We start from the raw sequence: 57671 nt of genomic DNA on the forward strand, positions 1-57671 counted from the left end.
TCCCGCAGGAGGACATGCCGTTCCTGCCCGACGGCACGCCGGTCGACATCATCCTGAACACCCACGGTGTGCCGCGTCGTATGAACATCGGCCAGGTGCTGGAGACCCATCTGGGTTACATCGCCAAGACCGGTTGGCAGGTCGACGGTTCCCCGGACTGGGCGAAGAACCTGCCCGAGGAAATGATCGGCCAGCCCGCCGACACGAACATCGCCACCCCGGTGTTCGACGGTGCGCGTGAGGAAGAGCTGACCGGCCTGCTCGGTTCGACGCTGCCGAACCGCGACGGCGAGAAGATGATCAACGACGACGGTAAGGCCATCCTGCTGGACGGCCGCTCCGGCGAGCCGTTCCCGTACCCGGTCTCGGTCGGCTACATGTACATCCTGAAGCTGCACCACCTGGTCGACGACAAGATCCACGCGCGTTCGACCGGTCCGTACTCGATGATCACGCAGCAGCCGCTGGGTGGTAAGGCGCAGTTCGGTGGTCAGCGCTTCGGTGAAATGGAATGTTGGGCCATGCAGGCGTACGGCGCGGCCTACACCCTGCAGGAACTCCTCACCATCAAGTCGGACGACGTTGTCGGCCGCGTGAAGGTGTACGAGGCGATCGTCAAGGGCGAGAACATTCCGGAGCCGGGCATCCCGGAGTCGTTCAAGGTTCTGCTCAAGGAGCTCCAGTCGCTGTGCCTGAACGTGGAGGTGCTGTCCTCGGACGGCGCCGCCATCGAGATGCGCGACGGCGACGACGAGGACCTGGAGCGCGCCGCGGCGAACCTGGGTATCAACCTGTCCCGCAACGAGGCTGCGACGGTCGACGACCTGGCGCAGTGAGCGAACGGTCCTGGAGCGCCGGGAGGCGCTCCAGGGCAACGGATTTGAACTTTTGCTCATTCTCAACCCGAACAGGGGAAAGGAAGTTACGTGCTAGACGTCAACTTCTTCGATGAACTCCGGATCGGCCTGGCGACCGCCGAAGACATTCGCAACTGGTCTTTCGGCGAGGTCAAGAAGCCGGAGACCATCAACTACCGCACGCTGAAGCCGGAGAAGGACGGCCTCTTCTGCGAGAAGATCTTCGGTCCCACCCGGGACTGGGAGTGCTACTGCGGTAAGTACAAGCGTGTCCGCTTCAAGGGCATCATCTGTGAGCGCTGTGGTGTCGAGGTGACTCGTGCCAAGGTGCGTCGTGAGCGCATGGGCCACATCGAGCTGGCCGCCCCGGTCACCCACATCTGGTACTTCAAGGGTGTGCCGTCGCGCCTGGGCTACCTGCTCGACCTCGCGCCGAAGGATCTGGAAAAGATCATCTACTTCGCCGCGTACGTGATCACCTCGGTCGACGACGAGCTGCGCCACAACGAGCTGTCCACGCTCGAGGCGGAGATGGAGGTCGAGAAGAAGTCGGTCGCCGATCAGCGCGACGCCGACCTCGAGGCCCGCGCCCAGAAGCTGGAGGCCGACCTGGCCGAGCTGGAGGCCGAGGGCGCCAAGTCCGACGTCCGCCGCAAGGTCAAGGACGGCGGCGAGCGCGAGATGCGTCAGCTGCGCGACCGCGCCCAGCGTGAGCTGGACCGGCTCGAGGAGATCTGGACCACCTTCACCAAGCTGGCCAAGAAGCAGCTGATCATCGACGAGGTGATCTACCGCGAGCTGCAGGACCGCTACGGCGAGTACTTCACCGGTGCCATGGGTGCCGAGGCGATCCAGAAGCTCATGGAGACCTTCGACATCGCCGCCGAGGCCGAGAACCTGCGCGAGACCATTCGCACGGGCAAGGGCCAGAAGAAGCTGCGCGCGCTGAAGCGTCTGAAGGTCGTGGCCGCGTTCCAGACCAACGGCAACTCGCCGATGGGCATGGTCCTCGACGCCGTGCCGGTGATCCCGCCGGAGCTGCGCCCGATGGTGCAGCTGGACGGTGGCCGCTTCGCGACCTCCGACCTGAACGATCTGTACCGCCGCGTCATCAACCGCAACAACCGGCTGAAGCGACTGATCGATCTGGGTGCGCCCGAGATCATCGTGAACAACGAGAAGCGCATGCTTCAGGAGTCGGTGGACGCGCTGTTCGACAACGGCCGTCGTGGCCGTCCGGTCACCGGTCCGGGTAACCGCCCGCTGAAGTCGCTGAGCGATCTGCTCAAGGGCAAGCAGGGTCGTTTCCGTCAGAACCTGCTCGGTAAGCGTGTCGACTACTCCGGCCGTTCGGTCATCGTCGTCGGCCCGCAGCTCAAGCTGCACCAGTGTGGTCTGCCCAAGCTGATGGCGCTCGAGCTGTTCAAGCCGTTCGTCATGAAGCGTCTGGTCGACCTGAACCACGCGCAGAACATCAAGTCCGCCAAGCGGATGGTCGAGCGTCAGCGTCCCCAGGTGTGGGATGTCCTCGAAGAGGTCATCTCCGAGCACCCGGTGCTGCTGAACCGTGCGCCCACCCTGCACCGCCTGGGTATCCAGGCCTTCGAGCCGCTGCTGGTCGAAGGTAAGGCCATCCAGCTGCACCCGCTGGTGTGTGAGGCGTTCAACGCCGACTTCGACGGTGACCAGATGGCCGTGCACCTGCCGCTGTCGGCGGAGGCGCAGGCCGAGGCCCGCATCCTGATGCTGTCCTCGAACAACATCCTGTCGCCGGCGTCGGGTCGTCCGCTCGCCATGCCGCGTCTGGACATGGTGACCGGTCTGTACTACCTGACTCGCCTGGAAGAGGGCGCGAAGGGCGAGTACCGCGCGGCCACCAAGGACGAGGCCGAGTTCGGCGTCTACTCCTCGCCCGCCGAGGCGCAGATGGCCGTCGACCGCGGTGAGCTGACCGTGCGTTCGCTGATCAAGATTCGCCTGACCGAGCAGCGTCCGCCGAAGGACGTCGAGGCCGAGCTGTTCCCGGCCGGCTGGCAGCGGGGCGACGCGTGGATCACCAAGACCACGCTGGGCCGCGTCATCTTCAACGACCTGCTCCCGGCGGACTACGCGTTCATCGACGAGCCGATGCCGAAGAAGCGTCAGGCGGCGATCATCAACGATCTCGCCGAGCGCTACCCGATGATCGTCGTGGCGCAGACCGTCGACAAGCTGAAGGACTCCGGCTTCTACTGGGCCACCCGCTCCGGTGTCACCGTCTCCATGTCGGACGTGCTCGTTCCGCCGGAGAAGGCGGAGATCATGGAGCGCTACGAGGCGCAGTCGGATCAGATCGAGAAGAAGTACCAGCGTGGTGCGCTCGATCACCAGGAGCGCAACAACGCCCTGGTCAAGATCTGGCAGGAAGCGACCGAAGAGGTCGGTAAGGCGCTGCGCGCGCACTACCCGGCCGACAACCCGATCATCACGATCGTCGACTCGGGCGCGACGGGTAACTTCACCCAGACTCGTACCCTCGCCGGTATGAAGGGTCTGGTTACCAACCCGAAGGGTGAGTTCATCCCGCGGCCGATCAAGTCCTCCTTCCGTGAGGGCCTGACGGTTCTGGAGTACTTCATCAACACCCACGGTGCGCGTAAGGGTCTGGCCGACACCGCGCTTCGTACCGCCGACTCGGGTTACCTGACCCGTCGTCTGGTGGACGTGTCGCAGGACGTCATCGTGCGCGAGACCGACTGTGGCACCGAGCGTGGCATCGTGGTGCCGATCGCGGAGAAGCAGGCCGACGGCTCGCTCATCCGGGACGCCCACGTGGAGACCAGCACCTACGCTCGTACGCTGGCCACCGACGCGGTGGACGCGAACGGAAATGTCGTCGTCGAGAAGGGCCACGACCTGGGCGATCCCGCCCTGGAGGCGCTGCTCGAGGCCGGCATCACCGAGGTGAAGGTCCGCTCCGTGCTGACCTGCACCACCGGCACCGGCGTGTGCGCCACCTGCTACGGCCGCTCGATGGCGACCGGCAAGCTGGTGGACATCGGCGAGGCCGTCGGTATCGTCGCCGCCCAGTCCATCGGTGAGCCCGGTACCCAGCTGACCATGCGTACCTTCCACCAGGGTGGTGTCGCGGGTGACGACATCACGGGTGGTCTGCCCCGAGTGCAGGAGCTCTTCGAGGCTCGTGTGCCCAAGGGCAAGGCCCCCATTGCCGAGGTGTCGGGTCGCGTGCGGCTCGAGGACGACGACCGCTTCTACAAGATCACGATCATCCCGGACGACGGGTCGGACGAGGTCCTGTACGACAAGCTGTCGAAGCGTCAGCGGCTGCGGGTGTTCAAGCACGAGGACGGCTCCGAGCGTCTCCTGGCCGACGGTGACCACGTCGAGGTCGGTCAGCAGCTGCTCGAGGGCTCGGCCGATCCGCACGAGGTGCTGCGCGTGATGGGTCCGCGTCAGGTGCAGGTCCACCTGGTCCACGAGGTCCAGGAGGTGTACCGCTCGCAGGGTGTGTCCATCCACGACAAGCACATCGAGGTGATCGTCCGCCAGATGCTGCGCCGCGTCACCATCATCGATTCGGGTGCGACCGAGTTCCTCCCGGGTTCGCTGGTGGAGCGCGCCGAGTTCGAGTCCGCCAACCGCCGCGTGGTCGCGGAGGGTGGCGAGCCCGCCTCGGGTCGCCCGGTGCTGATGGGTATCACCAAGGCGTCGCTCGCGACCGATTCGTGGCTGTCGGCGGCCTCCTTCCAGGAGACCACCCGCGTGCTCACGGACGCCGCGATCAACTGCCGCTCCGACAAGCTGATCGGCCTGAAGGAGAACGTGATCATCGGTAAGCTGATCCCGGCCGGTACCGGCATCAACCGGTACCGCAACATCCAGGTTCAGCCCACCGAGGAGGCCCGCCAGGCCGCGTACGCTGTCCCGTCCTACGACGACAGCTACTACAGCCCGGACGGCTTCGGCACCTCCACCGGTGCCGCGGTCCCGCTGGACGACTACGGCTTCAGCGACTACCGCTGAGTCCGCTAGCCGGGCACATCACGGATCCGGCCCCCGCTTCACATCGAAGCGGGGGCCGGATCTATTTGCGCTGCCTTCGGTTTCGAAGCTGCGATGCCGGCGGTTGATCGCCCGTTCCCCCTCGACATCGAATTGCCCGAGGTCACTTGGTAGTTCATGTACCCGCAATTCGGCCCGCGCTCTGACGAGGAGCGCGGGCCGAATTGTGCTGCGGGGCGGGTCAGCTCGCCGGTTGAGGGGCGGCGGGGAGGGCGGCGAAGACCGGGCGGAAGAGGTTGCCGGTGCCGGGGGCGAGGGTGTCGACGTAGCTGAGGGCCGCGTCGGTGGCCTGCTGGCCGCCGGACATCTGGAGCCCGATGGCGCCGCCGACCACGCCGCCGACCACGGCGAGCAGGGGAGCGGTGATGAAGTCGAGGACGAACAGGCCGACGGGGAAGCCCGCGATGAAGCCGATGGTGGCGCCGATGGCCGCGCCGGTGGCTACCGCGGGGAGGTTGGCCTGGACGACGTCGAAGAAGTGCTGCTGGGCGTCGACCTCGCGGACCGGGGTGTCGGATTCCGCGATGGGGGTGAGGGTCAGCCGGCGGTTGTCCTGATCGATCGTCGGGGTGAATTCGGCTGTCTTGCCGTCGATGTCGTACTTCAGGGGGACGGTGGAGACCAGGACGCCGTCGTCGTTGGTCACGATGACGGCGTCGCCGTCCCAGGTGGCGAGGAAGTGCCCGGCCTGCAGGGTGCTGACGGCGGCGCGGTGGTCGGCGGTGAGGGCCACGTCATAGCCGATGTTGTGATCGGTGCCCTTGATCTGCAGGGCGGGTTGCTCCGGAGCCTGCGCCGGTTCGGCGGCTGCGGTGCCCGCGACCGTGGTCGCGGTCAGGCAAAGCAGGGCGGGCGCAATGTATTTGGTTATAGCCATCGTGGTTTTCCTCGAGTTGCGGACTGGTTCCCCGACATTTGCGACAAACTACCGTTATCAACTCGAGATGTGAAGGGTTATGGCGCACAAGGGCAATCGGAAAATGGAACCGGCAGGTCAGCGCCGGTGTCAGGAGTGCGGCGTAGCGGTCGCGAGCGGGTCGTCCGCGGGCTCGCCCAGCCGGACCACCACCACGCCGATGAGAATCAATGCGCCACCGAGCAATTGGATCGGCGCGGGCGCCTGACCGAGCAGCGCCCAGGAGAACAGAATGGCGGCCAGCACCTCGCCGAGCGCCGCGAAGGACGCCAGCCGGGAGCCGAGCAGCCGGGTGGCGGCAATGCCGGTCACGTACGAGACGGCGGCGGTGATCACGCCGAGCGCGAGCAGCGGTGCCCACCAGTCCACTGTGAAGCCCTGGAACGCTACGGATGCCGTGGTGGCGTGCAGCGGCACGATGCCGATCAGCCCGGCCGCCAGAATGCCGAGCCCGCCGACCAGCAGTCCGCCGGTGGCCAGCACGGTGCCGGGTACCTGATCCCCGGCGTGCGCGGACAGGATGAAATACGCTGCCGCGCCGACCATCGCGCCCAGCGCCCAGGTGATGCCGACCCAACTGGTGGCCGTCCCGGAGTTCAGGTCGAGCACCAGGATCAAGCCGGTAACGCCGATGACCGCGCCGAGAACGGTTGCGCGCCCGGGTTTCTGGCTGTGCCGCAGCCACAGCCACACCACCACCGCGATGGGTGCGGTGTATTCGATGAGCAGCGCCACCGTGACATCCATGTGCGCGACGGCATTGAAGTAGGCCAGCTGCGCGGTGGCGACGGCCAGCAGGCCGTAGCCCGCGAGCAGGGCGGCATTGCGGCGCAGCAGGTTCCAGTCGCCGCGCAACTGCCGCGCGGCCACCGGCAGCAGCACCAGCGCGCCGAGCAGTACGCGCACGATGACCACGGCGGCCGGACTCCAGCCGGCGTCGATGAGCCCGCGGGCCAGCGGGCCGGAGAGCCCGAACGCGGATGCCGACAGCGCGGCGCAGAGCAGTCCGGAACGCAGCCGGTGCGACGCCGCCGCCCTGTCATGAGTCAAAGTCGCCATGACAAATGACGCTAAGTGGCCCGGGTGTAATCTGTCAAAGTGATTTTCGCTGATGACACGGTGGCGGCCATGGCGGCGGCGGTGGAACTGGTGAACTCGGCCGAGGAGCCGGACACCCTCACCGAGATCGCCCAGCTGGACGAGTTTTTCGTCAAGCACGGCTACACCGGCGTCCATGCCCGCACCCGGGCGGAGCTGACGGCCGTCCGCGCCCAGCGCGCCCCGCTGCGCCGCCTGCTCACCGCCGACCGCGACACCGCGGTCGACCTGGTGAACGCCATCCTGGCCGAGCATCGCGCGGTGCCGCGGCTGGTCCGCCACGACGGCCTCGACTACCACATCCACGCGGTGCCGCCCGAGGCTCCGCTGGATGTCCGCATGGCCGTCGAGACCGCCATGGCCATGATCGACCTGATCCGCGCCGACGAGCTGTCCCGGCTGGCCATCTGCGCCGACGAGACCTGCGCGGGCATCGTGCTGGACCTGTCCCGCAACCGTTCCCGCCGCTACTGCTCCACGGCCTGCACCAACCGCAATGCGGTCGCGGCCTACCGGGCTCGCAAGATGGTCGGCTGAGCCCGCGGGACGGTCAGCCGATCACGTCGGCGAGCCGATCCACCTGATCGGCGTCGCGGCCGTAGCAGTACAGCATCACCTCGTCCGCCCCGAGATCGCCGAATTGCCGGATGGCGTCGCGGATTTCGCCGGGCGTGGTCAGCATGCCGTCGACCATGAAGTCGGCGCGGCCGGAGAATTCGTAGTACGCGCCCATGGACGTGCGGGCGTCGTCGAGGACGGCGTCCGGGCCGAGCGCGACATTGACCTGGGCCACGATGCGGGGCGCGCCGGTGCGGCCGTGGTCGCGCCAGGAACGGCGGACCGTGTCGAAGAGCCCGCCCGCCCAGGAGGGCGCGGCGGCCGCGAGGAAGCCGCCGCCCCAGCGGCCGACACGTTCCAGCGCGGCGGGCTGGAAGCCGCCGAAGAGCAGTTCCGGGCCGGAGGGTGAGCTCGGTGCGGGGCCGATGGGCCCGCAGGTGGAACTGAAGGGCTTGCCCGCCCAGAGATCGCGCATGAGGCCGATCTGCTGATCGAGGCGGCGGCCGCGAGTGTGCAGGTCGGTGCCGGAGGCCTCGTGGTCGTCGGCGCGCCCGCCCACGCCGAGCCCGAGCACGAAGCGCCCGCCGGACAGCACATCCAGGGTGGCGGCTTGCTTGGCGAGCAGTGCGGGATCGCGCAGGGGCGCGATGAGGACCTCGGTCTGCAGCTTGACGCGGCTGGTCGCGCCGGCGAGCACGCCGAGGGTGACCAGCGGTTCGGGATTGTCGTAGACCAGCCGATCGAGCAGGCCGAGGGTGGAGAAGGGGCCGGCGTCGGCGCGGCGCGCCCAGTCGAGCAGGGCGAGGGGATCGGAAATGGGAAGTCCGAGACCGATATGCATGGGGATGACCTCCATGGAGAGATGAGTGGGCACAACAACACTGCCGCCCACTCCGCGCCTCTCCGGAGGCGGATGCTCTCATTCTGCGGCACAACTTCTGGAGAGCATCTCTTGGATTGTGGCCAATATAGGACGCTTTCGAACAATGTCGCAACCCGGCCGGTAGCTCCGGGTGCGCGGTGCGGGGTTCGGCGATAGTGTTGCTGCGCCGCCCTGGCGGGCCGGTGGATGGTGCTAGCGTGCCCGTACGCTGTACGAGTTCAATCGGGGTTTTCCAGGTAATGACGATGAGAACACAACTGCCGCTGCGGCCCTACGATGTCGTGCTGATCGGCGGCGGCATCATGAGCGCGACGCTCGCGATGCTGATCAAGCATCTGGAACCCAGCTGGACCATCGGCGTGTACGAGCGATTGCCCGAGGTGGGCTCCGAAGCGTCGGCGGCCTGGAACAATTCGGGCACCGGCCATGCCGGACTGTGCGAACTCGATTACACCACCGAGAATCCCGACGGCAGTATCGATATCGAGCCGGCGCTGGAGCTCAATGAGCAGTTCCAGCTCACCCGGCAGCTGTGGGCGTCGCTGGTGGAATCCGGGGTGCTGCGCAAGCCGGAGACCTTCATCAATCCGGTTCCGCACCTGACGCTGGCGCGCGGGCAGCGGGAAGTGGATTTCCTGCGCCGCCGCCACGAAACCATGTCCGCGCACCACCTTTTCGCGAATATGCGATTCAGCGACGACCCGGAGGTCCTTGCCGACTGGGCTCCGCTGATCACCCGGGGCCGTGACGCCTCCGAGCCGATCGCCGCGACCCGCGATATCACCGGCAGCGATGTGGATTTCGGCGAACTGACCGGCCAGCTGTTCCATTGGCTGCGCTGGCAGGATGTCGAGATTCACCGCAATTGCGAGGTGCGCGGGCTGCGCCGCAACAATGACGGCACCTGGCAGCTGCGGGTCGACTGGCGCACCGACAACGACCGCCTCACGCGAAAGGTGGACGCCCGCTTCGTATTCGCGGGCGCGGGCGGGTGGGCGCTGAAAATTCTGCAGCGGGCCGGTGTTCGGGAAGTGCACGGTTACAGCCTGCTGCCGGTCAGTGGTCGATTCCTGCGCTGCGACAATCCCGCCGTGGTGGCCGAGCACGACGGGAAGGTCTACGGCAGCGCGCCCTCGGGTGCGCCGTCGATTGCCATGCCGCACTTGGATACCCGGGTCGTGAACGGCGATCGCGCGCTGCTGTTCGGTCCGTACGCCGGGGCGAATCCGCGTTTCCTGAAACGTGGTTCGCTCTTCGACGCCGCGGGGTCGGTGCGGCCGGGCAATGCGGGCCCGATCGCGGCCACGCTGAAGTCGAATCCCGAGCTGATGCGGCTGCTGGTGACGCAGCTGGCCTCGACCCGGAAGAAGAAGCTCGCCGCGCTGCGGGAATTCGTCCCCGAGGCCCGCGCCGAGGACTGGACCCTGGTCACCGCGGGTCAGCGCGCCCAGCTGGTGAAGCCGGATCCGGAGCAGGGCGGGGTGCTGGAGTTCGGGACGGAAGTCGTTGCCGCGCAGGATGGTTCGATCGCCGCCGTGCTGGGCGCGACACCGGGTGCGTCGACCGCCCCGGTGATCCTGCTCGAGGTGCTGGAGCGCTGTTTCCCGCGCTACTCCCGGCTCTGGGAGCCGCGGTTGCGCGAGCTGATGCCGACACTCGGGCAGAGCCTGGCCAAGGATCCCCGGCTGGCGCGCCAGACCATGGCCCGGACCGCGGAGGCGCTGGGGCTGGCCGGCCGGGTGGTGGGCTGACCCGGCGGGAGGCTGCCGTGGATCCGTGGCAGGAAGCTGCCGTGGACAAAGCCGCGCCCGGCCCGGTATGAAATTGGAACAGGTTTCAATTTCTGGCCGGGCAGGAGAGGCGATGGACAGCGCTACCAAGGACGAGGCGAACGCCGCCATGGGCGAGATGGTGATGGCGGGCTTCCAGAAGCTCGGCTTCATCCAGTTCACCGGTATCGAGGGCGTGGACTACGCCCCGGGCCGCAATGTGGTCCGCATGGCCGCGCGCCCCGAGCACTTCAACCACAACGGCGACATCCACGCCGCCCTGCTGTTCGGCCTGGCCGAGACGGCCGCCATGGGTGCGTCCATCTCCGGCATCGTGGACCTGCTCGCCGACACCTTCATCGTCGCCCGCGACGGCCGCATCGAATACCTGGCCCGCGCCAAGGGCGAGGCGGGCCCGTTCAGCGCCACCGCCGAGCTGACGCCGGAGACCATCGCCGAGACTCGCGCGAACATCGAATCCCGCACCGAGATCGAGCTCGAGGTGCCGGTGACGATCGCCGACGTCACCGGCAAGCCCGTGGCCCGCGCCGCCTTCACCGCGGTGATCCGGCCGCGCCGGAAGTGATTCCGCCCGCGCCGGAAGTGATTCCGGCTCCAGCGAGGTGACTCAGCGCTCGCTGTCGAGCATGGCCATCTGCGCGGGCGCGTAGCGGCCGCCCGCCACCTGGTCGGCGGGCACGGCCGCCTCGATGGTGGCCAGCTCGGCCTCGGACAGCCGAATATCCACCGCCGCAACGGCTTCGGCCCAGCGTTCCGGCCTCCGCGCGCCGATCAGCGGCACGATGTCGGTGCCCCGCGACAGCACCCAGGCGATGGCCAGCTGGGCCACGCTCACCTGGTGTTCGGCCGCGATCTTCGCCAGTGCGTCGACCAGGCGCAGGTTGGCGTCGAGGTTCTCGCCCTGGAAACGCGGGCTGTGCGCCCGGAAATCGGAGGGTGCGAACTGCTGCCCGGGCCGCAGCGAATCGCTCAGCAGGCCGCGGGAGAGCACCCCGTACGCGGTGACGCCGATGCCGAGTTCCCGTGCGACGGGCAGGATTTCGGCCTCGATGCCGCGCGAGACCAGGGAGTATTCGATCTGCAGGTCCACGATCGGGTGCACGGCCGCCGCGCGGCGCAGCGTCTCCGCACCCACCTCGGACAGGCCGATGTGGCGGATGTAGCCGGCCTGCACCAGCTCCGCGAGGCCGCCGATGGTCTCCTCGATCGGGATGTTCGGGTCCAGCCGGGCGGGCCGGTAGATGTCGACGTAGTCGGTGCCCAGTCGCTGCAGGGAGTAGGCGAGGAAGTTCTTGGTGGCCGCGGGCCGGGTGTCGACACCGCCGAAGCTGTTGTCGGGTCCGCGCAGCGCGCCGTACTTCACGCTGAGCACGATGTCCTCGCGCTTGCGGTCGGCCAGCGCCTGCCGGATGAGCAGTTCGTTGTGGCCCATGCCGTAGAAGTCGCCGGTGTCGATGAGGTTCGCGCCCGAGTCGAGGGCGGCGTGCACGGTGGCGATCGAGACGGCGTCGTCGGCCGTGCCGTACATGCCGGACATACCCATGGCCCCGAGGGCCAGGCGGGAGACGGCGGGCCCGGTCTTGCCGAGCTGAACGGTGCTGAGGTTCGTGGTCATGCCGATAACACTGCGCCTGCGCGGCGGGGTCCGGGAGAGGAGCGTTCATCCAGGGATCGCCGATCCCTGGTTACCCCCGAGGACGGCTGGGGTGGACTTCGCGCGGCGCAGACTGGGATCGCCGGTACCTGGCTAGCGGGCCGGGGGCGGGGGACAGTGGTGAGGTGGATCGAACCGAGCTGGCCGACTTCCTGCGCCGCCGCCGTGAGCAGCTGCAACCCGCCACCGTCGGGTTGCCGCCGGGCGCGCGCCGCCGCACCCCGGGCCTGCGCCGCGACGAGGTCGCCATGCTCGCGGGCATGTCGACCGACTACTACACCCGGCTGGAGCAGGCACGCGGCCCGCGCCCGTCCGTGCAGGTGCTGGCGTCGCTGGCGCGGGCGCTGCGGCTGACCGACAGCGAGCGCGACCACGTCTACCACCTGTCCGGCCACCAGGCCCCCGCGCGCGGCGGCGACAGCCACGTGGGACCGGGCCTGCTGCACCTGCTCTCGAAGCTGGACGACACCCCGGCCGTGGTCATCTCGGACCTGGGTGAGGTGCTGGTGCAGAACCGCATGCACACCCTGCTGTCCGGGGACTACTCGCAGCGGCGCGGGCTGGAACGATGCATTCCGTGGCGCTGGTTCACCGAACCCGGCTCCCGCGCCATCTTCCCGCCGGAGGACTGGGAAGCCATGAGCCACAAGCATGTCGCCGATCTGCGCGCGGTCTCCGCCCGCCGCGCCGGCGACGCCGACGTGACCGAGCTGGTGGCCCGGTTGCGGGCCGCCAGCCCGGAGTTCGAGCGGCTGTGGAACGAGCACGAGGTGGGTACCGGAACCGGCCACACCAAGCGCATGGTGCACCCGGAAGTCGGTGTGCTGGAGTTGATCTGCGAACCGCTGCTCACCCCCAGCGCCACCCGGCACGTGCTGATCTACTACCCCGCGCCCGGCACCGACACCCAGCAGAAGCTGGATCTGTTGCGGGTCATCGGAACTCAGTCGATGACCAGCCGCTGACTGCCGGGCCGCAACGAAATCGGCCCCGAACCAGTGTGGTTCGGGGCCGACCCCGTTACTCGTGCGGCACGCCGCAGCGGCGCTTGCGCGGCTTCAGATGCAGCCCCGGCAGCGGCGGCGCCGGGATCCGCTGATCCGGCGTGTGCCCGGCGATATCGGCGAAGCGGCCGACATCGCGCTTCTCCCAGTCGTTGCGGGCCTGTTCGATCTCCTCATGGCTGCGCGCCACGAAGTTCCACCACATGACCAGATCCTCGCCGAACGGTTCACCGCCGAGCAGCAGCAGATGCGCGCCGCCCGCGGAGTCGTGCAGCCGGAGGGACTCACGGTCGCTGCCCAGGTAGAACAGGCTGCCGGGCGCGACGTCGGTGTCGTCGACGCGGAGCCCGCCCGCGATCACCAGCACCGCGTGCTCGAAGTCCGGGTTCAGCGGCAGTGTCACCGCCGCTCCCGCCTCGAGCCGCAGATCGGCGCCGACGATCGGGGTGTAGGCCCGCGCCGGCGAGGTGGCCCCGCCGAGCGTGCCCATCAGGACGACGCCGTGCAGCCCCGGCAGCGTGAATTCGGGCAGGTCCCGATGCTGCTCGAAATGCGGTGCGATATCCCGGGATTCGTCCGGCAGTGCCACCCACAGCTGGAGCCCGTGACCCGAGATGTGGCCCGGCACTCGATATTCCGAGTGCGCGATGCCGCGTCCGGAGGTCATGAGGTTCAGCTGCCCGGGCGCGATCTCCACATCCGAGCCCACACTGTCGCGGTGGCGGATCCGCCCGTCCAGCGGCCACGTGACCGTTTGCAATCCGATGTGCGGATGCGGGTCGATGTCGTGCCCCTCCGGGTTGGCGGGCGAGCCGCCGTCGAAATGGTCCAGGAAGCACCATGCGCCCACTGTCGGCAGGTCCCGCTGCGGCAGCGACCGGAAGACGGTCACCCCGCGCACGCCGCCCAGCGGCACCTCGCGGGCCGGGAAGAACTCGGCGCGTGGCCCGGGTCGCCCGGACGATTCGCACAGCGCCTCTTCCGGCCGTGGCTCCAGATCACTCATGCCCGCTCCTCCCTGCTCACCTCTTGATGCCCTTGCCCACCACGTATTCGTCGTATTCCGGGTGCTTGTCCAACCAGCCCTTGATGAACGGGCAGCGTGCCACGATGACGCGGCCGCGGGCGATCACGTCCTTGATCGCCTCCTGCGCGAGCAGATTCGCCAGGCCCTTGCCGCTGAATTCCTGATCCACCTCGGTATGAATGAAGGTGGTGTCGTTGTCGTCGCGCTCGCGGTACTCGCTGAACCCGGCGAGCGAATTCCCGTACCACACCTCGTACCGGTGTTGCGCGTCGTTACGAACGACTGCGGCCGTCACAGCCTGTTCGCTCATTGTTCAGTTCTCCTTCCGCACCCGCACCGGATGTCTGCTCATAATCGACACGCGATTGAACGCGCCGATAGTGGTCGCAGCCCAGATGAGAACGGACATCTGGTCATCCGACAAATGTTGCCGCGCAGCAGCATACTCACGCTGCATGGTCTCCTCATCCGGCAATGAGGTGACCGTCTCGGCCACCGAGAGCGCGGCCTGCTGCAGTTCCGTGAACAGGTACGGACTGCGGCGCCAGGCGGTCAGGACATCCAATTGCTGCTGGGTGACGCCGGCTTCGCGGGCGTACCGGGAATGCAGGTCCAGGCAGAACGGGCAACCGGTGAGCTGGGAGACGCGGACATTCACCAATTCCATGACCGCGCGGTCCAGATCGGCGGCCGCGGCGGCGTTCCGCACCGCGAACGCGACGCTGTTGAGTTCGCGGAAGACCTCGGGTGTCTGCTTGTCGATCCACACCCGGTCGTGAGTTACAGGCGACTGCATAGTGGCTGCATCGTAAGCCGAGAATGTGAACCGTGCCTTCTGGTCTGAAAATTGGTGTTTCAGACCGAGGTCCTCCCGGTGAACTCACCGGGGACTTCCACGTGAACTCAGCGTGCCGCGGCCGCCCGCTGCCGGGCGAAGAAATCGAGCACGGCCGCGTGCCAGGCATCGGGCTGCTCCACCATGACGACGTGCCCGCCCGGGAGTTCGGTGTACTCGGCCCCCGGAATCCCGGCGGCCTGTTCGCGGGCGTTGGCCGGATCGCAGAGCAGGTCGCCGGCGAGCCCGATGACCAGCGTCGGCACCGCCACCTGCGGCAGGTCGGCACGCACGTCCGTGTGCTCGATCAGCGCCGCCTGCGCGGCGGTGCCACCCGGGATGTTCGCGGCGGTCTGCGCCAGGATCGCCGAAAGCTGCTCTTCGGGAAGGGCATTCACGAAGTCCGCGCTGAACCCGGCGAGCAGGACGAACCGCGCGAAGGATTCGTTGTCCCCAGCGGCCAGGGCGCGCTGCCACAGTTGGATGTTCAGCCGCGACCGATTGTCGGGCCGGGCGAAGCCGCCGGTGAGCACCAGCCCGCGCACTCGTTCCGGATGCCGCACCGCCGCCCGGATCGCCACCGCGGTGCCGAGGGAGAAGGCGACGATCGAAAAGGTCTCGGCCTCGCGGGCCACCGCCTCGGCGACCAGGGCGTCGGCGAGCGAGTCCAGGGTGAGTGGAGTGTCGTCGGCCGGGTAATCGGAACCGATGACCAGGTGATCGGTGGCGAGCAGGGGAATCAGGCCGCCGAAGTTGGCGTCGATGCCGCCGCCTCCACCGTGGGCCAGCACGATGGCGGGGCCGGAACCGGAGACCTGGGTGGTGAGGACCGGGCTTTCGGGAGAAATGTTCGTCATGGCGGCGACGTTAGGGATTCACATGGATGTGAAGGTCAACGCGATGTGCGGGAGGTCACAGTGCTGATCGGCGAACTGTCCCGGGCCACCGGGGTGCCCGCCCGGCTGCTGCGCTACTACGAGGAGCAGGGACTGCTTGTCCCGCACCGGGATTCGAACGGCTACCGCAGCTACCCCGCCACCGCCCCGGATCGGGTCGCCCGCATCCGCGAACTCCTCGACGCCGGACTGCCCACCCGCGATATCCGGGAGCTGCTGCCCTGCGCCACCGAATCCGGCTTCCAGCACTGTGATCACTCCCGGCAGGTGGTGAGCGACGGCCTGGATCGCCTCGACGACCAGATCGCCGAGCTGACCCAGCGCCGCATGCTGCTGGCCCGGCACCGGGACGCGGTCCTGGCCGCGCCCTACGACCCGAATCCCGGTGTGGCCGAGGCGTCCTGAGCGGACTCGGAACGGTTACCCGGTTTCTTCCCGGAGGCGGCGGTTGACCTCGGTGAAACCCGCTGCCACAGCGGCCAATTGCTCTGGAGTGAAGGCGTCGACGAAGAATTCTCGCACCGTCTCGACGTGGCCAGGGGCGGCCTGTTCGAGGCGCTCGCGTCCGGCGTCGGTGAGGCGGGCGTAGACCGCGCGTAGATCGGTGCGGCAGTTGCGGCGGGTCACCAGGCCCGCCTTCTCCAGCTGGTCGACCTGGTAGGTGAGCTTGCTCTTGGAGTTGAGCAGGGTCGAGGCCAGTTCGGTCATGCGCAGTTCGCCGTCGGGGGCGGCGGCGAGGCGGACCAGGATCTCGTATTGCAGGTGGGAGAGTCCGGAGTCCCGCTCGAGCTGTCTGCCGAGCCGGCGTTCCAGCAGGCTGGAGGCGCTCAGGAAGGCCAACCAGGCCGCCCGCTCCTCCTCGTTCAGCCAGCGTGGACTCATCTGCCCAGGTTACAGCCGGTTGTTCGGGTTGGAATAACATCCGGCCCCCTGCGGTTCAAATTTGAACACTGTGCCTCATTCAAAGAACTGGTCCCTGGCCTCAGGAGCAATCATGAGCAGCACCTTCGTCGGTGCAAGCGTCCGCACCCGCGTGCGGATTCCGCTGACCTTCGCCGACGGCTACTCGACGACCGCACAGGCGGTCACCTTCGACGGCCTCGCCGACGGCCGCGAGCACGTCGCCCTCGTCCTCGGTGAACCCGGCCTCGGACCGGACGGGCCGGCCACGCCGCTGGTGCGGCTGCACTCCGAATGCCTCACCGGCGACGTCTTCGGCTCCGCCCGCTGCGACTGCGGACCGCAGCTGCGCGAGGCCGTCGAGCTCATCACCGGCACCGGCGGCATCCTGCTCTACCTGCGCCAGGAGGGCCGCGACATCGGCCTCTACAACAAGCTCGACGCCTACGCGCTGCAGGACTCGGGCCTGGACACCTACCAGGCCAATACCGAACTCGGCTTCGACGAGGACGCCCGCGACTACACCGCGGCCGCCCAGATGCTGACCGCCCTCGGCGTCGGCGAACTCGACCTGCTCACCAACAACCCCGACAAGGTCCGCCAGCTGACCGCGCTCGGCGTGACGGTGCGCGACACCGTCCCCACCGGCGTCCACGCCACCCCCGACAACCTGCGCTACCTGCGCGCCAAGGCCGAGCACACCGGGCACACCATCCGGCTCGTCGGCTGAGCCGACCATCCAGCTCCGAGGCTGAGCCGACCATCCAGCTTCGTGGCTGAGCCGACCATCCAGCTCCGTGGCTGAGCCGACCATCGAGTTCCGTGGTTGAGATCGAGAGGAAATCCCATGTCCCAGGCCGTGACTCACGAGCGGACGGACCGCATGCCGGTGCTCTACCTGAGCCACGGCGCACCGCCCCTGGCCGACGACCCGATCTGGCCCGGCCAACTCGCCGCCTGGTCGGCCGAACTGCCCAGGCCCACCGCCATTCTGGTGGTCTCCGCGCACTGGGAGGACGCGCCCGTCACCCTCGGCGCTACCACCACGGTGCCGCTGCTCTACGACTTCTGGGGCTTCCCCGAGCACTACTACCGGGTCCGCTACGCCGCCCCGGGCGCTCCCGACCTGGCCGCGAAAGTCCGTGCGCTGCTGGGTAGTCCGGGCCGGCCGGTGCACGACGCGCCGACCCGCGGCCTCGACCACGGCGCGTACGTGCCGCTCGTCGAGATGTATCCCGATGCCGACATCCCGGTCCTGCAGCTGTCCCTGCCGACCCTCGACCCGGTCGGCCTCTACGACCTGGGCCGCCGTCTCGCCCCGCTGCGCGACGAGGGCGTCCTCATCCTCGGCAGCGGCTTCTTCACGCACAACCTGCGTGAGGCGAACTTCTCCATGCCGGCCGACTTCGCGCCCGGCTGGTCCCGGGAATTCGACCATTGGGGCGACGAGGCACTGGCCGCCGGCGACATCGACGCCCTGCTGGACTTCGAGCGCACCGCCCCCGACGCCCGCCGCGCCCACCCGCGCACCGAGCATTTCGCGCCGCTGTTCGTGACCCTCGGCGCGGGCGCGGACGAACTGGCCACGCAGCACACCGCCATCGACGGCTTCTGGTACGGAATGGCCAAGCGCTCCATCCAGATCGGCTGATCCGGGCGCGCCGGCGCTCAGTCCCCCTGGCGGGCAGTGCCGTTCGACCCGACCCGGGCAGTGCCGTTCGACTCGACCCGGGCAGCGTCGTTCGACCCGGCCGGCGGATCACACGTCTGTCCGCCGCCGTAGAGCTCGATCTTGTAGTCGAGGACCACCAGGGTGGATTGCAGTTCCTCGATCTGGGTGAGCACTTCGGCGCGGGTCCGCCGGAACATCTCGAGCCGCTCCGGATAGGTGTGCTCCCCGGCCCGCACCAGCTCCGCGTACTTGACCATGTCGGCCACCGACATGCCCGTGCGCCGCAGCTTCCCGATGAACGCCAGCCAGCCCAGATCCCGGTCGCTGAACCGGCGCTGGCCGGAGTGGTCGCGGCCCACGTAGTCCATCAGGCCGATGCGCTCGTACCAGCGCAGCGTGTCCCGGGTCAGGCCGCACCGATCGGAGACCTCGCCGATCGAATATCGCGGCCGTTCGTGCTCCACGGTGTCCTGCGGTGCCGGATTGCGCTGTTGTACCGGTGCTGCGCTCATCGGTCTCGCCCCTTCCTGCCGACCATCCACGACGTTAGTGGGTTGGAGTGCACTCCAAGCAAGCCTACGGGCGTGCGACGTCGAGGGCGTGGGTGCGCGAAGTTTCGATGTGCGGCTCGACCGGCCCGTTTCGCGCCTACCCTGGGGTCATGGCTGGAAAAGACGTGGATCGGATCAGGGCCCGCTCGGCCCTGGAGACGGCCAAGGAACAACCGGTGATCACGGCCATTGCCGCGCTGCCGGTGGTGGCGGTGCTGGGCGTGGTGTGGTGGCTGCTCGGCTTCTGGCCGGCGCTGCTGCTCTTGCTGATCTTCGGTGGTGTCGTGGTGTGGAAGGGCAAGCTACTCGGCTGAGCCCGGCCCTGCCGGGGTAGCCGGGCCTACCGCGGCACGTGGAATCGCACCAGTTCACCCGTGCCCGGGTCGGCGGCTGCCCACGGGCGGTCGAACTCGATGACCGCCAGCGCCGAGGTGGGAAATTTCGCGCTCATCTCCTCGGCCGGGCCGGAATGCCGGTTGGCTGCCAATTCCCATGCCGTCCAGGGCATTCCGGGGGAGTGGCCGATGACCAGCAGGGTTTCCACGGCATCGTCGGTGAGTTGCAGCATCTCGATGATGATGTGCGGGGACGCCTCGTAGATCGAGCTCTCGAACGTCACCGGCGCGGTGATGCCGGTGGCCACCAAGGTCTCCCGCGTTCGCGTCGAAGTGGAACAGAGGACGGCGTCGATCTCCGGCTGGGTGGCGCGCAGCCAGTCACCCGCCAGCGCCGCCTCGCGCCGCCCGCGCGGGGCCAGGGGCCGCTCGTGGTCCTGCACGCCCTCCGGGTATCCGGATTTGCCGTGCCGCATCAGGATGAGAGTCCGCACCATAGGCATTACGGTAGGGGGCCTCGAGTGCGCCCGGGAGACCGGTCTCACAGCGGTGCACGCCGGTGCCGACGCGAGACAGTGCTCACACTCGAGGCACACTGAAGGTGGCGACACATCGCAGTGCCGACACCCGATGGAACGCCGCCTATATTAGAACGTGTTCTACCGACCCTGCTCGACCCCGAGCGGAGTATTACACGCGACAGTTTCGAGGATCTGCGAGATATGGCCTATGTGATCACGCAGCGTTGTTGCAACGACGCCAGCTGCGTACCCGAGTGTCCGGTCGATTGCATTCGTCCCACGCCCGAGCAACGCGAGTTCGCCACCACCGAGCAGCTCTACATCGACCCGGACACCTGCATCGACTGCGGCGCCTGCGTCGACGCCTGCCCGGTCGACGCGATCTTCTCCGAGGACGATCTGCTCGCCTCGCTGGCGCGCTTCCGCGATATCAATGCCGCCTACTTCCAACGGCATCCGCTGGAGTCGAACTTCGAGCCGCTGGTCGCGCCGTCCCGGGCGCCCAAGGAACTGGGCACGCTGCGGGTTGCCATCGTCGGCGCGGGCCCTGCCGCCTGCTACGCCGCCGAGGAGCTGCTGCGCCGCGCCGATGTCGAGGTGGAGCTGTTCGACCGGCTGCCCACCCCGTACGGCCTGGTGCGCGCGGGCGTCGCCCCCGACCACCCGGGCACCAAGTCGGTGGCCGGCCTGTTCGAGTCGGCCTTCCGGCGCGAGGCGCTGCAGTACCGGTTGAATGTCGAAGTCGGCAAGCACATCTCGCACGAGGAGCTGCTCGCCCACCACCACGCCGTCATCTACGCCGTCGGCGCGGCCACCGACCGCCACCTCGGCATCCCCGGCGAGGAGCTGCCCGGTAGCCACTCCGCCACCGAGTTCGTGGCCTGGTACAACGGCCACCCGGACTTCGCCGACCGTGAATTCGACCTCTCCGGCGAGCGCGCCGTCATCGTCGGCAACGGCAATGTGGCGCTCGACGTGGCCCGCGTGCTCACCGTCGACCCGGACGAGCTGGCCAAGACCGATATCGCCGACCATGCCCTGGATGCGCTGCGCCGCAGCAACATCACCGAGGTCGTGGTGCTGGGCCGCCGCGGTCCGCTGCAGGCCGCCTACACCTCGCCGGAGTTCCTGGCGCTCACGCACCTGAAGGGCGTCGACATCATTGTCGACCCCGAGGACCTGGTCCTGGACCCGGCCTCGCAGGCCGAGCTGGACGACCCGGAGGTCGAGCCCTCGCTGCAGCTCAAGTACACCCTCGCCCAGGAATACGCCGCCGGTTCCCGCAACCCGGACAACAAGCGAATCGTGTTCCGCTACCTGGTCTCTCCCACCGCCATCACCGGCGGCGGCAAGGCCGAGACGGTCGAGTACGTGCACAACGAGCTGGTCGAGGAGAACGGCCGCACCGTGGCCCGCGCCTCGGACCGCACCGGCACCGTCGAGGCGTCGCTGGTGCTGCGCTCCATCGGCTACAAGGGCGAGCCCGTCGCGGACGTGCCGTTCGACGAGTCCGCCGGCGTCATCCCCAATGACAAGGGCCGAGTCCTGGCCGCCGGCAATCCCGTTGCGGGCGTCTACGTCTCCGGCTGGATCAAGCGCGGCCCGCGCGGCGTCATCGGCTCCAACCGCATGGACTCGCAGGAGACCGTCGACCAGCTCATCGAGGACTTCACCCAGGGCAAGCTCGCTGCCCCGCAAGCCGGTCGTGCCGCGCTGGAGGCCCTCCTCGCCGAGCGTCAGCCCGACCAGATCGGCCGGGACGGCTGGAAGGCCATCGACGCCGCCGAGAAGACCGCGGGCAAGTCCGCGGGCCGCCCGCGCGTGAAGTTCACCAGCGTCGAGAACCTCCTCAAGGCCGCCAAGGGCTAGACCCAACTCTCGGGACTCTCAGGGCATGCACCGATGGCTGTGGCCCCACCTGTAATGGGTGGGGCCACAGCCGTTTTCGCGGTTGTTCGGGGGCCGTATCGAATTCAGCTGGGCAGTATGAATTCAGCTGGGCAGCGGCCCGATGCGCACCGCCGTGGTCGTGACCCCGCCCACCACGAACCACAGCCGCAGTGCCGCCGGATGCCCGGTTCGATCGCCCGGCTCGTACCGGCTGCGCACGCTGATGTGCTGGCGCGCCAGCACCGGCGCCACGTACTCGATGACCGCGCGATGCGGCCCGGCCACCAGCTTCGGGTAGTCGACCAGGTACTGCTCCACCGCCTGCCAGTAGGCCGCGTTGTTCACGTGGTTGTACTGGTCGATATCGGTGGCGCGCACCGGGAACGGCAGATCGACATCCGATTCCGGCGGCGTGGGGTCGGTGAGCCAGGGCCGCCAGCGCAGCCGGTGCTGATCGGTGGTGCGGGCGAGCTCGGCCAGGCCCTCGTCGCTGATCCGGGTCGGCATATTGGTGAACTCGTTGATATTGATCCAGAACCCTTCGGTCTCGATCAGGCCGCCGTTCTCGCTGGTGATCCGCACCCGCATATTGGTCCACCGCGTCGACATGGCCGAACACCAGCGCCGCAGTTCCACCCGGTCCGGCCAGTGGATGGGCCGCACCACGTCCACCACGGTGCGCCGCACGATCCAGGCCGGATCCGTCCGATGGAAGAATCCGGATTGCATTTCCTCCCAGGCGATGTCCTGGAGGTAGCGGGCCACGGCATCGAATCGCAGCCGTTGATAGGGATCCACGTCGCCGGCTCGGACGGGCCACGCGGAAGCGAAGCCCATGCCCTCCTGGGGAAGCGGGGCGAGTGGCTCATCGAGTGACACTGGTGCTCCTCGCGCTGCACGGTGTGCCGCATGTCTTTCCAAAAGCACCGGTGAGGTGCCTACTGACCGAAGTCCGTGACATGACTCTACGGGGCGTGCGGGACACACTCACGTCGAGTCACCTGTACTTCTGTTCGGGGAACGACAGTGTTTCTCGGCTGCGGAGATCAGTCCAGCCGAATGGGAAACGGCACTGTTCGGGGCTTGACGGGGTCGTCGCGCACTGTCGCGGTCATCGGCGGAACGACTGCGCGGAGATCGGGGGAATGACAGTGCGTCGCACGGCCCGTAGCCTTTCCTGTTGTATATCCAGCGGCAGGGAGGACGACGCAGGGTGGCCGCAGGGGCGAGGGCCGGTTCGCGGTTCGGGCAGTACGAGTTGCGGCGGCTGCTCGGGGTCGGCGGCATGGGCGAGGTCTATGAGGCCTACGACACGGTGCGCGACCGGGTGGTCGCGGTGAAACTGCTGGATGTCGATCTGGCGCGGCAGCCCACCTATGTCGAGCGCTTCCGCCGCGAATCCCGCACCGCCGCCAAACTCCAGGAACCGCACGTCATTCCGGTGCACGACTGGGGTGAGGTGGACGGCGTCCTGTTCATCGACATGCGGCTGGTGCGCGGCCGCGACCTCAAGGCCTACCTGCACGACGAGGGCCCGATGGCGCCCGAGCAGGCCGTCACCGTGGTGGAGCAGGTCGCCGCCGCACTCGACGCCGCCCACGAGAGCGGGCTCGTGCACCGCGACGTCAAACCCGCCAATATCCTGCTCACCGGCGAAACCTTCGCCTACCTGGTGGATTTCGGCATCGCGCACACCGAGTCCGACGTCCAGCTCACTCAGACCGGCAATGCCATCGGCTCCTTCGCCTACATGGCCCCGGAACGCTTCGAGCACAATGCCTCGGTCTCGCCCGGCGCCGACATCTACGCATTGGCCTGCGTGCTCTACGAATGCCTCACCGGCGGTCCGCCGTTCCGGGTGGAGGGCAATCTCGCCACCATCCGGGCCCACATGCTCACGCCCCCGCCGCGGCCCAGCGTCCGCGCCGGGGTCCCGGTCGGTCTGGACCAGGTGGTCGCCATCGGTATGGCCAAGGATCCGACCCGGCGCTACGCCACCGCCGGGCAGCTCGCCCGCGCCGCCCGGGCCGCACTGATGCGGACCGGCCACGGCGAGCGCACCCGCACCACCGTGCCGCCCGCCCCACCGACCATCGGTTCCCCGGCCGTCCCGCCCGGACACTCCGGGCACTCCGGGCCGAATTACCTCGATCAGCCGTCGGGCTCCGTCGATTACCCGCGTCCCGGTCGTCCGGCCGGGCCCGGCGAAGGTCCCGGGGGTGGTCATCCCTCGGGCCCGGTGGACTACACCCGGGGACCGCAGCCCCCGGTGGACCGTTCGGGACCGCAGCAGCTTTCCGGCCCGGTGGATTACCCGCGCGACGGCCAGGTTTCCGGCCCGGTCCCCGCCGGGCCGGGCAACAACGAACCGACCGTGCTGCGCGGGGTTCCCGCCGGGCAGGCCGGGTATCTGCCCGGCCACGGGTCGTACGTGCACCCGGCAGGGCCCTACGCGAACCAAACCGCGCCTTACGCGAACCAGGCCGCGCCCTACGAGAACCCGGCCCTGCCCCGCGAGCACCCTTCCTCGCCGCTGCCGTTGCCACCCGCCGGACGCAACAATGTGCCGCTGCTGGTGGGCGCGCTCATCGGGGTGGTCCTGGTGCTGGGCGCGGTGCTCGCGTGGGCACTGTTGTCCGGCAAGACCGGTGGCGACGGTGCCGGCGGCGTCACGACGGTCACCGGTTCGGCACAGACCAGCGCCGCGTACACCTCCATGACCACCGCCCGCACGACCGTCCCGACCACCACCCTGGTCCCGCTCTCGGGCACCGTATCCGGTACGGACACACAGGGTTTCACCGCGCAGCCGCCGCGCTGCAATGCCGACGACCCGGCCATGGCCATCGGCCGCACCGACAAATCGCGCCTGGTGGTGTGCCGCACCCTGACCGGCCGCTTCTATTACAAGGGCGTCCGCATCAGCGACAATGCGGGCATTCAGCTCGACGACCCGGTACCCGACGGCACCGGCGGTTTCACGGTCGTCAATCCCACCGACGGCACGCAGTACCGGATCACCGCCTACAGCCTGGTCATCACCACCGGCGGTCAGGTCGCGGCCAATGAGTCCATGATCGAATACGCCCATCGCTGAGCTCCACCGCCTCCCCGCACCTTCAGCGGGCGGACGAGAGCCGTTGCCGTTTCCGCACCCGTGCCTGCGGATGGTGCCGAACCGATTGTGGGCGTACCCGATGAGTTACCCCGAACGTTCCGAAATCAGTTGTCGCCTTGGGAGTCGTGAAACGACAGCGTGCGTCGGGCGCGAGGCGTGGAGCTCGTTGGCAGGGGGCGCGTGCATCAGCTAGGTTCGGCAGGTATCCGCCGTGAATTGATCGGAGTTGATCGAGAATGCGCGCAGCCGTGGTGAGCAAGCTGGAAGGCCCGGAGGCCATCGAGGTTCTCGAGATTCCCGAGCCGGCGGGGTATCCGGGCGGCGTCGTCATCGACGTGCACGCGGCCGGGATCGCCTTCCCCGATGTACTCATGACCCGCGGCCTGTACCAGATGAAGCCGCCGCTGCCCTACGTCGTCGGCTGCGAGGTCGGCGGCATCGTGCGCGAGGCGCCGGAGGGCTCGCACGTGCGGCCCGGCGACCGGGTGGTCGCGCTGACCCTGCTCGGCAACGCGGCCGCGGAAGTCGCGGTGGCGCCGGCGGAAATGGTCTTCAAACTGCCCGACAATGTGTCGCTCGAGTCCGGGGCGGGCGTGCTGTTCAACGACCTGACCGTGCACTTCTGCCTCCGCAACCGCGGCCGCCTGGCCCCCGGGGAGACCGTGCTGGTGCACGGCGCCGCCGGCGGCATCGGCACCTCCACGCTGCGCATGGCACAGGCGCTGGGCGCTGGGCGCGTCGTCGCCGTGGTCAGCACGGAGGAGAAGGCCGAGGTCGCCCGGGCCAACGGGGCCACCGACGTGGTGCTCACCGACGGCTGGCTGGCCGCGGTCAAGGAACTCACCGGCGGCCGCGGCGTCGACATCGTGCTCGACCCGGTCGGCGGCGACCGCTTCACCGACAGCATTCGCTCGCTGGCTTCGGCCGGGCGGCTGCTGGTGGTCGGCTTCACCGCGGGCGACATCCCCACCGTCAAGGTGAACCGCCTGCTGCTCAAGAACGTCGAGGTGGTCGGCGCGGCCTGGGGCGAGTGGGTCATGTCCCACCCGGGCTACCTGCAGGAGCAGTGGGCCGAGGTGGCACCGCTGCTCGCGAACGGCAAGATCACCCCGCCGGAGCCCGTGCTCTACGCCCTCGCGCACACCGCCGAGGCGGTCTCCGCCCTCGACAAGCGCACCGCCACCGGCAAGGTCGTCGTCACCCTCCGCTGACCCGGTTCGCCCGGCGCGATCGCGCGCGCACCGTGTCCGGCTCCCGTAGCGTCACCGATCGTGAAGTTGTCCAACCGGGTGCTGAACCGGACCCTGCTCGCGCGTCAGCATCTGCTCGAGCGGTCCGGGCTCGGCGTGCACGAGCTGTGCGACCATCTCATCGGCCTGCAGGCGCAGGACATGCTGCCGCCGTTCGTCGCATTGTGGAGCCGCACAGCCGATTTCGATCCCGGGACGGTGTCGAAGGCCCTCGACGACCGGTCGCTGGTGCGAATCACCCTGATGCGCGGCACCATTCACCTGGTTACCCCGCCCGACGCGCTGCGCATCGCCCCGCACATCCAGCCGGAACTCGAAAAGATCCCCTTCCGTAAGGGTTTCAACTTCGGCGCGCTGGTCGGCCTGGATCCCGAGGAGGTGCGCGCGCAGGGGGAAGAGGTACTCGGCGACGAGCCGACGCCCGCCGCGACGCTGCGCGAACACGCCGCCGCCCGGTACCCGGACCGCGATCCCGGCGCGATCGTGCAGGCCTGGCTCTACCAGCTCCCCGTCCTGCAGACCCCGCCCCGTGGCCGGTGGGGCGACAGCAGCCGTCCGGTCTGGTCCCGCGTGCAACCCTGGCTCGGCGCAGCCCCCGACCCCGGCTACCCGCTCGAGGAACTGCTGCTGCGCTATCTGCGCGCCTTCGGTCCCGCCACCACCATGGACATGCAGACCTGGTCCAAGCTCACCGGCATGAAGAAGGCTGTCGAGAAGCTCGGCGACCGGGTCCGCACCTACATCGACGACCGCGGCCGCACCCACTACGACGCCGCCGACGCCACCCTCGCCGACCCGGATCTGCCCGCCCCCGTCCGCCTGCTGGGCTGGTACGACAACGCCATCCTGTCCCACCAGGACCGCACCCGCATCGTCCCCGACGGCAATGCCCCGCCCCTGCGCGCCTTCGCCAACCAGGTCTCCCCGATCCTGATCGACGGTTTCCTCTCGGGCGTCTACAAGGTGTTCACCAAGGGGGACACCGCGTCGCTGCGGATCAGCCCGCACGCCAGGTGGTCCCGCGCCGACCGCGCCGCGGTGGAGGCGGAAGCCGCTGCCCTGCTCTCCTTCTCGGAACCGGACCGCAAGCCCGTCGTCGAAATCCTCGATCCCGGAGCGGACCTGCGGCTCTGACCGGGCTGTCGCGGATTCTCAGTGCGCGGCGCGGTACGCCGGCGCCTTGCTCGACCCGGACGGGGTGAGCGTGCGCAGCAGCGGCAGGGTGCGCTGCGGGACGACGGTGGACAACACCACCACGCTGTGCGACCGCACCACCGAGCTGGTCCGGTCGATGCTCAGCAGGACGGCCTGCAATCCGGCGTGCGAATCCGCGCCGATCCGGCACAGCACATCCCCGGTACCGGTGGTGGCGTAGGCCTCCAGCACCCCGGGGATGGCGTCGAGATCGGTGGCGACCGCTTCCAGCGCGCCCTGCGCGATCTCCAGCGTCACGAACGCCTGCACATCGAAACCGGCCGCGGTGACATCGATCTGCGGATCGTAGGAGGAGATCACCCCCGCCTCCTCCATGCGCGCGATGCGCGACTGCACGGTGGCGCGGGCGACCCGGGTGCGGCGGGAGAGTTCCAGAATGCCCGCCTTCTGGTACTCGTGCATGGCGGTGAGGATGGCCAGATCCAGCTCATCCAGCCGGGCGGGCGTGCGGGACATGGCGGAACCTCCGCTCGTGAGTTCGCTGCTATTCAAATTGTCCAGCACCCGGCGGCAGATGGTGGTGCAATTCACCAGAGTGTCCAGTGGAATTCGGCGATATTGCCTAGTCGCGCCGCTGGGCCTTTCCTGGGCACATGAGCATCGACGCAGGACACCACGGCAGCGCCCACGCCCGCCCCGGATTCGCTCGGGCCCGATCCGGCGACCTGCCCGGCGACGACGAACTCCGCCGCCTCGTCGGCCTGGTGGACCACGATGCCGCCGCGGACCCGTTCCCCGTACTGGGCTGGGACGCCCTCGTCTGGGTGGTCGGCAATGCCACCCAGACCGCGCACTACCTCCAGTCCGCCTTCGGCATGCGGCTGGAGGCCTACTCGGGTCCCGAAACCGGCAATCGTGACCACAAGGCGTTCGTGCTGCGCAGCGGCGGCGCCCGATTCGTCGTCAAGGGCGCGGTGGATCCGGCCAGTCCGCTTGTCGCACACCACGATCTGCACGGGGACGGGGTGGTGGACATCGCGCTCGAGGTCCCGGACGTGGACCGCTGCGTCCGCCGCGCCCGCGCCCAGGGCGCCACCGTGCTGGTCGAACCGCACGACGAGACCGACGACTACGGCACCGTCCGCACCGCCGCCATCGGCACCTACGGCGACACACGGCACACCCTCGTCGACCGCTCCCGCTACTACGGCCCCTACCTGCCCGGCTACACCCCGCGCCGCTCCGCCTACGCCCCGCGGGCCGGCCAACCCCGGCGCATCTTCCAGGCCATCGACCACGTGGTCGGCAACGTGGAACTCGGGCGCATGGACGACTGGGTCGAGTTCTACCGGCGCGTCATGGGTTTCGAGAACATGGCCGAATTCGTCGGCGACGACATCGCCACCGAGTACTCCGCCCTGATGAGCAAGGTGGTGGCCAACGGCAACCATCGGGTCAAGTTCCCGCTCAACGAACCCGCCCCCAGTCGCAAGCGCTCGCAGATCGACGAGTACCTCGAGTTCTACCGCGGACCCGGCGTCCAGCACATCGCGCTGGCGACCGGCGACATCCTCGCCGCCGTCGACGTGCTGCGCCGGGAGGGCATCGAATTCCTCGACACCCCCGACAGCTACTACGAGGACCCGGAACTGCGCGCCCGCATCGGCCATGTCCGCGTCCCGGTCGCCGAACTGCAGCGCCGCGGCATCCTGGTCGACCGCGACGAGGACGGCTACCTGCTGCAGATCTTCTGCAAGCCCCTCACCGACCGGCCCACCGTCTTCTTCGAGCTGATCGAACGCCACGGCTCCCTCGGCTTCGGCAAGGGCAACTTCAAGGCGCTCTTCCAGGCAATAGAACGTGAACAAGAGGCACGCGGAAACCTCTGAACTGTGCCCGATTGCCCTCCGCTTCGCTCCGGGCGGGTTCGCGGCGCTGGAGGTCTCGTTCTTCCCTCCCCGCGCTCCTCCGCTTCGTTCCCCGCTCCGCTCGGTCCAGAACGAGACGCGCCGCGAACCATGGGGTTTCGCTGTCTGCGCAACGGCTGCTCCTGGCTGCGCACAGTAGAGTCGGGTCCATGCGAATGGCGTCCGCGGTTGTCACGGGGTTGAGCCTCGCGCTGCTGGTGTCGGCGTGTGGGGGGAAGAGCGATTCCGGCGACGAGCCGGGGTTCAAACCGCCGCAGAAGGTGGCGGCGCTGGGCCCGTTCGTCGGGGAATGCGGCCACCTCACCGACGACGAGGTACGCGACCTGGGTGGGCTCGGCACCCTCACCACCGTCTTCAAGAACTCGACCGGCTGCAACTGGCAGGCCGGCGGAATCAGTTCCTCCAGCGTCACTTTCGCCTCCTACCGCGGCAGTCCCATCGATCGCGAGAAGGCGTGGGTGGCCAGCGTGGGCCGCACCCCGGACACCATCGAGGTGGGCGGGAAGAAGGGCTTCCAGGCTCTCGACCCCAGCAACGCCGTCTGCGATCTCGCGGTGCAGCTGGACGACGACTTCTTCGAATGGTCCATCTCCTACGGCGTATTCAGCAGCGGCAACCTCGGCAACCCGTGTGACCGCACTCGCAAGATGGCCGAACTGACCGTGCAGCGGCTCGGATGAGGGGGACCGGAATGTCAGGTCGATCCAGGCGGGTGCGCGGCGCGATCGCCCTCTCGGTGCTGGCCCTGACCGCCGCGCTGGGCGGCTGCGGCAAGACCGTCCCCGGCAGCGCGCTGCCTGCGGGCGGCACCACCGGCACCGGTACCGGCGGAACCTCGCGCATCAACACCAATTTCGACAAGCTGCTGCGCGAATGCCAGGTGGTCGCCCAGGACGACATCGCGAAATCGGTGGGCGACAACATGTATGTGGAGCCGTCCTTCAATGGCGCGGTCTGCATGTGGAACCTCACCGGCGGCACCGCCGGCAGCGGCATGGTCACTCTCAGCTGGTACGAGCTGGGCTCGCTCAACAACGAGAAGCAGAACAACGACCGCCTGAAGTATGTGACCAACGACATAACCGTCCAGGGCCGCCGCTCGGTGGAAACCCGCCGCCCGAACGATCCGGACTCCTGCGGCGTGAGCGCGCCGGCCGCGGATACCGGCATCGTCGGCTGGTGGGTCAACTATCGCAGCGGATCTCAGCATGCGGACCCCTGCGATGCGGCGCGCAAGCTGGTCGAGTTGACGTTGAACCTGGCTCGATAACGGCTCTACCAGCCCCGGTGGGGGGACCCTCTTTTGCCCCCGAAAGAGCCGACGAGTATCGTGGACCGCTGTGCCCGGAGCATGCGGGCAAGTTGATGTGCAGTACGTAGGCCAGCGAGAGCGGCTGACCGTTTCAGCATGCCTTGAAAAAGGCCTCTGAACTGTGCACGACACGCCCGACCTCGTGGAGACGAAATGCCATGAGAACAGGGCGGAAAGCTCGAATGACAAAGACATGAAGTTCCAGACACCTGGTTACTAAAAGGAAAGCCGGTCTATGCCAACCATCAACCAGCTGGTCCGCAAGGGTCGCCGCGACAAGGTCGCCAAGACCAAGACTGCGGCCCTCAAGGGGAGCCCGCAGCGTCGTGGCGTGTGCACCCGCGTGTACACCACGACCCCGAAGAAGCCGAACTCCGCGCTGCGTAAGGTCGCGCGTGTTCGCCTGACCAGCGCGGTCGAGGTCACGGCTTACATCCCCGGTGAGGGCCACAACCTGCAGGAGCACTCGATGGTGCTCGTCCGCGGCGGTCGTGTGAAGGACCTCCCGGGTGTGCGCTACAAGATCATCCGCGGCTCGCTCGACACCCAGGGTGTCAAGAACCGCAAGCAGGCCCGCAGCCGCTACGGCGCCAAGAAGGAGAAGAGCTAATGCCGCGCAAGGGTCCCGCTCCCAAGCGTCCCCTGATCAACGACCCGGTCTACGGCTCGCCCCTGGTGACGCAGCTGGTCAACAAGATCCTGCTGGACGGCAAGAAGTCCACCGCCGAGCGCATCGTCTACGGCGCCCTCGAGCAGGCTCGTGAGAAGACCGGCACCGACCCGGTCGTCACCCTCAAGCGCGCGCTCGACAACGTCAAGCCCGCCCTCGAGGTGAAGCCCCGCCGCGTCGGTGGCGCCACCTACCAGGTGCCGGTCGAGGTTCGTCCCGGCCGCGCCAACACCCTGGCGCTGCGCTGGCTGGTCAACTACTCCCGCGCTCGTCGCGAGAAGACCATGATCGAGCGTCTGGCCAACGAGCTGCTGGACGCCAGCAACGGCCTGGGCGCTTCGGTGAAGCGTCGCGAGGACACCCACAAGATGGCCGAGTCCAACCGGGCCTTCGCGCACTACCGCTGGTGACCTGTGGCCCGGCCCTCCGTTCGGAAGTGCCGGGAGACGAGTCACATGTCGGGCGCGACAGCTGAGCTGTTCCAAGCGAGGCACCCACGCGTCGCGCCCGACGTTGACACCGAGGGCTTCGGAGAACTCGAGGCCTATCCCGTTGAATCCCAACTAGCTACGAGCGGGGAAGATTTCCGTGGCACAGGACGTGCTCACCGACCTGCACAAGGTCCGCAACATCGGCATCATGGCCCACATCGATGCCGGTAAGACGACGACTACCGAACGCATCCTCTTCTACACCGGTATCACCTACAAGATCGGTGAGGTGCACGACGGCGCCGCCACCATGGACTGGATGGCGCAGGAGCAGGAACGCGGCATCACCATCACGTCGGCCGCGACGACCTGTTTCTGGAAAGACAACCAGATCAACATCATCGACACCCCCGGCCACGTGGACTTCACGGTCGAGGTCGAGCGCTCGCTGCGCGTCCTCGACGGCGCCGTCGCGGTGTTCGATGGCAAGGAAGGCGTCGAGCCGCAGTCCGAGCAGGTGTGGCGCCAGGCCGACAAGTACGACGTCCCGCGCATCTGCTTCGTCAACAAGATGGACAAGCTGGGCGCCGACTTCTACTTCACCGTCCAGACCATCAAGGACCGCCTGGGTGCAAAGCCGCTGGTCATCCAGCTGCCGATCGGCGCCGAGGACACCTTCGAGGGCATCGTCGACCTGGTCGAGAACAATGCCAAGGTCTGGCGGGGCGAGACCAAGCTCGGTGAGCAGTACGAGGTCGTCGAGATCCCGGCCGATCTGAAGGACCGCGCCGAGCAGTACCGCCAGGAGCTGCTCGAGACCGTCGCCGAGTCCGATGAGGCCCTGCTGGAGAAGTTCTTCGGCGGCGAGGAGCTCTCGGTCGAGGAGATCAAGGGCGCCATCCGCAAGATGACCGTGAACTCGGAGCTCTACCCGGTGCTCTGCGGTTCGGCGTTCAAGAACAAGGGCGTGCAGCCCATGCTCGACGCCGTCATCGACTACCTGCCGTCCCCGCTGGACGTCGAGTCCGTGCACGGTCACGTGCCGGGCAAGGAGGACGAGGTCCTCACCCGCAAGCCGAGCTCGGACGAGCCGTTCGCGGCGCTGGCGTTCAAGATCGCCACCCACCCGTTCTTCGGCAAGCTGACCTACGTCCGCGTGTACTCGGGCCGGGTCGACTCCGGCGCCCAGGTCATCAACGCGACCAAGGGCAAGAAGGAGCGTCTGGGCAAGCTGTTCCAGATGCACTCCAACAAGGAGAACCCGGTTTCCGAGGGTGTGGCCGGCCACATCTACGCGGTCATCGGCCTGAAGGACACCACCACGGGTGACACCCTGTGCGATCCGCAGAACCAGATCGTGCTCGAGTCCATGACCTTCCCGGACCCGGTCATCGAGGTGGCCATCGAGCCGAAGACCAAGGCCGACCAGGAGAAGCTGGGCGTCGCGATCCAGAAGTTCGCGGAGGAGGACCCCACCTTCAACGTGAAGCTGGACCAGGAGACCGGCCAGACCGTCATCGGCGGTATGGGCGAGCTGCAGCTCGACATCTACGTGGACCGCATGAAGCGCGAGTTCAAGGTCGAGGCCAACATCGGCAAGCCGCAGGTGGCGTACCGCGAGACCATCACCAAGAAGGTCGAGAAGCTCGAGTACACCCACAAGAAGCAGACCGGTGGCTCGGGTCAGTTCGCCCGCGTGATCATCGGCCTGGAGCCCTTCGTGGGCGAGGACGGCGCGACGTACGAGTTCGAGAACAAGGTCACCGGTGGCCGCGTTCCGCGTGAGTACATCCCGTCGGTCGACGCCGGTGCTCAGGACGCCATGCAGTACGGTGTCCTCGCTGGATTCCCGCTGGTCAACATGAAGGTCTCGCTGCTCGACGGCGCCTACCACGAGGTCGACTCCTCGGAAATGGCGTTCAAGATCGCCGGCGCGATGGCCCTCAAGGAAGCGGCCCGCAAGGCCGGTCCGGTGATCCTCGAGCCGCTCATGGCTGTCGAGGTCACCACGCCCGAGGATTACATGGGCGAAGTGATCGGCGACCTGAACTCCCGCCGTGGCCAGATCCAGGCCATGGAGGAACGCAGTGGTGCCCGTGTCGTCAAGGCGCTGGTTCCGCTCTCGGAGATGTTCGGCTACATCGGTGACCTGCGGTCGAAGACCCAGGGCCGAGCGAACTTCTCGATGGTGTTCGATTCGTACGCGGAGGTTCCGGCCAACGTGTCGAAGGAGATCATCGCCAAGGCGACCGGCGAGTAAATCGCTGCGGGACGGGTTTGCGAGAATCCGTCCCGAATCGGTCGTCTGAACGACCCCCTGTAAGAAAAAACCGCACTGCTGCAAAAGCAACGCACTAACTAGTCCAGGAGGACAACAGTGGCGAAGGCGAAGTTCGAGCGGACGAAGCCCCACGTCAACATCGGCACCATTGGTCACGTCGACCACGGCAAGACCACGCTGACTGCCGCGATCACCAAGGTGCTGGCTGACACCTACCCGGACGTGAACGCTGCGTTCGCGTTCGACCAGATCGACAAGGCGCCGGAGGAGAAGGCTCGTGGTATCACGATCAACATCTCCCACGTCGAGTACCAGACCGAGAAGCGCCACTACGCGCACGTCGACGCCCCCGGTCACGCGGACTACATCAAGAACATGATCACCGGTGCCGCCCAGATGGACGGCGCGATCCTGGTCGTGGCCGCCACCGACGGCCCGATGCCGCAGACCCGTGAGCACGTGCTGCTCGCCCGCCAGGTCGGCGTGCCCTACATCCTGGTCGCGCTGAACAAGTCCGACATGGTCGACGACGAGGAAATCCTCGAGCTCGTCGAGATGGAGGTCCGCGAGCTGCTGGCTTCGCAGGAGTTCGACGAGGATGCCCCCGTCGTGCGCGTCTCCGGCCTGAAGGCGCTCGAGGGCGACCCGAAGTGGACCCAGTCCGTGCTGGAGCTCATGAACGCCGTCGACGAGTCGATCCCGGACCCGGTCCGTGAGACCGACAAGCCGTTCCTGATGCCGATCGAGGACGTCTTCACGATCACCGGTCGTGGCACCGTCGTCACCGGTCGTATCGAGCGCGGTGTGATCAACGTGAACGAGGAAGTCGAGATCGTCGGCATCCGCGAGAAGTCGCAGAAGACCACCATCACCGGTGTCGAGATGTTCCGCAAGCTGCTGGACCAGGGCCAGGCGGGCGACAACGTCGGTCTGCTGGTTCGTGGTCTGAAGCGTGACGACGTCGAGCGTGGTCAGGTCGTCGTGAAGCCGGGCACCACCACCCCGCACACCGAGTTCGAGGGCCAGGCGTACATCCTGTCGAAGGACGAGGGTGGCCGCCACACCCCGTTCTTCAACAACTACCGCCCGCAGTTCTACTTCCGTACCACTGACGTGACCGGCGTCGTGACCCTCCCCGAGGGCACCGAGATGGTCATGCCGGGCGACAACACCGAGATGAGCGTCAAGCTCATCCAGCCGGTCGCCATGGACGAGGGCCTGCGTTTCGCGATCCGTGAGGGTGGCCGCACCGTCGGTGCCGGTCGCGTCACCAAGATCATCAAGTGATTTTCCGAAATCACTGGTGATTCTCTGAATCGCTGACGAACGGCGTCGCTCCGAAAGGAGCGGCGCCGTTCGCGTTTCCGCGCTCCGGTTCGCCCGGTGCACCACGCGATCCGGACGTACCCGCTGAATCGGGTGACCTGCGACCGACCCGCGGGTACCTATGGCGGCCTGGTCGAGGGCATGCGGATGTCGGCGGCCATGGCCACTTCAGGCCGAAGCCAGGCGACGCGCCGCCGTGCAATATGCACTGGTGGCGAACAGTTTCCGACTTCCGTCAGCAGACCTGCGCCTGCGAGGCTGTCGCGCCGAGCAGGCGGCCGGATTCGAAAGCGGCTGCGGCCATGGGGAGTTGGGCGGTACGGCCGGAGGCCAGGACGCGGACGGTGCCGGCGCCCGCGGTGGGGCGGTCGAGGGCGTCCATGCGGCGGAGGGTTTGGCCGGCGACGGCTTCGGCGCTGTCGAAGACGCGGACGCCGGGGGGGAGAGCGGTGAGGATGTCGTCCAGGACGAGGGGGTAGTGGGTGCAGCCGAGGACGATGCCCTCGGTGTCGGCGGGGGTGCGGGCGGCGGCGTCGGCGATGGCCTCGGCGATGACGGCGAGGTCGCCGCGGTCGATGGCGTCGGCCAGGCCGTGGCAGGCGACGCCGGTGATGTCGGCGTCGCCGCCGAAGCGGGCGATGAGGTCGGCCTGGTAGGCGCTGGCGGTGGTGGCCGCGGTCGCCCAGACCGCCACCTTCCGGCAGGCCGCCGCGGCGGGTTTGATGGCGGGCACGGTGCCGATGACCGGCACGCCGGGGCCGACCATGGTGCGGACGTGTTCGAGGGCCTGCACGCTGGCGGTATTGCAGGGCAGCACAATGACTTCCGCGCCCTCGCCCAGGGCGAGGCGCGCGGTGTCCAGTACCCGGTCGATGACCCACTGCTCGGGTTTGGGCCCCCACGGCGCGCCGTCGGGATCGTTGAGCAGCAGCAGGTCGAGATCGGGCCGCAGCTTCCGCAACCAGGCGGCCGTCGGGAGCAGCCCCAGTCCGGAGTCGATGAGCGCGACGATCACACCCTGCACGGTAGTGAAGGAACCGCCTCCGCCGCGAACCGCGGGTCGAAAAACCGCGCGGGCGTGGCGCAGCCGACCGCGGCGGAGAGGCTCAGCTGGACCGCGGTAGAGAGGCTCAGCCGGACCGCGGTAGAGAGGCTCAGCTGGACCGCGGTAGAGAGGCTCAGCCGGACCGCGGTAGAGAGGCTCAGCCGGACCGCGGTAGAGAGGCTCAGCCGACCGCGGAAGAGAGGCTCAGCCGACCGCGGAAGAGAGGCTCAGCCGACCGCGGAAGAGAGGCTCAGCCGACCGCGGTAGAGAGCCTCAGCCGACCGTCGCCGAGGGCCGCAGGGTCGCGGCGAGCTGGGCGCGGGCCTTCATGACCTTGCCGGCCATGCTCGCGCCGACGACCGCGACGAGTTCGCCGCCGCGCAGGTAGTGGGCGAGGAACTTGCGCCCCTTGTCCTCGACGATCTGCACCTCGTCGGCGAGCGCCGGGATGCCGAGCACCTGGATCTTCATGTCGTATTGGTCGCTCCACACGTAGGGCACCTGCACCTCGGCGGACCGGTCGGCGCCCAGCAGCGCGGCGGCCAGCAGCTGGGCCTGCTCACCGGCATTGGTCCAGTGTTCGACGCGCTTGTTGCGACCGCTCGCGTGCGGCCAGGCGGCCACATCGCCGACCGCCCAGACGCCCGGGACGCTGGTGCGTCCGGTGTGGTCGGTGAGGACCCCGCCGCCCTCGGCGGGCGCGGCCAGCGGGATGCCGGAGTCGTCGAGCCAGCCGGTGACGGGCACCGATCCGATGCCGATGACCACCAGATCGGCGTCGATCTCGCTGCCGTCGGTCAGCCGTACGCCGCGGACCCTGTCGCCCTCGGTGGCAAGTGCGGAGTCGTCCTCGGTGACAAGCGATTCCACGCCGATCCCGCACCGCAGTTCGACGCCCTCGGTTTCGTGGAGCCGTGCCACCAGCGCGCCGACCTGTTCGCCGAGTGCGGCGAACAGGGGAGTGGGCTGGGGTTCGACGATGGTCACCGCGAGGCCGCGGGACCGGAAGCTGGCGGCCAGTTCGCAGCCGATGAAGCCCGCGCCGACGATGACGGCCTGGCGTGCGCTGCCGAGGTGCTCGCGCAGGGCGTGGGCGTCGGAGTGCGAGCGGAGCACGTGGACGCCGGAGACCTCGGGCAGGCCCGGGATTCGACGCGGCCGCAAACCCGTGGCGATCACGAGGGCGTCGTATCCGGCTTCGCTGCCGTCGGAGAGCCGCACCCGCCGGGCGGCGGTGTCGACGCCGGTGGCGGCGACTCCCAGCCGCAGCCGGATGTGCTGCTCGGTGAAGAATTCCGCGGGCCGCAGGGCGGTGTCGTCGATTTCGCCGCGCACGTACTGTTTGGACAGCGGCGGCCGGTCGTAGGGTGCGCGGTTCTCGTCGCCCAGCAGGGTGAGTTCGCCGGTGTAACCCCCACGTCGCAGCTCTTCGGCCGTGCGCAGTCCCGCGAGGCCCGCGCCGACAATTAGAACGTGTTCTACCGAGTGCGACATGCGCCAACCATAGCGGTTCCCAAGGTCGCGCGCCGACGTGTCGACCGTCACACCCGAGATGCGGCCCAATCGTATCCGGGTATTTATTGATCGGTCGGTCAATCAGGAATACAACGGGATCAGAACATATTCCCTGGCCTTTCAAAGGAGGCATTCCATGTTCACCGTGAGTCGCGCGGAGCAGGCCATGACGGTCGTGCTCGGCGCAATCGCCGCGCTGTCCCCGATCTGGGTGGCGCACAGCAACCGCGCACTGTGGACCCTCGTGGTGCTCGGCGTGCTGGTCGCACTCGCGGGCCTGGCGCAGATCGCGGAAATGGCGACCGGCATGGTCGGCTACGCGCTCGCCGTGCTGGGCGTCCTGATGTTCATCTCCCCGTGGGTGATGAACTTCCACTCCTACAGCGGCGCATCCTGGGTCGCGTGGATCGTGGGTGCGTTGACGGTCGTGGTCGCGCTGGCGGAGATGCCCGAGGTGTCGGGCCGCTTCGGCGCAGCGGCGCATCACTGACCGATTCGCGGCGTGCCGGCCTCGGCTCTCCGTGATCACGGGTGCACAGCCCTCGTGAGCGCGGAGACGCAGCGAGGCCGGCGCGTCCGCGCGTTATGCTTGTCGTCTACGTCCGCCGACCGGTGGCGGCCGCCTCCGCGTCGAAGCGTGAGGAGGAAGTCGAGCAGTGCCCACATCACGCAGGGCGGAATCGGATTCGCCGCACACAGCAGAGTCTGAACTGCTGCGCAAGGTGGGACCCGTGCCCCGCCGGGTGGGGCGTCGTCGCAGCAAGAAGGTCGACGGTGATGCTCGCCAGCTCATCCTGGATGCCGCCGAAAGGCTTTTCGCGGCCCATGGATTCGACGCGACTCCCACGGCGTCCATCGCCGAGGACGCCGGGGTGCCCAAGGGCCTGATCTTCTACTACTTCCCGACCAAGGGCGCCATTCTGTCGGCGCTCATGGCCGAGCGGGTCCCCTCGCAGCCGCTGGACGATATCGAGTCGGTGGTGGTGCCGGGTGATCCGGCCAAGAGCCTGGTCAATATGGATGCCGCGCTGAATCTGCGCGAGAACAATTCCTCGGTGCTGCGGGTGATCTTGTGGCGTGAGGCCGATACCCACCCGGATGTGCGGAAACAATTGCGCCGCATGCGGGATCAGTTGCTGGACGCGACGGCACGGGTGCTGGCGGCGAGCGCGCCGGCCCCGGTGCAGCCGGGGACATTGCGGGCGTGTGCGGCGGCGTGGGTGTCGGCGATGCTGGCCATCGCGAGTACGGATCGGTTGCACGCCCTGGACGGGGTGCCGCTGCCGACGGCCGACGAGATTCTGAATGTGGCGCAGGTGGTGGCGGCGGGTATGACCCACCTGGGTTGAGCCGGCGGGAACCCGCTGCTCTCGGCACGCCGCCCGTGGCCGCGCCCGCGCAATGCCATGGCCAATGGCTGCACCAATCAGATCATGGCGATCGGCGCCGGGCACAGTGCGCCGCGAATTCGCGGCCGGCACCGCGCTGATCGACGATCCGGCGGTGATGTCGGTGCTGCAGGAGAACGGCCTGGAACTGTACGACGGGGTGCCGAATGCACCTATCTGCGAATGGCATTCGCCGAGTGATCCGCTGATTCCGGTGGACGCCATAGTGATACCGATCACCGCTATTGCGCGGCCGGATATGGATATGAATCCGTCCCCGGAACATTTGTCGGCGGCGGTGCTGGGACTGCCCGCCGCACTGCGGTGGATCGACGCGCGGCTGCGCGGCGAACCCGCTCCGGGCAATTGCTGAGCGGCGTCAACACCCCAATACTGTTGATCGTGAGCCGGTTTCGCGGTGCCTGCGCTCATGCCCCGGTCCGAGCCCGAGTCGCACCCCTTCCCGCGGGCCGGTAAGAATGTCGGCCATGGATGCCGATTTCACCACCGGCCCGGGGGATTCGCGCCCCGCGCGCCAGCCGGGCTACCGACTCACCCATCCCGACACCCCGTCACCGGGCACGTCGCCGAACCCGGTGCTGACCGGCATCGACACCGGCAGCTACGCCGGCCCGGGCCGAAACGGCCAGGAGCAGGCCGTGCAGTGGTCGACCGCGCCCGTAACCCTGCGTGCCACACCGGAACCCGAGGCGCTGCCGCGCCGGATCGCCCCCGATCTGCCGCAGCGCACCGCGGACCCGGAGGCGGTGGCCGCCCGGCTCGCCGCCGACGGCGAGCCGTTCTCGGCTCGGATCACCACCGACAGCGAACCGCTCGCGATGCCCGCCACCAATGGCGAGCCCTTTGCCGTACGACCCGCCACCAACGGGTCGCCCTACGCCCGATCCATGTCCGATAGCGGATCGTTCACCAGCGCAGCCCTCGACAGCGAGCTCTACGCGGCGGCGCCCGTGGCGGAGAACGAGACGATCGCCGTGCGCCCCGCGGCCAATGGCTCGCCGTACGCGGCCCATTCCGGTGTGCACGAGGATGTATTCGCGGCGAGCCGGCCCGCGGACCTCGAGGCTCCCACCGGTCGCCGGCACGCGCCGGACCCCGAGCCGCCGGCTCGGCTGGAGAGCCCCGCCCGTTTGGAGAGCCCGGCCCGTACGGAGAGCCCCGCCCGCATGGAAGACCTGGAGGCCGTCGCGGCCTCGCTGCGGGAGAGCGCGCCCGCTTCGCCGGCCGAGCCCGAGCGTCCGGCGACTGTCAAGCCCCGGCGGCGCGCCGCTCCGGAACCCGCTGTGGCGCAGCCTGATTCGGCCCTGGCCCAGACCAAGGCCGGCGCCGAGTTCCGGACCGGCGACGCCTCCATCGATCTGCACCACATCATGCGGCTGCTGGTGGCCAGCCACGATCTGGACGTGGCCGCGGCGGCGGTCGAATCCGGCGAGATCACCGTCGCCGAACTGGCCGACGTCGCGCGGCGCACCCGCACGGCGGCCGTGGAATTGGTGGCGGCCTGGTACGGCGGAGCGGATCACATGCGGAAATTCGGCGAGGTGCTGTTACAGGCCGCGGCTGAAACCGCTTGAGAGAGATCTAGGATTCGTTCGACAGACTTCTCCGGCCCATGGACGCAGGAGGCGCGATGAGCGGAACCGGCGTGCCGTCGAAAACCCTGACGGCGGCGGCGGTGCAGGCGGAATTGGCGGCCTTCGCCGATCCGGCCGACGCGGCGCATCTGCAGCGGTTCTTCAAAACCGGGCCGGGTGAGTACGGGGAAGGGGATGTATTCATCGGCGTCCGGGTTCCGCAGACCCGGAAGGCGGTGAAACAATTTGCCGGCCTGCCGCTTTCGGAGATCGATCTGTTGCTCGACAGTCCGGTGCACGAGCACCGGCTGGCCGGATTGGTGATTCTGAACGGCGAAATGGCCAGGGCGACACGCAAACGCGGGGGCGGGACACACAATCGCGGCGGCGATGCGGCGCGACAACGGGAGATCGTCGATCTGTATGTGGCGGCCGTGCGCCGCGGCCGGGTGAACAACTGGGATCTGGTGGATTCCTCGGCCGAGTTCATTCTCGGCCCGTGGCTGTTCGAACGCCCCCGGGACCTGCTCGACGAATTCGCGGCGGGGGATTCGCTCTGGGAGCGGCGGGTGGCCTTGCTGACCACATTCGCGTTCATCAAGCAGGGCGATACCGCGACCACGCTCGAGCTCTGCGAGCGCCTGCTCTCCGATCGCCGCGATCTGATCCAGAAGGCGGTGGGCTGGATGCTGCGGGAGATCGGCAAGCGGGTGGATTCCGCGATTCTCACCGGATTTCTGGACGCACACGCGGCGGATATGGGCCGTACCGCGCTGAGTTACGCGACCGAGCATCTCGCTCCCGAACAGCGGGCGAAGTACCGCGCGCAGCGGTGATCCGCGAGTGAAACGGGCCCAGCAGATGACGCTGCCGGATTGCTGTGACGAACCACTCGGCCAGTTCGCACCGAGTGTTCATCCTGTGTTCAGTTTACGTTTACTTGGCGAGATCAGTCTGTGATCAGTCGGTGAAGGCCGATACCAGCTCGAAATGAGCCGGTGACTACCACGCAGAGACCGCCGCCTTCGGCGGGAGCGTGACTGAACGGTGATAGCTGGGAAATTTCCCAGATCTCGTTCCGCCACTTGCACATCACAACCCATGCAGTGCATCGGCGAGTCCCTCCGGGTGCCCGCCGTGGTGAGCTCTGCGCCTGTAATCACCATGATCAAACGAAACCTGTTCGCCCAGCCCGTCAAGACCATCACCGGCGCAGCCGCCGCGGCCCTGGCCGTCTCGGCCGTGATCGCCGCCGGTCCGGCCGCCGCCGACGTCAACGGCGTCCCGCCCGAGTTCCAGGCCACCGCTCAGCAGGTCCAGCAGCAGGCCACCCAGCTCGACAACGGCCTCCCCGCTGCGCAGCAGGACCAGGTCCGTCAGGTCGTCCAGGGCCTCCCGGCCCCGTTCAATCAGGTCCTCCCTCCGGCCTTCGCCAATGACCTGAACGGCTGGATCCAGAATGCCCTCTTCGTCATGGGCCAGCACGGCATCCCCGGCAGCTACGACGGCATCTTCCGCAACATCCAGCGTGAGTCGGGTGGCAACCCGCAGGCCATCAACCTGTACGACTCCAACGCCGCCGCGGGCATCCCGTCCAAGGGCCTGATGCAGGTCATCGATCCCACCTTCCAGGCGTACCACGTCGACGGAACGTCCTGGGACATCTACGACCCGGTCGCCAACATCACCGCCGCCTGCAACTACGCGGCGCACCGCTACGGCTCCATCGACAACGTCTTCTCGGCGTACTAGGCAGCACCGACTTTTCGGTTGCTCTGCGGGGTTCAGCGCCGCACCCCTCGAATAAGAATGTGGCCGCCGCGTTTTCGACGCGGCGGCCACATTTCGCTTTTCGCGGGCTCGTCAGAACTGGATCTTCAGGTGATCCGTCACCGGGCGGGCCTGGCAGCCGAGGATGTAGCCGTTGGCGATGTCCTCGGGGTCGAGGATTTCGGCGTTCTCCATTTCCACTTCGCCTTCGAGGACGGTGCAGGCGCAGGAGCCGCATTCGCCTTCGAGGCAGGAGTAGGGGACGTCGAGGCCCTTGGAGAGCATGATGTCGACCAGGGTCTGGCTGCGGGGCCAGGTCATCTCGTGGGTTTCGCCGTCGAGTTCGACCTCGACGCTGGCGGCGTCGGCGGCCTCCTCGGCGGTGATCTCGCTCGGGGCGACCTCTGCGAAGGGATCGCCGGAGAGCGAGTTGAAGACCTCGGCGTGGGTGCGGTTGCGGGGCATGCCGAGCTGGCCGAGGGCGTCGTGGACGCGGTCCATGAACGGCTTGGGGCCGCACATGAACGCCTCGTGCGCGACGTAGGGCGCGACCAGGGTGGCGAGGGCGTCGGCGGTGGGCAGGCCCTGCAGGTGCTCGAGCCAGTGGATCACGACCAGCCGCTGCGGGTGCTTGTCGGCCAGCTCGCGCAGTTCCCGGGCGAAGATGACCGAGTCGTGGTCGCGGTTGGCGTAGACGACCACGATGCGGCCGTTGCCGCGGGCCAGCGCCGACTTGAGGATGGACATCACCGGGGTGATGCCGCTGCCGGCCGCGAACAGCAGCAGGTCCTCGTCGAGGTTCTTGGGGGTGAAGACGCCCGAGGGCGGCAGCACCTCGAGCGAGTCGCCGGCTTTCACGTTGTCGCACACCCAGTTCGACGCGTACCCGTCGACGGTGCGCTTGACGGTCACCTTGGGCTTGTCGTCGGTGTGCGGCGAGCTGGCCAGCGAGTAGCAGCGGGCGACGGACCCGGTGAGGTCGCTGGGGATGCGCAGGGTCAGGAACTGGCCCGGCTGGTAGGTGAAACGCTCACGCAGGTCCTCGGGCACGTCGAATACCAGCGAGCAGGAGTCGGCCGTCTCGTTGATGACCGCGGAGACCCGCAGCACGGCCGATCGCGAGCTGTGCGGTACGTCGACGGTGGTCATAGTGTCCTCTCGAACCCGGCGGTGCTGGGCAGCCGGTGCAGTCTACCTAAACTAGAACGTGTTCTAGTTTGACTATACGTGGCCGTCCCGCTGCCGGACAAGCTGAGCTTCCAGGCCCGCGATCAGCACGTCCATCGAGAAGTCGTAGGAGTACTTGCCGCGGAGATCGGCCAGGTGCTTGGTGGCGCGCTCCACCGCCTCCGGAAGCACCCGGTCCAGCAGGCCCGCCCGATCGCGCGGGTTCACCTTCGAGCGCCCGAACAGATAGGTGTGGATGGTGGCATAGGCGGAGAGCACATTGCGCTCGTCGAAACCGGCGTCGAAGAGGATTTCCATGACGGCGGCGATCAGGTCCAGCTGTTTCCCGAGCATCTGCTCGATCAAGACGTCGCCGAGACCCGGGTGCTTGCGCAATTTCTCATCGATCTGGTCGATCAGATCCCGCAATCGCATTTGCCACGTGCCGAATTCGGGTGGCGGCTTGCGCACGCCGGTGAGGGCGGCGGTGGCGACCAGATCGAGTAGCTCGCGCTTGTCGGCGACGTAGTAATAGGGGGCCATCGGCGAAACTCCGAGTTCGCGGGAGAGCCGTCGCATGGACAGCTTCTCCACACCGTCCTGCCGGACCACCCGCAGGGCGGCCTCGACGATCTCGGATTCCGAGAGGGTGTTACCGCCCCCGCCTGTCTGCATGCGCCCGACTCCCATACCGCCTCGACCACCACGGGCACGGATTTCCGTCCCCTACCTGTTCAACTGCCGATTTTCCTCACGCAGTGTAGAGCGCTCCCCGCATCCGCCGTCGAGCTACGGTCCGATGCGCGGGCAAGGCCGAATCCCGGCCCGAGATTCCCCATTTCTCGAGAACCTGTCGGAAGCTCACCCGGAGGTTCGCGGCCGTCTCGATTCTGGACTGCGGCTTGATAGACCTCCGCCTTGGAGTGGGGGAGCGAAGCGGAGGAGCGGAGGAGGGAAGAATCGAGACCTCCGGGCCGCGAACCCGCCCCGGAGCGAAGCGGAGGGCAATTAGACACAGCGCGCCAATCATCATTGCCAGTGGTTGGCTGACTTAGCATTCGGGAATGCGCCATGATCGCCTTCCCGATGGTTTCGGGGTGCGAATCGATCCCAGGGTGCGCACTTATTCCGGTGGACGGCTCCTGGTCGGCGGTACGCCGACGAGGTTGCTGCGGCTCGCCCCGGAAGCTGCGGCCTTGATCGGTGACGGGTACCTCGAGGTGACCGACCCCGCGTCGGCTCGGGTTGCCAGACGTCTTCTCGATTCCGGCGTCGCGAATCCGCGCCCGCGGCTGCTGCCGTCGCTGGAGGACGTCACCGTGATCGTCCCGGTGCACAACAATGCCCCCGAGCTGTCCCGGCTGCTGTCGGCGCTGCGCGGCCACACGGTGATCGTGGTGGACGACGGCTCGGATCAGCCGGTGCAGATCCCGGATGCCAGAAGCCGCTGCCGGATCACGGTGCTGCGCCGGGATCGCCGGTACGGGGCGGCCGCCGCCCGCAATTTCGGATTACAGGCCGCGGCAACCGAATTCGTGGCCTTCCTGGACCCGGAGGTGGTGCCCCGCACCGGCTGGCTGGAGGTCATGCTCGGGCACTTCAGCGATCCCAAGGTGGCGCTGGTAGCCCCGCGCATCCTGGCCATGGATCCGGACTCCACCCTGCTGGCCCGCTACGAGCACACCCGCGGCTCGGTGCATCGCGGCCGCCGCGAGTCGGCGGTGCACGCGCACGGCCCGGTGCCGTACGTGCCGAGTTCGGCGGTGCTGGTGCGCCGGCTGGCGCTACTCGGCGAGGGCGGGTTCGACGAGACCATGGCGGCGGGCGGCGATGTCGACCTGTGCTGGCGGCTGGACCGCGCGGGCTGGCGGCTGCGCTACGAACCGGCCGCGCGGGTGGCGCACAGCAATCCGGTGTCACTGCGAAAGTGGTTCGTCCACAAGGTCACCCACGGGACCGGTGTCGCGCCGCTGGCCCAGCGGCATCCCGGCCTGGCCGCGCCGCTGTCGCTGCCGATCTGGACCGCGGTGTCCGCGGTGCTATTGGGCACGATGTCGCGCTGGGGCGTGTTCGGCGGTCTGCTGATGCTGAGCGCCACCTTGGTCCGGCTACGCCGGGTCTTCGCCGGACTGGACAATCCGACCCGGGTGGCTGCCATCTATCTGACGCGGGGTTTCACCGGCGGCGTGTGGCGGCTGGCCACGGCCATGTGCCGGCACTACTGGCCGATCACGCTGCTGGGCATGCTGTGCTCGCGGCGGGTCCGTCATATCGCGTTCACCCTGGCCATGGCCGAGGGCCTGGCGGACTGGTTCACCCACCGGGAGCCGGGCAGCCTGGACCCGGTCCGGTACGTGCTGTGCCGGCGGTTGGACGATGTCGCCTACGGGACGGGTCTGTGGTGGGGTGCGGCCCGCATTCGCAGCGCGGCGGCGCTCGAGCCGACCCTGCCGACGAGCTGAATTCGACGCTGCTCCCGGGCTGCGGGAAGCTGTGCGTGAAGCGGTCGAGGTCGGTCGGGTCGATGTCCTCCACGGACCCACCCTGACACAGCGCACGGAGCGGGGCGGTACATTCGATGCACCGCACGGCCGTGAAACCCTGCTCACCGCAAGGGGATTCGAGCCTCGGCGGGCGGCCGTGACCGGTCCGCAGCGCCGCCGCAACCCTCCCGGACGGGGGAGCCACGCGCGGGTGCCGCGCTATCACTGAACACGCCGTGTTTAACAAAATGCTGTGTAGCTCACATTTTGTGAGGCGCCCGTTGGCGTGTGACCTGTCGGACAAACGTCCGGCTTCCGCCTTGAGGTCTTCGGTGCGCCGGTACTCTTTGGGGCGGAAAGAAAGGCAAATGGTCAGCAATCTCGCAGGTGGTGGGCAACCCAACCACGGCGTCGAACCGGGCAGTCAGCTCGGGGCGCTCGAAACATATGCCGCCCAGGCGCACGGATATCTCAGTGTGGGCGGGGATCAACTGGGGCAGTTGCCCGGCCTGCTGCGGCCGATGGTGCTCGAGTCATGGCTGCGCAGTCTGCGCGGCGGCGTCGATCCGATGGACGACGGAGACGGTCGTGGCCTGCGCGGCGCCGACCTCGAGCGTTACCGTGACGCGCATCCGATCGCCTCGGTCATGCCGTTGGTGGACAAGCTATTACTGCGCGACGCGACCAGTACCGGATTGATCGTGGTGGTGGCCGACCAGTTCGGCCGCGTGCTCTCGGTGCACGGCAATGCCGATCGGGTGCAGGCGGCCGCGGAGGCGGGCCTGCGCGAGGGCAATGACCTGAGCGAGCGCCGGGTGGGCACCAATGCGGTGGGCCTGGTGGTGCGCACCGGCCGCGCGGCCTGGATCCACGGGCCGGAGCATTTCCTGCATCGCATGCACCAGATCACCGGAGCCGCGGCGCCGGTGCACGATCCGGACGGCCGCCTGGTGGGCGTGCTGATGATTGCCGGCGGGGTGCGGGTGGCGCGCCCGGAGATCCTGGCGCTGGTGAAGGCGGCCGCGACGGCGGCGGAGATGGATCTGCTGCTGGCCGCGGTCCGTTCGGGTCAGGATCGCCGTTCGAACGCCGATGCGCCGGCGCCGGAGCGGCTGGGCCTGGAGGTGCTCGGGCTGGGGCAGCCGCAGCTGACGGTGGCGGGGGAGCGAGTCCCCCTGTCGCAGCGGCATGCCGAGATCCTGCTGCTGCTGGCCGAGCACACCGAGGGCCTGTCGGCCGATCACCTGGCGTTGCTGCTGGACGATGCGGATCTGGACAACGCCACCATTCGTGCGGCCATGTCGCGTTTGCGTTCGGTGGTCGGGTCGAATGTGTTCGGTTCGCGTCCCTATCGACTGCGCGTGCCGATCGCCACGGATGTGGAGGCGCTGCGCGCCGCGCTGGATTCCGGGGATGTGGATTCGGCGGTGCGGCTGTACGCGGGTCCGGTGCTGCCACGTTCCACGGCGCCTGGAGTTATAGACATTCGCGATGAATTGCGAGTGCGTCTGCGCACCGCCGTATTACGTTCCGGCGACGCTTCGGTCATGAGTCGGTGGACATCCGGTGCCGAGGGCCGTGACGATGCGGCCGCGTGGGCGGCCTATCGCGCCACCGTCGATCGTGAGTCTCCGCTGTATGCGCAGATCGAGGCCAAGATTCGCGTGCTGGATCGGCGCATGGGCGCCGATGCAACGCAGTTGCAACGTTTCGACTCATAGTCTCCACATCCGAAAGTGCGGTCGGTCACACCGCCGCCTTGTCATGTGGTCGTACCCACATTCATCGCGTTCTCGGCGCGCGGCGGTCGGCCAACTAGACGCTCGTCCAACTTTTTTTCGGGAAAAAGTTCCTTTTTATTGTGTAAACGCCTAGTGTCCACATGCATGAACGGCATCCCTGTGATGCAGGTGACAGTTGGAGGAGATCGGCAGCAGGACACCCCGGATGCGATGACCCGGAGGCACTCGCATCCCGGCCGGAGAGCCAGTAGGCCCGGCCGCTTCGAGCACTAGTTGGATCACGCGCGGATTCGCCGCGCATTCGTCGAATCACCCAGGGCGGTGCGATCTTTCGCGGCCTGGTGCGCCCTCGTCAGCCGAGCGCACCCAGGTCTATTTCGTGATGCCCGAAACCGTTGGTCGACATAGCAATTCGCCATGACAAGGGAGGCTCTGGTGCAGGGTACGGACTCGAGTGGTCTCGGACCGAGTGAAGTTCCGACGTCGGATGTCTCAGCGCCCTTTCCCCTCGGACCCGCACAGATCGGCGTCTGGTACGCCCAGCTGCTGAACCCCGACGTGCCGTGCAGCATGGCCCAGTACGTCGATATCCAAGGCGATTTCGATGTCGACCTGCTCCTGCGGGTGTCCCAGGACGGCGTGCCGATCTGGCGCTCCTCCCAGCTGCGCTTCACCGAGATCGACGGACAGCCCTTCCAGTACATCGACGAGTCCGCCGGCCACAACACCCGCATCATGGACCTGCGGTCGGAGGCCGATCCCATTGCGGCGGCGCATGAATGGATGCGCGCCCAGATCGTCCAGCCGGTGAACGTCCTCGTCGATGCCGAGCGGCTCTTCGCGCCCGCGCTGATCCGGGTCGCCGATCAGCGCTGGTTCTGGTTCGTGGTCGGCCATCACATCGTGGGCGACGGCTACGCCGCCATGAACACCATGCAGTGGACGGCTCGGCGCTACACCGCCCTGAAGCGCGGCCTGGAACCGGAGACGGTGCAGGTCGGCACGCAGCAGGAGCTGGTGGAGTCCGAGCTGGCCTACCGCGAGAGCACCCGGTTCCGCACCGACCGCGCGCACTGGGCCGCACGCACCGCCGGCCTGGAGGGCGGCACCACCCTCAAGGGCCGTTCCGCGCCGCCGCGCGCGGGCAATATGCGCTACGGCCAGATCCTGCCCGAGGAGCTGCAGCGGCGCCTCGAAAAGTGCGGCGAGCAGCACGATTCCGGTCTGCCCGGGGTGATCATCGCGGCCTTCGCGGCCTATATGGCCCGGCTCACCGGCAAGGACGAGGCCGTGCTGAGCCTGCCGGTGACGGCCCGCACCACCGCGGTCATGCGGCGCTCGACGGGCATGCTGTCCAATATCGTGCCGCTGCGCATTCCGGTCCGGGACGAGACCACCTGGGGTGAGCTGCTCACCTCGGCGCGGGTGGAGATCTCGGGCGCGCTGCGCCATCAGCGCTACCGTCACGAGGACATCCACCGCGACGCCGAACAGCAGGGCAGCCCGGCCTCGCGCGCGCTGTTCGGCCCGATGGTCAATGTCATGCTGTTCCATCCCCAGCTGGAGTTCGGGGATATCCAGGCGCGCCTGCACCTGTTGTCCTCCAGCCCGATCGAGGACATGAGCCTCAATCTCTTCTACGGGGAGAACGACCGGATCCACCTCGACCTCGAGGTGAACCCGAACCTGTACACCAGCGCGGAGAACGTCCGCCACCACCGCCGCTTCCTGACCTTCCTGGAGCGGCTGGTCGGCCTGGAGTCGGATGAGCGGCTCGCGGGCGTGGACGTCTGCACCGAGCTGGAACGCGATGTGGTGCTGCGGCTGTGGAACGACACCGCGTATCCGGTGGACGGCGCGGCGACGCTGGTGTCGATGTTCGACGCGCAGGCGGCCCGCACGCCGTCGGCCCCGGCGGTGCGTTTCGCCGGTGAGCCCGCCCGCGATCTCGGCTACGGCGCGCTCGCGGAGCGCGTGAATCGCCTTGCCCGCCACCTGATCTCGTTGGGCGTCGGCCCGGAATCGCTGGTCGCGCTGCACCTGCGCCGGTCGCCGGAGCTGGTGGTGGCCATGTACGCCGTGCAGGCCGCCGGTGCGGCCTATGTGCCGCTGGACCCGGACCACCCGGCCGAGCGCACCGCGCACATCCTGAGGACGGCCGCGCCCGCGCTGGTGCTGACCACCTCGGCCGATCGCCCCGAAACCGATGTCACCGCACTGGATCTGGATCAGCTGGGCGGTGAGGCCCTGGCCGGCTACTCGGCCGCGCCGGTGACCGATGCCGAGCGCCGTACGCCGCTGCGGCCGGCGAACACCGCCTACGTCATCTTCACCTCGGGTTCCACCGGCCGCCCCAAGGGCGTGGCGGTGACCCACGCGGCGATCGTGAACCGCCTGGTGTGGATGCAGCAGACCTACCGGCTCTCCGAGGCCGATGTGGTGCTGCAGAAGACGCCCGCCACCTTCGACGTGTCGGTGTGGGAGTTCTTCTGGCCGTTGCAGATCGGCGCGACCCTGGTGCTGGCGCAGCCCGACGGCCACCGTGACCCCGCCTACCTGCGTGCCGTGATCGCCGAATACGGCGTCACCACCGCACATTTCGTGCCGTCCATGCTGGACGCGTACGTATCCGAGTTGGAGCAGTCCGCTCTGGTTCGCGGCGCGTCTCGATTCTGGACTGCGGCTGGAATCGACCTCCGCCTTGGAGCGGGGGAGCGAAGCGGAGGAGCGGAGGAGGGAAGAATCGAGACCTCCAGCGCCGCGAACCCGCCGGAGCGCAGCGGAGGCAAATTGAGCACAGTCTTCGCCTCCGGTGAGGCGCTGCCGGGCCGGACCGCCCAGCGGCTGCGCGCGCTGACCGGCGCCGAACTGCACAATCTCTACGGTCCTACCGAAGCTGCGGTCGATGTCACCTTCCACGAGGTGACCGCCGCGGACACCGTTTCCGTGCCGATCGGCGCACCGGTGTTCAATACCCGGCTGTACGTGCTCGACGCACGTCTGCGGCCGGTCCCCGTAGGGACCCCGGGTGAGCTGTATCTGTCGGGGGTTCAGCTCGCCCGGGGCTACGTGGCGCGTCCGGGCCTGACGGCCGAGCGCTTCGTCGCCGATCCGTTCGCCGGGGAGTCCGGGGAACTCATGTACCGGACCGGCGACCTGGTCAGCTGGACCGACAATGGTGAGCTGGAGTACCTGGGCCGCACCGATTTCCAGGTGAAGGTGCGCGGCCTGCGCATCGAGCTCGGCGAGATCGAGTCGGTGCTGGTCGCCGTGGACGGCGTGTCGCGCGCGGTGGTGATCGTGCGTGACGATCAGCTGGTGGCCTACGTGGTCGCGCCGGCCGAAGTGGACGCCACCCGTTTGAAGGCCGCGGCGGCGCGGGCGCTGCCGGGCTACATGGTGCCGAACGCCTACGTGGTGCTGGATGCCCTGCCGGTCAACGCCTCCGGCAAGCTGGATCGGGCCGCGCTGCCCGAGCCGGTCCGGGTGGCGGTGCGGCACGAGGCGCCGGTCACCGTGACCGAACAGGCCGTGGCGCGGGTCTTCGGCGAGGTGCTGGGTGCGACCGAGGTCGGCCGCGCCGACGATTTCTTCGCCCTGGGCGGCAACAGCCTGATCGCCACCCAGGTGGCGGCGCGGCTGAACGCCGAGCTGGGTTGCCGGCTCACCGTACGCGAGATGTTCTCCGCCACCGGCGTATCCGAGCTGGCGGCGGTGATCGACGACCAGTTCCTGGACGCCGACGCGGAGGCGGGCAACGCGGTCGCCCTGGTGCGGCGTGAGCGCCCCGAGGCGCTGCCGCTGTCCCCGGCGCAGCAGCGCATCTGGTTCCTGAACCGTTTCGACACCGGCAGCGCCGGCTACAACATGCCGTTCGTGGTGCGCCTGCGCGGCGAGGCCGACGAGGCGGCCATGCGGGACGCGCTGATGGACGTGCTGGACCGGCACGAGGTGCTGCGCACCGTATTCCCCTCGACGGCTTCGGGTTTCGCGGTTCAGCAGGTGCTGACGGTCGCCGCGGCGGCGGAGCCGGTGGCGCACGAGAGCTGTGACGCTGACGAACTGGACGCGCGATTGCGCGAGTTCGCGGCGCAGGGCTTCGACCTGGAACACGAGATCCCGTTCCGGGCACGACTGTTCACCGTCACCGGCGTGGTCGCCTCGGACTGTGGACTGGGCGGTCCGGTCCTGGTGGACGCCGCCGATCTGGACGTGCCCGAGTACGCCATCGCCATCGTGCTGCACCACATCGCCGCCGACGGCCTGTCGCTCCCGGTCCTGGCCCGCGACCTGATCACCGCCTACCTGGCGCGGTCCCAGGGACAAGCCCCGGCCTGGCAGCCGCTGGCCGTGCAGTACGCGGATTACACGCTGTGGCAGCGCGATCGCCTCGGCGCGGCCGACGATCCGGACTCGCTGCTGTCGCGGCAGCTGGACTTCTGGCGGCAGACCCTGGCGGGCGCCCCGGACCTGCTCGAGCTCCCGGCCGATCGCCCGCGTCCGGTGGCCGCCACCGGCCGCGGCGCCAAGCTGGCCGTCGAACTGCCTTCCGAGTTGCACGCGCGAATTTCGGAAACCGCTCGGGCCGAGGGTATTTCGACCTTCATGCTCATGCACGCCGCGCTGGCGGTGCTGCTGTCCCGGCTGTCCGGCGAGTCGGACATCGTCATCGGCACCCCGGTGGGCGGCCGCGGCGCGCGCGAACTCGACGACCTGATCGGCATGTTCGTCAATACGCTGCCGCTGCGCACCGACGTCGACGGCGCGCTGAGCTTCCGGGAACTCGCGCACCGGGTCCGCGACACCGATCTCGCGGCCTTCGCGCACGCGGACGTGCCCTTCGAACAGCTTGTCGAGGCACTGAATCCGGCCCGCTCGCAGTCGCGCCATCCGCTGTTCCAGGTGGCGCTGTCCTTCACCGCGACCGGAGACATCAGCCTCGAACTGCCCGGATTGCTTGCCACGACGGGTACCCTGGACACGGAGGTGACCAAGTTCGACCTCTCGGTAGCGGTCACCGAAAGCTTCGCCGGTGCCGGTCCCGGGGAAGGTCCGGCACCGGCGGGGATCCACGCGGAGTTCGAGTTCGCGGTGGATCTGTTCGACCCCTCCACCATCGAGGTCTTCGCACACCGTTTCGTGCGCCTGCTCGAGGCCGTCACCACCGATCCTGCCGTGATCGTGGACGCGCTGCCGCTGCTGGCCCCCGCCGAATACACCGATCTGACAACCCGTTCGGGCGGTGCCGTACAGGCCACCCGGCTGCTGCCGGACATGATGGCGCGCGCCGTGGCCGTCGGCCCGGACCGCCCGGCGCTGATCTCCGGCGAAACCACGCTCAGCTACGGCGATCTCGACGCGACCACCAGCCGCCTGGCCCGCCTGCTGATCGATCGCGGCATCGGCCCGGACGATCTGGTGGCCGTCGGCCTGCCGCGGTCGCTGGAAGCCGTTGTCGCGGTGTGGGCGATCGTGAAGACCGGCGCCGCCTGGCTGCCGGTGGATCCCGCGTTCCCGGCCGAGCGCATCGCGCACATGGTCCGCGATTCGGGCGCGGTCCTCGGCGTGACCGGTTCCGCCGTGGTCGGCGGGCTGCCGGAGGTGCTGCCCTGGCTGGTGCTCGACGAGCCCGGATTCCGTGCCGACTGGGCGGGATTCGCCGCCGATCCGGTCGGCGACGCGGACCGGGTGCGCCCGCTGCGCGCGGGGAATGTCGTCTACGCCATCTACACCTCCGGATCGACCGGTGTGCCCAAGGGCGTGCTGGTCACGCACGCGGGCGTGCCCGGCCTGGCCGCCTCGCAGTACGAGCGCTACGTCGGTTCGCCGTCGGCGCGGGTGCTGCAGGGCTCCACCCCGAACTTCGACATCTCGGTCGCCGAGCTGCTGATGGCCGTCGAGTCGGCCGGCACGCTGGTGATCGCGCCGCCCGGGGCCACCGTGGGCCCGGAGCTGGCGGAAGTGATTCGCGCGCAACAGGTGACGCACGTGCTGATGACGCCCTCGGCGATCGGCACCATCGATCCCGCCGACGTGCCCGGCCTGCGCCACATCGCGGTCGGCGGCGAGGCCGTCCCGGCGGAGCTGGTGCGGCGCTGGGCCGAGGCCGGGCGCACCCTGGTCGACGCCTACGGGCCCACCGAGACCACCATCGTCGTGAATGCCAGTGCACCACTGCCGGCCAACGGTCCGGTGACCATCGGCCGTCCGCTGGCCGGGGTGCGGGAATGGGTGCTCGATGCCCGGCTGCGGCCGGTGCCGGTGGGCATGATCGGCGAACTGTACGTGGCCGGTCCGCAGCTGGCCCGCGGCTACCGCGGCCGCGCCGCCCTCACCGCCGACCGTTTCGTGGCCTGCCCGTGGGCGCCCGGTGAACGCATGTACCGCACCGGCGACCTGGTGCGCTGGACCGCCGACGGCACCGTGGACTACCTGGGCCGCAACGACTCCCAGGTCAAGGTGCGCGGCTTCCGGATCGAGCTGGGCGAGATCGAGTCCGCGGTGGCGGCGCATCCGCTGGTGCGCAGCGCCGCGGTGATCGTGCACCGCGACGCCGTGCGCGGGGATCAGATCGTCGCCTACCTCGTGCCCGAGTCCGCGGGCCTCGACCTGGCCGAGCTGAAGGCCGGACTGGCGAATCGCCTGTCCGCGTACATGATTCCGGCCGCCTTCATGGTGCTCGACGCCCTGCCGATGACCATCAACGGCAAGCTGGACTACCGCGCGCTGCCCGCGCCGATCTTCCCCAAGCGCGAATTCCGCGCGCCCGCCACGCCGGTCGAGCAGCTGGTCGCCGATGTCTTCGCCGAGGTGCTGGGCCTGGTCCCGGCCGTCGCGGAGACCGCCGTCGAGACCGTGCCGCCGCGTCCCCGGCCGGCCTCGGCCGATGCCGCAGACGCCGGCGAGGCCGCACAGGCGGTCGGCGCGGACGACGACTTCTTCGAGCTGGGCGGCAATTCGCTGATCGCCACCCAGGTGACCGCCCGCCTGGGCGCCGCCCTCGACACCCAGATCCCGGTGCGGCTGGTCTTCGAGGCCTCCAGCGTGGCCGAGCTGGCCGCGCGGGTGGCCGAGCTGGCCGGATCCGGCTCCCGCGCACCGCTGGTGGCGGGGGAGCGGCCCGAGGTGGTGCCGCTGTCCTACGCCCAGCAGCGCATGTGGTTCCTCAACCGCTTCGACAACAGTTCGATTGCGGACAACCTGGTCGCGGCCATCCGGCTGGACGGTCCGCTGGACGCGGACGCGCTGGCCGCGGCGGTCACCGATGTGGTGTCCCGGCACGAGACGCTGCGCACCGTGTACCCGGCCGTGGACGGTGTCGGCCGCCAGCTGGTGCTGTCCGCCGAGGCGGCCGGCATCGCCCTGGCGCCCGAGCAGGTGAGCCCGGACGCGCTGGAATCGCGCATCATCGAGCTGGCCGTGCTGCCCTTCGCGGTGGACGAGCAGCCGCCGGCGCGGCTGACCCTGCTGCGCCTGGCGCCGCAGACCCACGTGCTGGTTGTCGCCGTGCACCACATCAGCGCCGACGGCTGGTCCATCGCCCCGCTGACCCGGGATCTCATGGTGGCCTACACCGCCCGCCGCGCCGGCGCCGCGCCGCAGTGGACGCCGCTGCCGGTGCAGTACGCCGACTACACGCTGTGGCAGCGCGCGGTGCTGGGCGACGAGGACGATCCGGAATCGCTGCTGGCGGAGCAGATTCGCTTCTGGCGCGCCGAACTGTCCGGTCAGCCCGACACCCTGGAACTGCCCAGCGACCGGCCCCGCCCGGCGGTCGCCACCCGCCGCGGCGCGCAGTACCGCTTCGTCATCTCCGCCGAGCGGCACCGCCGCCTGCGCGAGCTGGCCGAGCGCGATCACGCCACGGTGTTCATGGTGCTGCACGCGGCGTTCGCCACGCTGCTCGCGAAACTCTCCGGCACCGCGGACATTTCGATCGGTTCGCCGGTCGCGGGCCGCGGCGAGCAGGCGCTCGACGACCTGGTCGGCATGTTCGTCAACACCCTGGTGCTGCGCACCGAGGTCACCCCGCACCGCTCGTTCCGGGAGCTGCTGGCCCGGGTGCGCGAGGCCGATCTGCGCGCCTTCGCGCACGCGGACGTGCCCTTCGAGCGGCTGGTCGAGGTGATCGCCCCGATGCGCTCGCAGGCCCGCCACCCGCTGTTCCAGGTGGCCCTGGACCTGGCCAATGTCACCCAGCCCACGCTGGAGCTGGACGGGCTGACGGTCTCGCGCATCGACCTGGATCCCGGCGCCGCCAAGTTCGACCTGCAGCTGTCGGTGGGCGAGGACGCCGCGACCGGCGAGCTGAGCGCCCAGTTCACCTACGCCATCGACATTTTCGACGAGGCCACCGTGGCGGCCTTCGCGCGGCGGCTGGACGTGGTGCTCGAGGCCGTGACCGACGAGCCGGACCGGCTGGTCGGCGAGATCGACCTGCTCATCGGCGACGAGCGCTCCCGGGTGCTGATGTCCTGGAACGACACCGCCCGCGATACGCGAGAGCTACTGCCCGCCACCGATTCCGGCACCGCCACCCTGGTCGACCTGTTCGAGGCCAGGGCGCTGACCTGCCCCGATGCCCCGGCTGTGGAATTCGAGGGGGCGACTCTGTCCTACGGCGAGTTCGCCGCCCGGGTACACCGCCTGGCCCGCAAGCTCGCCGACTCCGGGGTGACCGCGGAATCCCGGGTGGCCCTGGCCATGCGGCGGTCGGACGACATGGTCGTGGCCATGTACGCCGTGCTCGCCGCCGGCGGCGCGTACGTGCCGGTGGACCCGGACCAGCCGCGTCTGCGCATCGACTACGTGCTCGACGCCGCCGCTCCGGTGGCCGTGCTCACCACCGTGCGCGACGGTTTCACCACCGATCGCGACCTGCCGGTGCTGGCCGTGGACGCCCTCGACCTCGCCGGCTACTCGAGCGCCCCGCTCACGGATGCGGATCGCACTGTGCCGCTCCGTGATTCGAACACCGCCTACGTGATCTTCACCTCGGGGTCGACCGGCCGCCCGAAGGGTGTGGCCGTCCCGCACTCGGCCATCGTCAACCGCCTGGTGTGGATGCAGGCCGAGTACGGCCTGACCGCCGCGGATGTCGTCCTGCAGAAGACGCCCTACACCTTCGACGTGTCGGTGTGGGAGTTCTTCTGGCCCTTGCAGATCGGCGCCAAGCTGGTGGTCGCCGCGCCCGACGGCCACCGCGATCCCGCCTACCTGGCCGGCATGATCGCCCGCCGCGGCGTTACCGTCGCCCACTTCGTGCCCTCCATGCTGGCCGTCTTCGTGGCCGAACTCGAGGCTGCCCTTCGCAGCGGTGAAACTCTCCTGGTTCGCGGCCCGTCTCGTTCTGGACTGCGGCTGGAATCGACCTCCGCCTTGGAGCGGGGGAGCGAAGCGGAGGAGCGGAGGAGGGAAGAACGAGACCTTCAGGGCCGCGAACCCGCCGGAGCGGAGTGGAGGCAAGCTCTACACAGCCTGCGGCAGGTGTTCGCCTCCGGTGAGGCGCTGCCCGCGCCGACCGCGCAGAAGCTGCGCGAGCTGACCGGTGCGCGCCTGCACAACCTGTACGGCCCGACCGAGGCCGCGATCGATGTCACCTATCACGAGGTGGCCGACGCGGATACGGCCTTCGTGCCGATCGGCCGCCCGGTGTGGAACACCCGCACCTACGTACTGGACGCGCGCATGAACCCGGTCGCGCCGGGTGTCGCGGGTGAGCTCTATCTGGCGGGTGACCAGCTGGCCCGGGGCTACCTGGGCCGGGCGGATCTGTCGGCGGATCGCTTCGTGGCCAACCCCTTCGGCACCGGCGAGCGCATGTACCGCACCGGTGACCTGGTCACCTGGACCCCCGAGGGCGAGCTGAACTACCTGGGCCGCACCGACTTCCAGGTGAAGCTGCGCGGGCTGCGCATCGAGCTGGGTGAGATCGAGGCCGCGCTGCTGGCGCAGCCGGGCGTCGCCCAGTCGGTCGTGGTGGTGCACGCCGATGCGCACGCCGGTGACCAGCTGGCCGGATACGTGGTCCGCGAACCCGAGGCCGT

General features: G+C 68.6%; 46 protein-coding genes and 1 pseudogene (1 of these 47 running past the window's edge). 30 read left to right on the forward strand and 17 right to left on the reverse strand.

Annotation, left to right across the window (positions count from 1 at the left end; translation table 11 throughout):
* Both ACFXKA_RS06365 and ACFXKA_RS06370 read left to right on the forward strand, forming a co-directional pair.
* Positions 1 to 836, forward strand: a pseudogene (locus tag ACFXKA_RS06365) (DNA-directed RNA polymerase subunit beta); the annotation flags it as partial.
* A gap of 90 nt (positions 837 to 926) precedes the next feature.
* Complete coding sequence (locus ACFXKA_RS06370; protein WP_379426369.1) at positions 927 to 4880, forward strand: DNA-directed RNA polymerase subunit beta'; 3954 nt, start codon at positions 927 to 929, stop codon at positions 4878 to 4880.
* A gap of 220 nt (positions 4881 to 5100) precedes the next feature.
* Here the strand turns inward: ACFXKA_RS06370 and ACFXKA_RS06375 are convergent, their stop codons facing one another.
* Positions 5101 to 5796 carry a hypothetical protein gene (locus tag ACFXKA_RS06375; protein WP_379426370.1) on the reverse strand — a complete coding sequence of 232 codons (696 nt, stop codon included), beginning with the start codon at positions 5794 to 5796 and terminating at the stop codon, positions 5101 to 5103.
* A gap of 129 nt (positions 5797 to 5925) precedes the next feature.
* Entirely contained in the window at positions 5926 to 6894 is a 969-nt protein-coding gene (locus tag ACFXKA_RS06380) for a DMT family transporter (protein WP_379426371.1), read from the reverse strand.
* A 39-nt stretch (positions 6895 to 6933) separates the two neighbouring features.
* On the opposite strand from ACFXKA_RS06380, the gene ACFXKA_RS06385 reads away from it, so the two are divergent.
* Positions 6934 to 7470 (forward strand): CGNR zinc finger domain-containing protein, encoded by a 537-nt coding sequence (locus tag ACFXKA_RS06385; RefSeq protein WP_379426372.1) that lies wholly within the window; start codon positions 6934 to 6936, stop codon positions 7468 to 7470.
* A 13-nt stretch (positions 7471 to 7483) separates the two neighbouring features.
* On the opposite strand, the gene ACFXKA_RS06390 is transcribed toward ACFXKA_RS06385, so the two are convergent.
* Entirely contained in the window at positions 7484 to 8365 is an 882-nt protein-coding gene (locus ACFXKA_RS06390; RefSeq protein WP_379426373.1) for an LLM class flavin-dependent oxidoreductase, read from the reverse strand.
* Positions 8366 to 8619: 254 nt separating this feature from the next.
* Between ACFXKA_RS06390 and mqo the strand changes: the two genes are divergently transcribed.
* Positions 8620 to 10125: a malate dehydrogenase (quinone) gene (gene mqo / locus ACFXKA_RS06395; protein WP_379426374.1), complete on the forward strand. Its 1506-nt coding sequence runs from the start codon at positions 8620 to 8622 to the stop codon at positions 10123 to 10125.
* A 112-nt stretch (positions 10126 to 10237) separates the two neighbouring features.
* Complete coding sequence (locus ACFXKA_RS06400; protein WP_040862003.1) at positions 10238 to 10729, forward strand: PaaI family thioesterase; 492 nt, start codon at positions 10238 to 10240, stop codon at positions 10727 to 10729.
* Between the two features lie 42 nt (positions 10730 to 10771).
* On the opposite strand, the gene ACFXKA_RS06405 is transcribed toward ACFXKA_RS06400, so the two are convergent.
* Positions 10772 to 11779 carry an aldo/keto reductase gene (locus ACFXKA_RS06405; RefSeq protein WP_379426375.1) on the reverse strand — a complete coding sequence of 336 codons (1008 nt, stop codon included), beginning with the start codon at positions 11777 to 11779 and terminating at the stop codon, positions 10772 to 10774.
* Between the two features lie 164 nt (positions 11780 to 11943).
* Between ACFXKA_RS06405 and ACFXKA_RS06410 the strand changes: the two genes are divergently transcribed.
* Positions 11944 to 12783 carry a helix-turn-helix transcriptional regulator gene (locus tag ACFXKA_RS06410; RefSeq protein WP_354836529.1) on the forward strand — a complete coding sequence of 280 codons (840 nt, stop codon included), beginning with the start codon at positions 11944 to 11946 and terminating at the stop codon, positions 12781 to 12783.
* Between the two features lie 55 nt (positions 12784 to 12838).
* On the opposite strand, the gene ACFXKA_RS06415 is transcribed toward ACFXKA_RS06410, so the two are convergent.
* The 4 genes from ACFXKA_RS06415 to ACFXKA_RS06430 form a co-directional block, all read right to left on the reverse strand.
* Positions 12839 to 13828, reverse strand: a complete 990-nt coding sequence (locus ACFXKA_RS06415; protein ID WP_379426376.1) for a pirin family protein — start codon at positions 13826 to 13828, stop codon at positions 12839 to 12841.
* 16 nt (positions 13829 to 13844) lie between these two features.
* Entirely contained in the window at positions 13845 to 14159 is a 315-nt protein-coding gene (locus tag ACFXKA_RS06420; RefSeq protein WP_354836525.1) for a GNAT family N-acetyltransferase, read from the reverse strand.
* Positions 14160 to 14162: 3 nt separating this feature from the next.
* Positions 14163 to 14645, reverse strand: a complete 483-nt coding sequence (locus ACFXKA_RS06425) for a carboxymuconolactone decarboxylase family protein (protein WP_354836523.1) — start codon at positions 14643 to 14645, stop codon at positions 14163 to 14165.
* 107 nt (positions 14646 to 14752) lie between these two features.
* Positions 14753 to 15541, reverse strand: a complete 789-nt coding sequence (locus tag ACFXKA_RS06430; protein ID WP_379426377.1) for an alpha/beta fold hydrolase — start codon at positions 15539 to 15541, stop codon at positions 14753 to 14755.
* A gap of 45 nt (positions 15542 to 15586) precedes the next feature.
* Here ACFXKA_RS06430 and ACFXKA_RS06435 point away from each other — a divergent pair, with 45 nt between their 5' ends.
* Entirely contained in the window at positions 15587 to 15985 is a 399-nt protein-coding gene (locus tag ACFXKA_RS06435) for a MerR family transcriptional regulator (RefSeq protein WP_379426378.1), read from the forward strand.
* Between the two features lie 15 nt (positions 15986 to 16000).
* Here the strand turns inward: ACFXKA_RS06435 and ACFXKA_RS06440 are convergent, their stop codons facing one another.
* Complete coding sequence (locus tag ACFXKA_RS06440) at positions 16001 to 16462, reverse strand: MarR family winged helix-turn-helix transcriptional regulator (protein WP_379426379.1); 462 nt, start codon at positions 16460 to 16462, stop codon at positions 16001 to 16003.
* 112 nt (positions 16463 to 16574) lie between these two features.
* Here ACFXKA_RS06440 and ribA point away from each other — a divergent pair, with 112 nt between their 5' ends.
* Together ribA and ACFXKA_RS06450 are read left to right on the forward strand one after the other, a co-directional pair.
* The gene (gene ribA, locus ACFXKA_RS06445; RefSeq protein ID WP_354836515.1) at positions 16575 to 17210 is read left to right on the forward strand and encodes a GTP cyclohydrolase II; all 636 of its coding nucleotides are present in this window, start codon (positions 16575 to 16577) and stop codon (positions 17208 to 17210) included.
* 117 nt (positions 17211 to 17327) lie between these two features.
* Complete coding sequence (locus ACFXKA_RS06450; protein ID WP_379426380.1) at positions 17328 to 18131, forward strand: dioxygenase; 804 nt, start codon at positions 17328 to 17330, stop codon at positions 18129 to 18131.
* Positions 18132 to 18148: 17 nt separating this feature from the next.
* Here the strand turns inward: ACFXKA_RS06450 and ACFXKA_RS06455 are convergent, their stop codons facing one another.
* Entirely contained in the window at positions 18149 to 18664 is a 516-nt protein-coding gene (locus ACFXKA_RS06455) for a MerR family transcriptional regulator (RefSeq protein ID WP_379426381.1), read from the reverse strand.
* A 149-nt stretch (positions 18665 to 18813) separates the two neighbouring features.
* Between ACFXKA_RS06455 and ACFXKA_RS06460 the strand changes: the two genes are divergently transcribed.
* Positions 18814 to 19017: a hypothetical protein gene (locus ACFXKA_RS06460; protein WP_354836509.1), complete on the forward strand. Its 204-nt coding sequence runs from the start codon at positions 18814 to 18816 to the stop codon at positions 19015 to 19017.
* Positions 19018 to 19043: 26 nt separating this feature from the next.
* On the opposite strand, the gene ACFXKA_RS06465 is transcribed toward ACFXKA_RS06460, so the two are convergent.
* On the reverse strand, positions 19044 to 19535 hold the full coding sequence (locus ACFXKA_RS06465; protein ID WP_354836507.1) for a histidine phosphatase family protein: 492 nt from the start codon (positions 19533 to 19535) through the stop codon (positions 19044 to 19046).
* Positions 19536 to 19760: 225 nt separating this feature from the next.
* On the opposite strand from ACFXKA_RS06465, the gene ACFXKA_RS06470 reads away from it, so the two are divergent.
* Complete coding sequence (locus tag ACFXKA_RS06470) at positions 19761 to 21428, forward strand: FAD-dependent oxidoreductase (protein ID WP_379426382.1); 1668 nt, start codon at positions 19761 to 19763, stop codon at positions 21426 to 21428.
* 123 nt (positions 21429 to 21551) lie between these two features.
* Here ACFXKA_RS06470 and ACFXKA_RS06475 read toward each other — a convergent pair whose 3' ends face one another.
* Entirely contained in the window at positions 21552 to 22328 is a 777-nt protein-coding gene (locus ACFXKA_RS06475; RefSeq protein ID WP_354836503.1) for an acyl-ACP thioesterase domain-containing protein, read from the reverse strand.
* A gap of 334 nt (positions 22329 to 22662) precedes the next feature.
* Between ACFXKA_RS06475 and ACFXKA_RS06480 the strand changes: the two genes are divergently transcribed.
* The 3 genes from ACFXKA_RS06480 (at position 22663) to ACFXKA_RS06490 (ending at position 26951) form a co-directional block, all read left to right on the forward strand.
* On the forward strand, positions 22663 to 24546 hold the full coding sequence (locus tag ACFXKA_RS06480; protein WP_379426383.1) for a serine/threonine-protein kinase: 1884 nt from the start codon (positions 22663 to 22665) through the stop codon (positions 24544 to 24546).
* 257 nt (positions 24547 to 24803) lie between these two features.
* The gene (locus tag ACFXKA_RS06485) at positions 24804 to 25778 is read left to right on the forward strand and encodes an NADPH:quinone oxidoreductase family protein (protein ID WP_379426384.1); all 975 of its coding nucleotides are present in this window, start codon (positions 24804 to 24806) and stop codon (positions 25776 to 25778) included.
* Between the two features lie 60 nt (positions 25779 to 25838).
* A complete protein-coding gene (locus ACFXKA_RS06490) occupies positions 25839 to 26951 on the forward strand; it encodes a winged helix DNA-binding domain-containing protein (protein ID WP_379426385.1) in 1113 nt (370 codons plus the stop codon).
* A gap of 18 nt (positions 26952 to 26969) precedes the next feature.
* Here the strand turns inward: ACFXKA_RS06490 and ACFXKA_RS06495 are convergent, their stop codons facing one another.
* A complete protein-coding gene (locus tag ACFXKA_RS06495) occupies positions 26970 to 27488 on the reverse strand; it encodes an Lrp/AsnC ligand binding domain-containing protein (protein ID WP_354836495.1) in 519 nt (172 codons plus the stop codon).
* Positions 27489 to 27625: 137 nt separating this feature from the next.
* Here ACFXKA_RS06495 and hppD point away from each other — a divergent pair, with 137 nt between their 5' ends.
* The 7 genes from hppD (at position 27626) to tuf (ending at position 34881) form a co-directional block, all read left to right on the forward strand.
* Positions 27626 to 28861: a 4-hydroxyphenylpyruvate dioxygenase gene (gene hppD, locus ACFXKA_RS06500; RefSeq protein WP_379426386.1), complete on the forward strand. Its 1236-nt coding sequence runs from the start codon at positions 27626 to 27628 to the stop codon at positions 28859 to 28861.
* 188 nt (positions 28862 to 29049) lie between these two features.
* Positions 29050 to 29580 carry a DUF3558 domain-containing protein gene (locus tag ACFXKA_RS06505; protein WP_354836491.1) on the forward strand — a complete coding sequence of 177 codons (531 nt, stop codon included), beginning with the start codon at positions 29050 to 29052 and terminating at the stop codon, positions 29578 to 29580.
* 11 nt (positions 29581 to 29591) lie between these two features.
* Positions 29592 to 30170 carry a DUF3558 domain-containing protein gene (locus tag ACFXKA_RS06510; protein ID WP_354836489.1) on the forward strand — a complete coding sequence of 193 codons (579 nt, stop codon included), beginning with the start codon at positions 29592 to 29594 and terminating at the stop codon, positions 30168 to 30170.
* Between the two features lie 277 nt (positions 30171 to 30447).
* On the forward strand, positions 30448 to 30822 hold the full coding sequence (gene rpsL / locus ACFXKA_RS06515) for a 30S ribosomal protein S12 (protein ID WP_014353064.1): 375 nt from the start codon (positions 30448 to 30450) through the stop codon (positions 30820 to 30822).
* On the forward strand, positions 30822 to 31292 hold the full coding sequence (gene rpsG, locus ACFXKA_RS06520; RefSeq protein WP_030517120.1) for a 30S ribosomal protein S7: 471 nt from the start codon (positions 30822 to 30824) through the stop codon (positions 31290 to 31292). Before rpsL ends, rpsG begins: the two co-directional genes overlap by 1 nt.
* A 178-nt stretch (positions 31293 to 31470) precedes the next feature.
* Entirely contained in the window at positions 31471 to 33573 is a 2103-nt protein-coding gene (fusA, locus tag ACFXKA_RS06525; RefSeq protein ID WP_354836486.1) for an elongation factor G, read from the forward strand.
* 117 nt (positions 33574 to 33690) lie between these two features.
* The gene (tuf, locus tag ACFXKA_RS06530; protein ID WP_354836484.1) at positions 33691 to 34881 is read left to right on the forward strand and encodes an elongation factor Tu; all 1191 of its coding nucleotides are present in this window, start codon (positions 33691 to 33693) and stop codon (positions 34879 to 34881) included.
* A 274-nt stretch (positions 34882 to 35155) separates the two neighbouring features.
* Here the strand turns inward: tuf and ACFXKA_RS06535 are convergent, their stop codons facing one another.
* Positions 35156 to 35935, reverse strand: coding sequence for an aspartate/glutamate racemase family protein (locus ACFXKA_RS06535; protein ID WP_354836482.1), 780 nt, complete (start codon positions 35933 to 35935; stop codon positions 35156 to 35158).
* A gap of 303 nt (positions 35936 to 36238) precedes the next feature.
* Complete coding sequence (locus ACFXKA_RS06540) at positions 36239 to 37459, reverse strand: NAD(P)/FAD-dependent oxidoreductase (protein ID WP_379426387.1); 1221 nt, start codon at positions 37457 to 37459, stop codon at positions 36239 to 36241.
* A gap of 157 nt (positions 37460 to 37616) precedes the next feature.
* Between ACFXKA_RS06540 and ACFXKA_RS06545 the strand changes: the two genes are divergently transcribed.
* The 6 genes from ACFXKA_RS06545 (at position 37617) to ACFXKA_RS06570 (ending at position 42215) form a co-directional block, all read left to right on the forward strand.
* Positions 37617 to 37970, forward strand: a complete 354-nt coding sequence (locus tag ACFXKA_RS06545) for an SPW repeat protein (RefSeq protein ID WP_379426388.1) — start codon at positions 37617 to 37619, stop codon at positions 37968 to 37970.
* Between the two features lie 241 nt (positions 37971 to 38211).
* Entirely contained in the window at positions 38212 to 38829 is a 618-nt protein-coding gene (locus ACFXKA_RS06550; RefSeq protein WP_354836476.1) for a helix-turn-helix domain-containing protein, read from the forward strand.
* Positions 38830 to 38893: 64 nt separating this feature from the next.
* Complete coding sequence (locus ACFXKA_RS06555; RefSeq protein WP_379426389.1) at positions 38894 to 39241, forward strand: lipase family protein; 348 nt, start codon at positions 38894 to 38896, stop codon at positions 39239 to 39241.
* A gap of 115 nt (positions 39242 to 39356) precedes the next feature.
* On the forward strand, positions 39357 to 40463 hold the full coding sequence (locus ACFXKA_RS06560) for a hypothetical protein (protein ID WP_379426390.1): 1107 nt from the start codon (positions 39357 to 39359) through the stop codon (positions 40461 to 40463).
* Positions 40464 to 40519: 56 nt separating this feature from the next.
* Positions 40520 to 41299: a DNA alkylation repair protein gene (locus tag ACFXKA_RS06565; protein ID WP_379426391.1), complete on the forward strand. Its 780-nt coding sequence runs from the start codon at positions 40520 to 40522 to the stop codon at positions 41297 to 41299.
* Between the two features lie 328 nt (positions 41300 to 41627).
* Positions 41628 to 42215, forward strand: a complete 588-nt coding sequence (locus ACFXKA_RS06570) for a transglycosylase SLT domain-containing protein (RefSeq protein ID WP_379426392.1) — start codon at positions 41628 to 41630, stop codon at positions 42213 to 42215.
* A 111-nt stretch (positions 42216 to 42326) separates the two neighbouring features.
* Here the strand turns inward: ACFXKA_RS06570 and ACFXKA_RS06575 are convergent, their stop codons facing one another.
* On the reverse strand, positions 42327 to 43382 hold the full coding sequence (locus ACFXKA_RS06575; RefSeq protein ID WP_379426393.1) for a 2Fe-2S iron-sulfur cluster-binding protein: 1056 nt from the start codon (positions 43380 to 43382) through the stop codon (positions 42327 to 42329).
* 72 nt (positions 43383 to 43454) lie between these two features.
* On the reverse strand, positions 43455 to 44075 hold the full coding sequence (gene mftR2, locus ACFXKA_RS06580; protein WP_354836466.1) for a mycofactocin system transcriptional regulator MftR2: 621 nt from the start codon (positions 44073 to 44075) through the stop codon (positions 43455 to 43457).
* 389 nt (positions 44076 to 44464) lie between these two features.
* Between mftR2 and mftF the strand changes: the two genes are divergently transcribed.
* The 3 genes from mftF to ACFXKA_RS06595 form a co-directional block, all read left to right on the forward strand.
* Entirely contained in the window at positions 44465 to 45862 is a 1398-nt protein-coding gene (mftF, locus tag ACFXKA_RS06585; protein WP_354836464.1) for a mycofactocin biosynthesis glycosyltransferase MftF, read from the forward strand.
* Between the two features lie 389 nt (positions 45863 to 46251).
* Positions 46252 to 47604 carry a GAF domain-containing protein gene (locus tag ACFXKA_RS06590; protein ID WP_354836462.1) on the forward strand — a complete coding sequence of 451 codons (1353 nt, stop codon included), beginning with the start codon at positions 46252 to 46254 and terminating at the stop codon, positions 47602 to 47604.
* A 438-nt stretch (positions 47605 to 48042) separates the two neighbouring features.
* On the forward strand, positions 48043 to 57671 hold the 5' portion of the coding sequence (locus tag ACFXKA_RS06595; RefSeq protein WP_379426394.1) for a non-ribosomal peptide synthase/polyketide synthase. It continues 8641 nt past the right edge of the window; only the first 9629 of its 18270 coding nucleotides appear in the window; it begins with the start codon at positions 48043 to 48045; its stop codon lies beyond the right edge, outside the window.

This window comes from Nocardia sp. NPDC059228 (assembly GCF_042754245.1).
GTDB lineage: Bacteria > Actinomycetota > Actinomycetes > Mycobacteriales > Mycobacteriaceae > Nocardia.

Coding starts and splice junctions, on each gene's coding strand:
- ACFXKA_RS06375 (WP_379426370.1), bottom strand. CDS start 5,796: ATGGCTATAACCAAATACATTGCGCCCGCCCTGCTTTGCCTGACCGCG.
- ACFXKA_RS06380 (WP_379426371.1), bottom strand. CDS start 6,894: ATGGCGACTTTGACTCATGACAGGGCGGCGGCGTCGCACCGGCTGCGT.
- mqo (WP_379426374.1), top strand. CDS start 8,620: ATGAGAACACAACTGCCGCTGCGGCCCTACGATGTCGTGCTGATCGGC.
- ACFXKA_RS06400 (WP_040862003.1), top strand. CDS start 10,238: ATGGACAGCGCTACCAAGGACGAGGCGAACGCCGCCATGGGCGAGATG.
- ACFXKA_RS06405 (WP_379426375.1), bottom strand. CDS start 11,779: ATGACCACGAACCTCAGCACCGTTCAGCTCGGCAAGACCGGGCCCGCC.
- ACFXKA_RS06415 (WP_379426376.1), bottom strand. CDS start 13,828: ATGAGTGATCTGGAGCCACGGCCGGAAGAGGCGCTGTGCGAATCGTCC.
- ACFXKA_RS06420 (WP_354836525.1), bottom strand. CDS start 14,159: ATGAGCGAACAGGCTGTGACGGCCGCAGTCGTTCGTAACGACGCGCAA.
- ACFXKA_RS06425 (WP_354836523.1), bottom strand. CDS start 14,645: ATGCAGTCGCCTGTAACTCACGACCGGGTGTGGATCGACAAGCAGACA.
- ACFXKA_RS06430 (WP_379426377.1), bottom strand. CDS start 15,541: ATGACGAACATTTCTCCCGAAAGCCCGGTCCTCACCACCCAGGTCTCC.
- ACFXKA_RS06440 (WP_379426379.1), bottom strand. CDS start 16,462: ATGAGTCCACGCTGGCTGAACGAGGAGGAGCGGGCGGCCTGGTTGGCC.
- ribA (WP_354836515.1), top strand. CDS start 16,575: ATGAGCAGCACCTTCGTCGGTGCAAGCGTCCGCACCCGCGTGCGGATT.
- ACFXKA_RS06450 (WP_379426380.1), top strand. CDS start 17,328: ATGTCCCAGGCCGTGACTCACGAGCGGACGGACCGCATGCCGGTGCTC.
- ACFXKA_RS06455 (WP_379426381.1), bottom strand. CDS start 18,664: ATGAGCGCAGCACCGGTACAACAGCGCAATCCGGCACCGCAGGACACC.
- ACFXKA_RS06460 (WP_354836509.1), top strand. CDS start 18,814: ATGGCTGGAAAAGACGTGGATCGGATCAGGGCCCGCTCGGCCCTGGAG.
- ACFXKA_RS06465 (WP_354836507.1), bottom strand. CDS start 19,535: ATGGTGCGGACTCTCATCCTGATGCGGCACGGCAAATCCGGATACCCG.
- ACFXKA_RS06470 (WP_379426382.1), top strand. CDS start 19,761: ATGGCCTATGTGATCACGCAGCGTTGTTGCAACGACGCCAGCTGCGTA.
- ACFXKA_RS06485 (WP_379426384.1), top strand. CDS start 24,804: ATGCGCGCAGCCGTGGTGAGCAAGCTGGAAGGCCCGGAGGCCATCGAG.
- ACFXKA_RS06495 (WP_354836495.1), bottom strand. CDS start 27,488: ATGTCCCGCACGCCCGCCCGGCTGGATGAGCTGGATCTGGCCATCCTC.
- hppD (WP_379426386.1), top strand. CDS start 27,626: ATGAGCATCGACGCAGGACACCACGGCAGCGCCCACGCCCGCCCCGGA.
- ACFXKA_RS06505 (WP_354836491.1), top strand. CDS start 29,050: ATGCGAATGGCGTCCGCGGTTGTCACGGGGTTGAGCCTCGCGCTGCTG.
- ACFXKA_RS06510 (WP_354836489.1), top strand. CDS start 29,592: ATGTCAGGTCGATCCAGGCGGGTGCGCGGCGCGATCGCCCTCTCGGTG.
- rpsL (WP_014353064.1), top strand. CDS start 30,448: ATGCCAACCATCAACCAGCTGGTCCGCAAGGGTCGCCGCGACAAGGTC.
- rpsG (WP_030517120.1), top strand. CDS start 30,822: ATGCCGCGCAAGGGTCCCGCTCCCAAGCGTCCCCTGATCAACGACCCG.
- ACFXKA_RS06540 (WP_379426387.1), bottom strand. CDS start 37,459: ATGTCGCACTCGGTAGAACACGTTCTAATTGTCGGCGCGGGCCTCGCG.
- ACFXKA_RS06545 (WP_379426388.1), top strand. CDS start 37,617: ATGTTCACCGTGAGTCGCGCGGAGCAGGCCATGACGGTCGTGCTCGGC.
- ACFXKA_RS06555 (WP_379426389.1), top strand. CDS start 38,894: ATGGCTGCACCAATCAGATCATGGCGATCGGCGCCGGGCACAGTGCGC.
- ACFXKA_RS06560 (WP_379426390.1), top strand. CDS start 39,357: ATGGATGCCGATTTCACCACCGGCCCGGGGGATTCGCGCCCCGCGCGC.
- ACFXKA_RS06565 (WP_379426391.1), top strand. CDS start 40,520: ATGAGCGGAACCGGCGTGCCGTCGAAAACCCTGACGGCGGCGGCGGTG.
- ACFXKA_RS06570 (WP_379426392.1), top strand. CDS start 41,628: ATGATCAAACGAAACCTGTTCGCCCAGCCCGTCAAGACCATCACCGGC.
- ACFXKA_RS06575 (WP_379426393.1), bottom strand. CDS start 43,382: ATGACCACCGTCGACGTACCGCACAGCTCGCGATCGGCCGTGCTGCGG.
- mftR2 (WP_354836466.1), bottom strand. CDS start 44,075: ATGCAGACAGGCGGGGGCGGTAACACCCTCTCGGAATCCGAGATCGTC.
- mftF (WP_354836464.1), top strand. CDS start 44,465: ATGCGCCATGATCGCCTTCCCGATGGTTTCGGGGTGCGAATCGATCCC.
- ACFXKA_RS06590 (WP_354836462.1), top strand. CDS start 46,252: ATGGTCAGCAATCTCGCAGGTGGTGGGCAACCCAACCACGGCGTCGAA.